We start from the raw sequence: 55,644 nt of genomic DNA, 5'->3' as shown, positions 1-55,644 counted from the left end.
GATCCCGTTCTTCCGCGCGCTCGCGGCCAAGGGCGAGTCGCTGCCCATCACGCACAAGGAGATGACCCGTTTCTGGATCACCCTCCCGCAGGCCGTGCAGTTCGTGGTCGACTCGTTCGACCAGATGAACGGCGGCGAGCTGTACGTGCCGCGTATCCCGAGCATGCGGCTGGTCGAACTCGCGCAGGCCATCGCGCCCGGGTCACCGATGCACGAGGTCGGCATCCGGCCCGGTGAGAAGCTGCACGAAGAGATGATCGCCCCCGACGACGCCCGCCGCACGCTGCGGCTGACCGACCGCTACGTCGTCCAGCCGCATATCGCGGGCTGGGGTTACGAGCCGCCGTCGAGCGGCACCGCCGTGGCGGAGAACTTCGCGTACCGCTCGGACACCAACGACCTGTGGCTCGACGCCGATGAGCTGCGCGACCTGGTCGAGCAGTATGGCTGAGTCCGATGCCGCCTCCGCGGGAAAGAGCACGTCGGCTGACTTCCTCCCCTACGGCCGTCAGTCCATCTCGGACGAGGACATCGCCGCGGTCACCGAGGTACTGCGCGGCGACTGGCTGACCACCGGCCCGGCTGTCACGCGGTTCGAGGAAGACCTCGCCGAGCACACCGGCGGCACCCCCGCCGTCGCCGTCACCTCGGGCACCGCGGCACTGCACGTCGCGTACGCGGCGGCCGGGATCGGACCCGGCGACGAGATCGTCACGTCACCGATGACGTTCGTCGCCACCGCCGCGACGGCCGCGCTGCTCGGCGGCAAGGTCGTCTTCGCCGACGTCGAGGCGGACACCGGGAACCTCGACCCGGCCGCCGCTTCGGCTGCGGTCACCTCGCGGACCAAGGTCGTCGCGGCCGTCGACTACGCCGGACACCCCGCTGAGCTGGACGAACTCGGCCGCATCGCGCACGACAACGGCGCGCTGCTCCTGGAGGACGCCGCGCATTCCGTCGGCGGCAACTGGCAGGGCAGGCCGGTCGGCTCGCTCGCCGACCTCACCACGTTCTCCTTCTTCCCCACCAAGAACCTCACCACGGCCGAAGGCGGCGCGGTGATCGCCGGTTCGGACGAGCTGCTGGCGCGCGCCCGCGGCTTCCGCAACCACGGGCTGGTGCGGGACAAGGCCGCGCAGCGTTATCCGGACGAGGGCGCGTGGCACCAGGAGGTGCATGAGTTCGGCCTCAACTACCGGTTGCCGGATGTGTTGTGCGCCTTGGGAAGCAGCCAGCTGCGACGGCTCGCGGAGTTCAAGAAGCGCCGCGCCGGGATCCATGCGCGCTACACCGCCGCACTGTCCTCTTTGGACAGCGTACTGACGCCCGCGGTACGCGACGGCGCGGACCCGGTGTGGCACCTGTACCCGCTGCGAGTCCTCGAAGGACGACGGCGCGCGTTGTTCGACCGCTTGCGCGCCAAGGGAATCGGCGTGCAGGTCAACTACATCCCCGCGTACTGGCATCCGGTGTTCGAAGAACTCGGATACCGGCGGGGCCTGTGCCCGAACGCGGAGCTGTACTACAGCCAAGAGCTTTCGCTGCCGCTGTTCCCGGCGTTGACCGACGCCGACGTGGACCGCGTCATCGACGAGGTCCACGCCTTCTTCGGCTAGATCAAGCCCCAGCTGAGCGCGGTGCCCTTCGGGACATCAGAGGCGAACTCGCGGCCGAGCACGTTCACGATCTCCGACGGCGCCAGCCCACCGGCGGGCCGGATCGAGCGCACGTTCTCCCGCGTCACGGTGTCCCCGGCACGCACGTCCTCGACGACGTAGAGGGACCGCCGCAGCCGCAGTCCTTCCTTCTCGCTCTCGCGCGGCCCGATGACCGCCGCGCCCAGCGCCTCCCAGGCGCGATGCGACTCGGTGACCAGCGCGGCCAGCTCGGCGGGCTCCAGGGAGAACTCCGAGTCGACGCCGCCGTCGCTCCTGGCCAGGGTCACGTGCTTCTCGATCGCGACGGCGCCGAGGGCGACGGCCGCCAGCGGGGCGCCGATACCGGGCGTGTGGTCGGACAGGCCGACGAGCGTCCCGGTCACACCCGCCAGGACGGGCAGGCCGCGCAAGTTGCTCTCCGCGGGCGAGGCGGGGTAGCTGGCGGTGCAGCCGAGTACGATGAGCTGGTCGTTACCCGCCCCACGCGCGGTTCGCACCGCCGCGTCGATCTCGGCGACGCTGGCCATCCCGGTCGAGATGATCAGCGGTTTGCCGGTCTTCGCGCACAGTTCGATCAGCGGCAGGTCGACGATCTCCGACGACGCGATCTTGTACGCGGGCGCGTCCAGCGATTCCAGCAGGTCGACCGCGGAGGGGTCGAACGGGCTGGAGAAGATTTCGAGACCGTGGGCGCGGGCCCGTTCGAACAGCGGCTCGTGCCACTCCCACGGGGTGTGGGCGCGCTCGTAGAGCTGGTAGAGGTTCTCGCCGCCCCACAGCGAATGCGAGTCGCTGACCCGGAAAGCGGGGGTGTCGACGTCGATGGTGATCGTGTCGGGCCGGTAGGTCTGCAATTTGACCGCTTGCGCGCCGGTTTCGGCGATCGCGTCGACGATCTCCAGCGCCCGGTCCAGCTCACCGTTGTGGTTCCCGGACATTTCGGCGATGACGAACGGCGGATGCCCGGCTCCGATGCGGTGCGCGCCGATCCGGACTTCCTTTGCTGACATGGACGAAACGCCTCCCTGACGACGGTCTGCTCAAGCCACAGTCTTACGCAGCTTCCGGAAACCGTCGACGGCGGGCGCGGTCTCGGTGTACCCCGCCCGGTCGAAGAGCGCGGCCGACGCGGCGTTGTCCTGGTGCACGGCCGCCACCACGACCCGCGCCCGGTGACCGGCGGTGAAGGCTCGCTCACCCGCGGCCAGTACCGAGCCCGACAGGCCACGGCCCCGGCTTTCCGGCGCGAGGGTGATGCTGACCTCCCAGACACCCTCCTCCTCCTCGCGATCGAACCGGACGGTGCCGACCGGGACCCCGTCGAACTCGACGACGTACAGCGCTCTCTCGGTCGACGCGAGTACCCCACGCAGCCAGGCCGAATGCTCGTCCAGCGCGATGACGCCGGTCGAACGCGAGGCCTGCCGGGTGCGGGGGTCGTTCCGCCAGTCCAGCAGCAGCCCGGCGTCGGCCTCCGTGGCCGCTCGGGCCAGTACGGTCACCGAGCCTGGTCGGCGGTCTCGCGCTGCTGGTCTTCGAGGCGGCGCAGCCGGTCCTCGTAGCGGGCGATGCCGGCCAGCCGGACGCGGATCTGGGCGTGCTGACGCTGGATCTCCTGGATCAAGCTGCGTGCCTCGGCCAGTTCGGGCTTGTCTGCGTGCGCCGGCAGCGAGATCGACACGCGCAGATCCTCCAGCTGGGCCTCCTGGGCCGCGACGCTCGGGATCAGCCGGTCCAGCTCGGCGCGGGTCCAGCGCAGGTCACCGCGTGCGTGCTCGAGGCCGCTCTCGGCGCCGTCGAGCCGTCGGCGGTGGTCCGCGGTGGCGTGTTCGAGTTCGTTGACCCGCCCGTTGAGGTCGCGGAGCCGCTCGTCGATCCGGAAGTCGATGAGCCGGGCGATCCGGCCGATCACGCCGTTGCGGAGTTTCTGCACTGCCATGGGGTGGTTCCTTCTCAGGGTGGGCTGACTGCGGTGTCAGCGCAGGAGTTCGGTTTCGCCGGTCTTCGTCCAGGAGTCCAGCAGCCTGCCCTCGGCGGCGATCTGGTGTTCGGGGCCGACGATGCAGGAGTCGCCCGCGGCGTGCTCCCAGTGGGTCTGGTCCGGGTCGTCGATGAACGAGAAACCGGACAGGATCAGGTTGGCGTGCGGGAACGACGTCCGCGCGATCCAGGCGGCCAGCGTCCCGGTGGTCGACCACAGGCCCTGTTCGCGGCTCGGCAGGCCGAGCGCGTCCGAGAGCGGCAGGACGACTTCACGGTTCGGCACCGGCACGTAACCGAGGTCACCGGGCCACCAGCCCGGGATGTCTTCGGGTTCCCAGTGCATCCGGCCCGGCTCGACCAGCAGGTAGAGCCGCTGACGGTAGTCACGGAAGACGTGCTTGGTGGCGCGGACGGCGCGGTTGAACACGACGACGTGCACCCGGCTGCCGACGGTTTCGGGGCCGCCCGGCTCGTCCACGACGAAGCCGTTGACCCGGATCACGAGGTCACAGGCGTCGATGGCCTTCGCCCGCCGGGGGTCCGGCGGCAGCGGCTGATTCCCGACCACGGCCACCGAACGGGGCTCCGGCCGGTCGGCGTATGCGGCGAGCAGATTGACCATCAAGCTCGCGTCGCCGAGTGCAGCAGTCATGAGGGCAGAAAGTACCAGGCACGCACCGCGTCCGGGCGCCAAGCCGACGGTAGCTTTCCGTGTCCGGACGGGGCGGCCCAGGCACCGGCCGCCCCATCGGTACCCTCGTTCCCGTGCATGCCACCAGCACGGTTCACGCCGCCGACAGTGCTGCGCCGACCTCGGTCCCGCCGATTTCGGACAGCAAGACCTTCGCGCGCGCGTTCGCCGACATCAAGACCGGTTTCGCCGCCAAAGAGCTGTGGGGACACCTCGGCTGGCAGGACATCAAGCAGCGCTATCGCCGCTCGGTGATCGGCCCGTTCTGGATCACCATCAGCCAGGGCGTCATCGCACTCGGCCTCGGACTGCTGTACTCCCAGCTGTTCAACATGCCGACGGCGACGTTCCTGCCCTACATCAGCACCGGCTTCATCATCTGGGGCTTCATCAGCGGCTGCCTGTCCGAGGGCATGGAGACCTTCATCTCCAACGAGGGGCTGATCAAACAGCTCCCGGCGCCGCTGTCGGTCTACGTGCTGCGGACGGTCTGGCGCCAGACCCTGATGCTGGTGCACAACCTGATCGTTTACGTGATCGTCGTTTCGATCTTCTTCACCGCGCTGAACCACAAGTACACGCTGAACACCGGCAACTGCGACGGGAACTTCTCCGGTATCTGCCACCCCGGTATCGGCTGGTACTCGCTCACCGCGATCCCCGGTTTCTTCCTGCTCGCCCTGAACGCCGGCTGGGTCACCTTGCTGCTGGGCATCATCTCGACCCGCTACCGCGACATCCCGCAGGTGATCAGCTCGGTCATTCAGCTGCTCTTCTACCTGACGCCGATCGTCTGGCCGATCGACCAGCTGATGGACGGTGGCGCGCGGGTCGGCACCTCGTGGGCGCTGCCCTACGTTTACGGCAACCCCTTGTTCCATTTCATCCAGATCGTGCGCGCGCCGATGATCGGGCAGGCCGTCAGCCCCTACAGCTGGGTGGTCGTGGGTGGCATCACCGTCATCGGCTGGATCCTCGCGCTGGTCGCGATGCGTAATTACCGTTCCCGCGTCTCTTATTGGGTGTGACAAGTGGTCAGCATTGATGTGCACAACGCCTTCGTCGACTTCCCGATCTTCGACGCGAAGACCCGCTCGCTGAAGAAGCGGGTGCTGGGCAAGGTCGGCGGCAAGATCGGCACCGAGAGCAAGGTGCCGATCATCGAAGCCCTCCACGACGTGACGCTTTCGCTGAAACAGGGCGACCGCGTCGGCCTGGTCGGCCACAACGGCGCCGGGAAGTCGACGCTGCTGCGACTGCTGTCCGGAATCTACGAGCCCACGCGCGGCTCGGCGAAGATCTCCGGCAAGATCGCGCCGGTCTTCGACCTCGGCATCGGCATGGACCCGGAGATCTCCGGGCTGGAGAACATCATCGTCCGCGGCCTGTTCCTCGGGATGACCGCGAAGCAGATGGAAGCCCGCGTCGACGACATCGCGGAGTTCACCGAACTCGGCGACTACCTGCAGATGCCGTTGCGGACCTACTCGACCGGTATGCGCGTGCGGCTGGCGCTCGGCGTGGTCACCTCGATCGACCCGGAGATCCTGATCCTCGACGAGGGCATCGGCGCGGTCGACGCGGCGTTCCTCAACAAGGCGAAGGACCGGCTTAAGGACCTCGTGAAGCGGTCCGGGATCCTGGTGTTCGCCAGCCACTCGGACGAGTTCCTCTTCGAGCTCTGCGACTCCGCCATCTGGATGGACGAGGGGCATGTCAAGCAGCGCGGTTCGCTGCGCGACGTGCTCACCGGCTACAAGGGGCGCGACCCGTTCGAGAGCATGAGCAAGGAGACACTGCAGCGGTTCGGCATCGAGCCGGAGCCGGTGTCGCTGACGAACGGCGGCCAAGGATGACCAGCGAGACCCGGCAGTTACCCGAAGGCGCCGTCGTCGGTGTCGTCGTCACGCGCCATCGGCGGGAACTGCTTTCGGACTCGCTGAAGGTGATCGCCGCGCAGACGCGGCCGATCGATCACCTCGTCGTGGTCGACAACGGACCGGACCAGTCGGCTCGGGGCGTCGTCGAGGACTATCCGCTTCCCTTCACGTACCTGCCTTCACACCGCAATCTCGGCGGTGCGGGCGGGTTCGCGCTCGGCATGCTGCACGCGCTTTCGCTGGGCGCGGACTGGATCTGGCTGGCCGACGACGACGGCCGCCCCGCCGACGAGAACGTGCTCGCGATCCTGCTGGCCGAGGCCGAAAAGCGGGGCCTTGCCGAGATTTCCCCGGTGGTGTCCAACATCGACGCGCCGGACAAGCTCGCGTTCCCGTTGCGGCGCGGGCTGACCTGGAAGCGTTCGTCGTCGGAACTGGGCGTGGACTTCCTGCCAGGTATCGCCTCGCTGATGAACGGCGCGCTGTTCCGCGCGTCCACTTTGGACGTCGTCGGCGTGCCGGACCTGCGGTTGTTCTTCCGCGGCGACGAGGTCGAACTGCACCGGCGCCTGGTGCGCTCGGGACTGCCGTTCGGCACCTCGCTCAAGACCGCGTACCTGCACCCGGACGGCTCGGACGAGTTCAAGCCGATGCTGGGCGGCCGGTTCCACGCGCAGGATCCGGAGAACGAGGTCAAGCGCTACTACACCTACCGCAACCGCGGGTACCTGCTGTCGCAGCCGGGCATGCGCAAGATCGGCGCGCTCGAAGTGGTGCGGTTCGGGCTGTACTTCGTCGGTGTGAAGCGGGACCCGAAGGCGTTCCTGCAGTGGCTCAAGCTGGTGCGCCAGGGCCGCAAGGAGAAGTTCTTCCGCTACTGAGACGGCTTCCAAGTACTTGAAGGCCGCCGCCTTCCGTGCGCTAGGCGCCAGGGCCCCGGCAAAGTCGAGGTCTGCAGGTCAGGCGAATATTCGTCGCTATGTGACCTCGCGAAGCTTGATCAACAGAGGTTCAGGGACATGCTCCCTCCGGTAGACGCCCGAGTGGGGAGGATTTAGGACGTTGAACGTCCGAAATCCTCCCCGCTCGACCCTTACGGGCACTGGCGATGCCGAACCCGGATTACCACCAGCAGTGCAGACCAGCAGCTCTGCGACCCTGCCACTAGGCGCGGGGGCCTCCATGGACTTCAAGCGGGCAAAAGCGCCGGTACCGAGCCGGACGTCCTCTATTCGCCGATCACCGGCGGCGCGGTGCGCATGTCGGTCCCGAAGACCTCGTCCGGGTCGCCCTCGACGAGGTACGTCGGACGCTGGTGCTCGGTGTCCTCGTCCCCGTCCGCCTGCTGACCGCGGCCACCCATACCGCCACCCATACCGCCACCCATACCCGGCCCGCCACGACCGGCCGCGCCACCGCCGAGACCACCCATACCGCGGCCCGCCGCCGCTTCGGCGGCGCCGACACCGCCGGGACGGGCCGCGCCGGACGCGGACCCCGAACCGGGCGTGGAACCGGCGCCGCTGCCGGGGCCGAATCCGGTTCCGCCACCGCCGCGGCTGTTTCGTCCGTTGTACTCGGAATCACCCATCCCGCCGCCGCCCATCATGGGCGCCATCGGCATGGGGCTCATCGGCATCGCGTTCGAGTTCGAGGGACCGGGCGTGCTGATCGGCGCCGGTCCGCCCTGGAGACCGGACGGTGTCGTCCCCGAGGGGAGGCTGCCGGATCCCGTGCTCGAACCGGGGCCGGGGAGGTGGCCGGTGCCACCCGGCGGGATGGCGGTGCCGCCACCGCCGCCGCCCCCACCGCTGCCAACTCCACCGCCACCGCCCCCACCGCCGCCGCTACCGGGCGGGATGTAGGTGTTGCCGGGCGGGTTCGAACCAGGCGGGTTCGAACCGGGAGGCAGCTCGTACGGCTGCGGCCTGATCGGGGTTTCGTCGATGCCTCCACCGCCGCCCACGCCGAACTTCGGCGGCTCGGCGAACGCCGGCTGCTTCGACGCGGCCTCGTACAAGGACTTGTCGTAGGCCTGCATGGCGGAAGCCGCCTGGGTGTGGGCCTCCTGGCTGTCCTTCTGCTTCTGGATGGACTTGTCGATGTTGTCGCCGAGGTTGAACGGGTTCGACGTCATCCAGCCGCCGACCTCGTCCTTCCAGTTGAAGGGGATCGGCGCGGGCATCACGTTCTTCACGTGGGAAGCCGCGGTGCCCTGGTCGTAGATCGTCTCGGACGCGAGCTTCGCGTTCTGGGAGTTCGTGTCCGACCACTTGCTGAGGCTCTTGAAGTAGCCCTGCGCGTTGCCCGCCGCGTCACCTTCCCAGGTGCCCTGCGACGCCGTGACGGCCTTGTCCATCGTCGTCGAGAAGGTGTTGAACGCCTTGTGCAGGTCGTGGTACGCCGTGGAGACCTCGGTGACCTGCTCGACGTTCAAGTCGCTCTTGATGAACTGCTCGAGCTTCTCGTGGTCGTAACCCTGGTAGTCCGCGTTCGACGGCTCCAGCCCCTCGACGTACTGGACGTCGCCGTTCTTGGTCAGCTGATCGACGTTCTTGTCGCCGACCTCCTGGGACTGCTGGTGCGCCTTCCCGGAGGCCATGAACTGCTTGACCGCGCCGAACAGCCAACCGTCACTGGGGTCGACGCCCTCCTGGGCCTTCTGCTGGAAGTACGCGTCCCGTCCCGCGGGCGAAAGGTCGGAGACCTGCTTCTCGCTCAGGTTCGGTGTCTTCGTGGTCATCCTGATTCCCCCTTAGCTCTTCGGAAGCTTCGGTTCGACGATGTCGGCAACCTTCTCGGCGATCCCACAGGCCTTCTCGGTGTCGTCGGCCGCGACCAGGACGTCGACACGCGCCGACGCGCCGAGTTCGAGGGCCATCAAGCACCCCGCCGGGGGCCTGGGTGCCAGAACCGCCTTGCGCCCGTTGACATTGCCGGTGGTCTTGCCGTTACCGGCGTCGCTCACCGTGTCGAGACCCTGTGTGTCACGGACACCGACACCGATCGAAAGGCTTTCCGAGGCTGTCGCCGCCTCCTTGTTGAGCGTGCAGAGACGGGCTCCGCCCGCGTTTTCGGTCGTCGGTGGCTTGAATGTCCCATAGGACGCCAGGTCCGTCGCGCCGACGAGTGAACACGGGTCGATCGACGCGGTGTCCGCGCCGGACGTGGGCGCGGCGCCGGACGCGCTCGACGACGCGGGAGGGGCTGACGGCGCGGGACTGGCGTTTCCCGGCTTTTCGCTGGAGCACGCGGCCAGCAGCAGGGCGGCCGCGGCGAGCGGCACCACGTAGAGCTTCTTCATCGTCCTCAGGCCTGAACCTTCTTGGTGGCGTCGAGCGCCCGGTCTTCGGCACCCTTGTACAGTCCGGCGGCCCTGGCCAGCGCCTCGTCGGCGTCCTTGACCACCTGCTCGAACTGCCCGATGACCGCGCTCGCGGAGTTGGCCGACTGGGCCGCGCCCTTGTGGTCGTGGGCCGCGACCGCCTTGCCGTAAGGGTGGCCACCCAGCTGCGGTGCGTCGTTCAGCGCCATGGTCTTGATCTTCAGCGCGCTGAGTTCCTCCGACATGTTCGCCAGCGCCTCACGAAGCGGCTTGACACCCTCTTCGCTGATCTTGAAGCCGCCGCTCTTGGCGGCCGAGACCAGCTTCTGGGTCTCGGCGCTGACCTTGGCGATCGCCTCCTGGTTCAGCCCGCCCTTGGCCACATAGCCGGCTGCCGCGCCCATGGCGGCGCCGATCGAGTAGTCCGGTGCCGCCTGTCCGCCGTCCGCTTCGAAAGCCATCGTCCGCCCCACTGCATCGTCTGCTCGCCCGTGCGTACCGCCCGGCAGTCTACTAGCCGGGCAATCGGCGCAACGGTGATTCTCCGATCACCGAAGATCTCTCCAAAACTGTGACGAAACAGGCGTCAACCCGGTTCCCGACGGTTCAGAACTGGCCTTCGAGCTGGGCGTACAGCTGTTGCGCGATCCTCGCGTTGTCGGCCGGAGCGTAGGTCAGCCAGCTTTGCCCGTCGGCCGCCTGGCGCGAGGTCATCATGAACCGGCCAGCTTCGGTGTCGAACCAGGCCAGCGGCGGGAAGACCTGGCCGCCGCGGATGAACACACTGAACTGGCCCACGCGCGTCTTCGGCTTCTCGAAGATCCGCTCCACCTGCCGCTGCTGCGGGTTCGACCCGTGAGAACGGGGACCGCTGACACCGGCGAAGGGGTCGTAGGCGTCGTCGTTGCGAGGGCGCTTCGGCGCGCTGACGGGCTTCGCGATGGTGACGGACTGGCCGGGGCCCGCAGGGGTGAGCGGCAGCAGGTCGACGATCGACGCGACGATCGCGGTCGGCCTGGTCTCCTCGAAGACGAGCAGGTTCTCCTCCTGGCGCGCGACGACCGCGAACTGGCCGTTCGTCGCCGCCCTCGCGAAGAGCTGCTTGTCCTTGTCCATCTGCGCGACCGCCCAGACGGCGAGCTGCGGGTTGACGAACGTGGCGAGCGCGAGTTCGACGTCGGCGTCGAGCCTGCCGCCGCGCATCAGGCCGCGGCCTTCGAGATCACGGAAGACTGCCTCACGCACCATCGCGCGCTGATCGGTCGTGGTGCCGATGTGCGGGACGTCGAACGGGACCGGCGCCGGCCCGAACCGGCCGTGTTCGAGCAGGATGTCCACCGCCGCCAGCGACAGCGAGAACGAATGCGGCATCGCCTTTTCCCCCCGCGGGTGTCTTGTTCGTCGGGATGAACGTAGTCCACGTACCCGATACGCCCGCAGCGAACCCGCTTGCCCGGCTGTGATCAAGACTGGTGCCATGGGTCCATGGCAGATCAGAAACCCGCGCTCGTCCTCCATCTCGCCGCCGGCGGGGAGCCGCTGCTCTTCGCGCTCACGGCGGAAGAAACCGAACGGCTGACCAAGGACCTTTCGCATTTCGTCCGCACCGGTTCGGTCCAGACGGTCCAGACCAAGGACGACTCCGAGGTGGCGATCAACTTCTCCCATGTCGCCGCCGCCTACATCGACGACCTGAACCGCAAGAACCGGGTGTTCGGGTTGCACTAGTCGCGGGAAGAGCTTCAAGCCCGTCTTGATCTCCGGGCGGCTGGCGGCGACCAGCAGGAAGGTGGCTTTCCGGACGAACCGCTGGGGGTGTCGTCCGGCGACTACCGACGTGCTGCCGTTGGCCGCGACCAGCGCGCCCGCCGCCCGGGCCGCGGGCAGTGACGGCGAATCGGCGAGGCCCGCGTCGAGCCGCTCGCGGACGGCCACGTCGGTCGAGACGGTGCTCCACGCGGCACGACACACCGCGGGACTGATGCCCCCAATGCCACATTGGGGGCAGCGACCCTCAGCCCACTCACGACCCTGGGCCCAGATGCAAGGAACGGTCCGTTCCTCGCGAAATTTGCGAGGAACGGACCGTTCATGGCATTGCCTACAGCTCGTAGAGCCGCTTCCAGTTGTCCCGCGACGTCAGTTCGGGCATGGAGCGCTTGTACTGCTCCTGCACCGCGGCGCCTTCCTTGCGAAGCCGCTGGATGACCTTCGCGCCCTTCCGTGCCAGGTCGAACATCTTCGCGCGGTCGTACGAGCGGACCCGCACGCCTTCCTGCGATGCGTCGGTGACGACGGCGGTGTCGAAGGTCGCGACGTGCCACCAGTGGGCCTCGTCGATCGGGATCGCGCCGAGCGAGTGACGGCTGCGGCCCAGCACCCGGTCGAAGATCCGCTTGATCAGCACCAGGCGCTGCATGCTGGGCCGCGGCGCGCTGTTGATGATGCCGATGTCGTTCGACGCGATGCCCGGGACGTCGGTGGCCTTGTGCCGCTTCGTCTCGGGGAACTCGTCGCGGATCCGGCGGATCTCCTTCATCGCGGCGACGCCGCCGTCACGCAGGACCTCCGGCCCCTCGAGGAAGTCCTCGACGGCCTTGATCAGCGTGGCGGACAGGCCGTACTGCATGCCGAGCAGATACCGGACCAGCTGCGCGACGAGTACGCGCGAGAGCAGGTTCAGATTGAACGGCGAGTGCAGCGCGGCGGTGATGATCGAGTTCCGCAGGTTGAAGTAGCGGTGCCACTCGTCCCAGTCCTTCCAGTGGAAGTCGGCGTGCCAGACGCCGGCGCCCGGAAGGGTGACCGTGGGGAAGCCGTGCGCACGGGCGCGGTAGCTGTACTCCGCGTCATCCCACTGGAAGAAGAACGGCAGCGGGTAGCCCGTGGCCTTGACGACCTCGTAGGGGATCAGGCACGACCACCAGCCGTTGTACCCGGCGTCGAGGCGGCGCTCCTGGCGGTTCGGCTTGAGGGTCTCCTCGTCGACGCCGAGCAGGTCGGCGGTCGAGAGCGAGTGCGTGACCGGCTGGCCGGGCTCCAGCGTGTTCAGCCGGGCGTACTCCGCGCCGACGTGCAGCTGGTTCGGGTGCAGCAGGTTCAGCATCTGCCCGCCGACGATGACCGGGTTGACCGTGCGGTTGGAGAACGCGGTCATCCGGATCACTAGATCCGGCTCCAGCAGCACGTCGTCGTCCATGAACAGGACGTTCGCGTGCTCGGTCTCGGTGTGCCCGGCGACCTCGTAGAGGCCGCGGGTGAAGCCGCCTGCACCGCCGAGGTTCGGCTGCTTGATGTAGTGCAGCTTGTCGCCGAGGTCCTTCGCGACCTGCTCGAAGCCGTCACGCGACTCGACGAGGTCGGTGCCCTGGTCGGCGACGTAGATCGCGTCGAGCGTCTCCAGCGAGGAGACGTCGGCGGCGAGCGCCTGCAGGTTCGACAGGCAGTCGTCGGCGCGGTTCATCGTGCAGATGGTCACCGCGGTCGGGCGGATCTTCTCCGGCGCCTCGACCGTCCAGCGGACGTTCTCGACGCGGAGCGACTGGCCGCCCTCGGTCTCGAGGTCGAGCCAGAGCGCGCCGCCGTCGTAGAACTTGTCGAGCTTCGCGGACAGCGTCACCTTCTGCCGCTTCGCGCCCGCGACGATCTCGGCGGCGACCACACGCGAGTCGCCCTCGATGTCGGAAGCGCCGACGGACAGCTGCCCGTCACCGGTGACGACGGCCTCGACGGCGACCTCGGTCACGTCGGTCCAGCGCTGCCAGTAGCTCGCGGGGAAGCGCCCGAAGTAGGTGTTGCCGGACACCTTCGACGCCGGCTCGATGGCGATGCCCGCGCGCTCGCGCACGGCACTGCCCCATTCGAGCTCGGCGTAGAGGTCCTTGCTGACGATAGGGGCCGGGCCGGCGTAGAGCCCGCGCTGCGCGGTGAGACGGCCCTGCGGGGTGCGTTCCGCGAAGCGGGTGTCGTCGACAGTGCTCACCATGGCGCTCGGGGCCTCTCCGGTGACGGCGGCTTTACCGGGCATGAATCCTCAGTTCTCCTCTGTGCTTATGGCGGTGGCGCGGGGCTCACGGAAGACGACCCACTTGAGCATGACGAAATTGATCACGGTCGCGGTTGCCTGCGAAACGACCCAACCGAAAGTGGCCTTCCAGGCCGACTCCGGCAGGACGTGCAACATCGTGCGGTTGACGCCCACGGCGACGAGGAACGTTACGGCGTACAGGAGTACGAAGCTACCGATCTGACGTGCGCCCTCCTGGCGTCCACCGGCGAAGGTGAACTTGCGGTTCAGGAAGAAGGCGGTCGTGGTGCCCACGATGAAACTGAGCGCGCGGGCGATGTCCACCCACGGCGACACGTCCATTCCGAGGGCACGAAGCCCCTGGTAAACACCGAAATCAACCAAGGCGCAGAAGCCGCCGACGAGCGCGAAGCGGATGAGCTGCCCGAGCAGCCCGGGAGGGGACGGCGCTGCCGTCGAACCGGCTTGCGGGTCGGTCGCCACCACTGCTCTACCTCATAAACTGCTGGGGCTGGTGCCCAAAGTGTAGAAGCGAGCACTTCAGGGTCACGTTCCGGGCAGTGTTCGGCGTGGTTACCCTGGTCGGCGTGACCCAAGCACCCAAGACACAGCGGCAGACGCTCATGGGCTGGGCGAGGACGTCGCCGAGTATCGCGGACGTCCTGAGCACCCCCGACGTGGAGTCCATCGCCCGCGCGGTGACGCAGGCCGGGGAACGCGGGGTCATCGCGCGCGGTCTCGGCCGGTCCTACGGCGACCCGGCCCAGAACGCCGGCGGCCTGGTCATCGACATGACCGCGCTGGACCGCATCCACTCGATCGACCCGGATTCGGGCATCGTCGACCTCGACGCGGGCGTCAGCCTCGACAAGCTGATGCGAGAGGGCCTCCCCTACGGCCTTTGGGTCCCGGTGCTGCCGGGTACCCGGCAGGTGACCATCGGCGGAGCGATCGCGAACGACATCCACGGCAAGAACCACCACTCGGCTGGCAGCTTCGGCAACCACGTCGTGTCGCTGGACCTCGTCACCGCCGACGGCCAGGTGCGCACGCTGACCCCGGAGGGCCCGGACTCGGAGCTGTTCTGGGCGACAGTCGCGGGCATCGGCCTGACCGGCGTCGTCGTCCGGGCCAAGATCCGGATGACGAAGACCGAGACGGCTTACTTCAAGGCCGACATCCAGCGCACGGCGAATCTCGACGAGACCCTGGCGCTGGTCACCGACGGCTCCGAAGACAACTACACGTACTCCTCCGGCTGGTTCGACTCGATCTCCACCGGTTCGAAGCTGGGCCGCGCCGCCTTTCAGCGCGGCTCGCTCGCCAAGCTGGACGAGCTGCCGCCCAAGCTGCGCGTGGATCCGCTCAAGTTCAATCCGGGCACCCTCGCGACGCTGCCTGACGTGTTCCCGAACGGGCTGGCCAACAAGCTGTCGTTCTCGGCGATCGGCGAGCTGTACTACCGAAAGACCGCGAAGAACGCGCGCGACCAGATCCAGAGCCTGACCGCGTTCTACCATCCGCTGGACCTGTTCGGCGAGTGGAACCGCGCCTACGGCTCCAGGGGTTTCCTGCAGTACCAGTTCAGCACGCCGCTGAACGCGCACGAGCCGCTGCGCCGCATCATCCAGAAGGTCGCCGACTCCGGGCACGTGTCGTTCCTCAACGTGTTCAAGCAGATGGGCGAGGGCAACGCGGCGCCGCTGTCGTTCCCGCACCCCGGCTGGATGGTCTGCCTCGACTTCCCGATCAAGGACGGCCTGAGCCGCTTCTGCCAGGAACTCGACGAGGACGTGCTCGCGCTCGGTGGCCGCTTGTACACGGCGAAGGACTCGCGGACCTCCGCGGAGAACTTCGCGAAGATGTACCCGCGGCTCGAGGAATGGCGCAAGGTCCGCGCTTCCGTTGACCCCGAAGGCGTTTTCGCCTCTGACATGTCCCGAAGGTTGGAACTGTGATCGACGCTGTTGGCAACCCCCAGTCCCTGCTGCTGCTCGGCGGCACGTCCGACATCGCGCTCGCGATCGCGGAGAAGTACCTGGCCGAGCGCCCCCTCCGGGTCGTGCTGGCCGGGCGCCAGTCCCCGCGGCTCGACGCCGCGGCCCAGCGCTTGAAGGACAAGGGCGCCGAAGTGTCCACTGTGGACTTCGACGCCAAGGACACGGACTCGCACCCGGCCGTGCTGGACAAGGCCTTCGATGGCGGCGACATCGACGTCACCGTCGTGGCTTTCGGCCTGCTCGGCGACCAGGAGGAGCTGTGGCAGGACCACGCGAAGGCCGTCGAGGCGGCGACCGTGAACTACACGGCCGCGGTTTCGGTGGGTGTCGCGCTGTCGAACAAGCTCAAGACGCAGGGCCACGGCAAGGTCATCGCGCTGTCGTCGGTCGCCGGTGAGCGCGTCCGCCGGTCGAACTTCGTCTACGGCTCCTCCAAAGCCGGTTTCGACGGCTTCTACCTGGGTCTTGGCGAGGCCCTGGCCGAGTTCGGCGTGCAGATCACCGTCGTCCGCTCCGGCCAGGTCCGGACCAAGATGACCGAAGGTCTCAAGGACGCCCCGCTGACGGTGGACGCCGCGCAGGTCGCCGAAACCTCGGTCAACGCCTCGCGCGCCGGTAAGGAACTGGTGTGGTCGCCCGCGCCGTTCCGCCTGGTCATGTCCGCCCTGCGGCACATCCCCCGGCCGATCTTCCGGAAACTGCCGATCTAGGGAACGACAACCCCCGCATTTAGTCCTCTAGTTGCGGTAGTTGCGCGTGCAAGGACCGCAACTAGAGGACTAATTGCGGCGGGTGGGGGGCTACCGGGTCGCGGGCAGCAGGTACAGCTTTTGGGTGCCCATCCACGGTGAGCTGATCGTCCAGGTGGCCAGTGCGTTCGGTGGCGGTGCCCTCCGGGTGGTGGCCAGCACCAGGTCCGGGGTCGCGGGCGGGACGCTGTGGTCGAAGAACCGGAAGTTCGCTGCCAGCAGGGCTTTGCCGAGATCACCGCTGCGGTTCTTCGTCTCGACGATCGCCGGATCGACCGAGCCGCGATCGGAGAACTGGTCGACGATGTCGCAGTCGCAGGCGTAGGCGAGCGCGCCGACCTCACCGGCGCTTTCCACCTTGCGCCCCTTGGTCAGTTCGCCCAGTTGCGAGCCGATCTCGCGGTATTCGTCGGACGCGGCGTGGTTGCTGGTGATCGGCGCGAACCGGCGCGGCAATTCGGGAGTCGCGTAGGCGACGGCGCTCACGAGCAGGAACGCGCCGGCGAGGGTTCCCGCGCCGAGCCGGGCGCGGCCGGGTACCGCGCAGGCAGCGGCGGCGAGGAAGATCGTCGCGCCGGTGATGCTCGGCGCGTAATACCAGTGATAGGGCGGGACATTCAGCCAGCAGTACGCCAGATAGTGCGCCGCACCGGCGATCGCGAGCGTCGCGAACGGCGCCAGCCGCTTCGCCTGTTCCGAGCCACGCCGGTAGTGAAATGTCCACAGTAGACCGACGAGACCGCCGATCACGAGCGGCAGGAAGGAAAGCGTCGCCGCCACCGGGAAGTTGCGCCAGTACAGCAGCGGCCCGTTGGTGAAGCTGAACGCTCCCCACGACCGCTGCATGATCTTGATGACCAGGGTGTCCGGCACCGCCGAACCCAGCACCAGCCAGCTGAACACGAACCACGGCAGCATCACCGCGAGCGCGGCGAACGTCATCCGCCAGATACCCGCCCAGAACTCGCGGCGCGCGAGGAACAGGACGAACGCGATCAGCAGCAGGTCGATCCGGATCAGCGCGATCAGGCCGATCATCGCGCCCGCGGCGGCTGGACGGCGTTCGTGCAGGAACACCATCAGCCAGACGACGGCCGCCGAGCCGAGGGCGACTTCGAGCCCGACCGAGGAGATCAGCAGCGGGTTCACCAGCAGCAGGCCCAGCGCCAGCGGGGCGAACCCGCCGGGAAGGGCGGTCGCGGCGGCGATGCGGCGCAGGCCGAGCACGAGGGCCACCTGGCTCGCGACGAAGACGATCCCGGCGGCGAAGACGGCGTCACGGACGATGAACGTGACGAGCGCCAGTGCGAGGACGTTCAGCGGTGACGTCGCGGTGTTGGCGGTGCCGTCCTCGATCAGGCCCCAATGGCCGTGGAAGGCGAGGTTCTTCGCATACGACAGTGTGATGTACGTGTCGTCGATCAAATGCCCGCTGACCAGCACGAACACCAGGGCTGAAGCGACCGCCGCCCCGGCGGGCAGCGCCCAGGGGCGGGTAAGGACGGCGGCTCCCGGCAGCGCACCGGAGGCCTGGGTCAATTCAGCGGAGGCGCTTCGCATCACGAACACCGTACACGGTGTCGTGATGTTTCCGTTATCTACCTCCGTGGGCTGGTCACGCCGCGGCGGTCCCACGGACAGGTGATGCTCAGTTTCCGTCGTTACGCCGACCGCGGTCACCAGGACCCTCACGGAAGTCGCGGTGCGCGCCGGGACCGTCCGGACCACGGTGTTCACGGGAGATCCCCGGCCGGTCACCGTGCCTGCCGACGGCGAGACCGACGGCGGTGCCGAGGACACCGCCACCGAGGATGAAGCCGAGCAGGCCGACCGCGACCAGTTGAGTCACCCGGGCGGCGGCGAAGCGGCGGAAACCGCTCTTCTTCGGGCCCGCGACCGGCTGAGCTACGGGCGCTGGGGTTTCGGCGGGCTGCTCGACCGTCTTGTCGTCGTCGGACGGCCGCTGCGGGTCGCTCATCTTTCGCTCCTGGGTCGATGGGAGCGGGCGCGGTGCCCGCTTCCCTCACCGAGGATGCGTGCGCAACCTGTGGATGCGCTGTGCCGGAGCTGTCGAATCAGAGGTAGAACGACAGGAACAGCGTGATGACCCAGCTCGCGCCGAGCACCTGGAGCACGCGGTCCTTGAGTGCGATCTCCTCCGGCTCGCCCGCGTTGCCGCCGTCGACGTCGACGGCGTAGCGCAGCACGGCCACCACGAACGGGACCATCGAGACGATCGCCCAGACCGAGTCGCGCTCCGCCTGGCGGATCTCGAACGCCCACAGGCAGTACGACATGATCAGGATCGCCGCGGACGTCGCCCAGACGAACCGCAGGTAGCTCGCCGAGTACTTCTTGAGCGAAGACCGGATCTTCGCCCCTGTGCGCTCGAAGAGCATGATCTCGGCGTAGCGCTTGCCCGCCACCATGAACAGCGAGCCGAACGCGGTGACCAGCAGGAACCACTGCGAAAGCGCGATACCCGCGGCCACACCACCGGCGATCGACCGCATCAGGAAGCCCGAGCCGACGATGGCCAGGTCGACCACCGGCTGGTGCTTGAGGCCGAAGCAGTAGCCGAGCTGGACGGCCTCGTAGACCGCGAGCACGACCGCGAGCTGCCAGCTGGCGAGGAACGAGATGCCGAGGCCGGCGGCGAAGAACACGCCTGCCGCGACGAAGGCCACCGGCACCGGCACGATCCCGGCCGCGATCGGCCGGTTCCGCTTGGTCGGGTGGGCCTTGTCCGCCTCGACGTCGATCGCGTCGTTGATGAGATAGACCGAGGAGGCCACCAGCGAGAACGCCGCGAAGGCGATCACCGCGGCGATCAGCAGGCCGGTCCGGTCCGTCGACTTCGAAAAGGCGAAGAACGGTGCGGCGAACACCAGCACGTTCTTCACCCACTGGCGCGGGCGTGCCGTCTTGATGATGCCGCCGACGAGACCGCCGGCGACCTTCTTCGGTTCGGCGGCCTCGGTCGCGGCCACGGGTTCTACGTCGTCAGGCTTCGAATCGGCCTTCTCGGTCGTTTCACTCATCGTCGCTTCAGCTTCCTACGTATCAAGCCGCCGACTACGCCCCCAAGGGCAGCTCCGGCCAGTACGTCGGTCGGGTAATGGACGCCGAGGACGAGCCGGGAGGCCAGCATCGGCGGTACCAGGGCCGGGACCAGGTTACGCCCGGTCAATCCGGAGTAGAGCACCGCCGCCGCCGTAGTGGAGGTCGCGTGCGAGGACGGGAAGCTCAGTTTGCTCGGCGTGGAGACCAGGACCTCGACGCTCGGGTGGTCCGGTCGCGGCCGCCTGACCACGCGTTTCACCGCGATGGAGGCGGCGTGCGCGCCGACGACGCCGACCGCCGCGACCAGCCAGTCCTTGCGGCGCTTCTTGTCCACCGCGGCCCCGACGAGGCCCAGCGCGAACCATCCCGCGCTGTGCTCGCCGAAGTGCGAAAGACCCCGCGCCGCCTTGACGGTGACGCCACTCTTCAGGACGCCCTGCGCCTTCGCCAGAACCGCCACCTCGCCGGTGGGAGCGCCCTTCTCAAGCATCGAGGGACCCGTCGAGAGGCGCGCCATCGGTCAGGTGCGGCGCGATCTTGTTGTCGAACGCGGACAGTGCCGAGCCGATGGCCATGTGCATGTCGAGGTACTTGTAGGTACCGAGACGGCCGCCGAACAGCACGTTCTTGTCCTTGGCCTCGGCCTTCGCCAGCTCGCGGTAGGCCTCGAGCTTCTCGCGGTTGTCCGGGGTGTTGATCGGGTAGTACGGCTCGTCGGCCTCACCGGCGAACCGGGAGTACTCGCGGAACACGACGGTCTTGTCGTTCGGGTAGTGCTTGCGCTCCGGGTGGAAGTGCCGGAACTCGATGATCCGGGTGTAGGGCACTTCTTCGTCGTTGTAGTTGACCACCGAGGTGCCCTGGAAGTCACCGGTCTCGACGACCTCGGACTCGAAGTCCACCGTGCGCCAGGTGAACCGGCCGGCGGAGTAGTCGAAGTAGCGGTCCAGCGGACCCGTGTAGACGGTCGGCGTGCCGGCGGGGATGTGCTCACGGACGTCGAAGTAGTCGACGTTCAGCCGCACCTCGATGTTCTCGTGCTCGGCCATCTTCTCGAGCCACGCGGTGTAGCCGTTGACCGGCAGACCCTCGTAGGTGTCGTTGAAGTACCGGTTGTCGAAGGTGTAGCGGACCGGGAGCCGGGTGATGATGTCGGCGCCGAGGTTCTTCGGGTCGTTCTCCCACTGCTTGGCCGTGTAGGCCCGGATGAACGCCTCGTACAGCGGGCGGCCGATCAGCGAGATCGCCTTCTCTTCGAGGTTCTGCGCGTTCGCGGTCTCGAACTCCGACGACTGCTTGGCGATCAGCTCACGGGCCTCGTCCGGCGTGTGCGACTTGCCGAAGAACTGGTTGATGAGCCCGAGGTTCATCGGCAGCGGGTAGACCTGCCCCTGATACTTGCCGAAGACCCGGTGCTGGTAGCTCGTGAACTCGGTGAAGCGGTTGACGTACTCCCACACCCGCTTGTTCGACGTGTGGAACAGGTGCGCACCGTAGCGGTGCACCTCGATCCCGGTCTCCGGCTCGGCCTCGGAGTAGGCGTTCCCACCGAGGTGGTGGCGCCGCTCCAGCACGAGGACCTTCTTGCCGAGCTCGGCCGCGGCCCGTTCGGCCACGGTCAGCCCGAAGAAACCGGACCCGACCACGATGAGGTCGTAGCCGGTGAAATCGGCTTCAGTAATCTTGTCGGGGTTCGTGTGCGCGCTCACGGGCGTCGAGGGTACGCAAGTCGGCTCCGTGCCCTGCAGCGAGCACCGGTTTTCACCTTCGACAGACAGATTTTAGGAAGCAGTGCCTACTCCGGACACCTTCTGGTCGTACTTCGGTGCGACCATCACGTACCTGGCCGTTCTGGCGATCCCCGGCGGGCTTGTCGGCCGGGCCGCCGGCCTGCGCGGCTGGGCCCTGGCCGGGCTGGCCCCGCTGTTGTCCTACACGGTAACCGGGCTGGCCGGTCCGTGGCTGGCACTCGCCGGTGTGTCGTACAACCCCCTGACAGTGGCGGGCGTCACTGCCGTGCTCGCCGGGATCGGCTTCGGGCTCAGAAAGCTGGGCCGGAGTCGCGGCTGGATCAAACCGGGCGCCGAGGAGCCGCCGACGAAGTGGCACCCGCGCGCGCACTACGCCGTCGCGGCCTGTGTCGCGCTCGCTGTCGGGATCTCGATTCTCGTGGTGCTCTCGGCCCGCGGCGGAACGACGGCGGTGTTCCAGCGCTGGGACACCGTGTTCCACGCGAACGGCATCCGCTACATCGCCGAGACCGGCGATGGCTCGCTGACCGGCATGGGCACCGTCAACTGGTACCCGGACGGCTCGTTCTACCCGAACGCGTATCACCTGGTCGGCTCGCTCGTGTACTCGATCTCGGGTACGACCGTCCCGGTCACGCTGAACGCCATCACGATGCCGGTCGCCGGGATCTTCGCGCTGTCGATGGTCGCCCTGATCCGCCAGCTCGGCGGGCGGGCGGTGTTCGCGGGCTGCACGGCTCTGGTGGCCGCCGCGGCGACCACCGGAGCCTACGAGTCGGTGTCCAGCGGGCTGCTGCCGTTCGCGCTGGGGATCGTGCTGACGCCGCTGGCCGTGGTCGCACTGGCCCGGTTCCTCGCCCGGCCCGGCCTCGACACCGGCTACGTGCTCGCGCTGACCGCCGTCGGGCTGCTGGCGGCGCACTCGTCGGCGCTGTTCGGGGCGCTGCTGTTCGCCTTCCCGCTGGTGGTGCAGCGCTGGTACCGCGCGCTGCGGCACAAGCCGCTCGACGGCGTGCCCGAAGGCCGCGACGGACTCCGGATCATCGGCGGTGACGTCGTCAAGATGGTGCCGGTGATGGTGGCGAGCGGACTGCTCGCGGCACCGCACATTCTCGGTGCGCTGAAATTCACCTCGGGTTCGTATCCGTACCACGCCTGGGGCTCGGAACTGCCGGTGGTGAAGTCGCTCGGGCTGCTGGTGACCTTCCGGCAGGTGCTGAACGCGCCGCAGGTGTGGCTGACGGTGCTGCTGGTCATCGGCGTCCTGAGCCTGTTCCGCCTCGGCCGGATGCGCTGGATCGGGCTCGCCGCACTGGGCTTCTCGGTGCTGTTCGTGCTGGTCGCCTCGTTCGGCGCCGAACCGTGGGTGATCTCACTGTCGCGGCCGTGGTGGAACGACCGCTACCGGCTGATGGCGCTCGCCGCGCTCCCGCTCTGCCTGCTGGCCGGGCACGGGATGGCGGAGCTTCAGCGCTGGTTCGCGAAATGGGCGAGCGGCCGGTCCTGGGTGCAGCGCAAGCCCGCCTTGCCCGCCCGGCTCGGGCTGGCGACCGCCGCGTTCGTCGTGGCCGCGTCGGCCGTGCTGACCAAGGGCTTCTACACCGAGTCGAACGCGCGCGCGGTGTCGTTCCTGTACTACAACGGCCCCGAGGGCGAGGTCACCCCGCCGGTCAGCGCCGACGAACTCGCCGCGATGGACCAGCTCACCAAGATGGACATCGGGCCGGACGAGAAGGTGCTCAACGAGCGCTCCGACGGGACGGCCTGGCTGTACGCGATCACCGGCATCCACCCGGTCGCCGGGCACTACGACCCCGGCGTGCCACCGCCGGACGCGAAATACCTGGCGCTGCACTTCCGGGACTACGACACCGACCCCGAGGTGCAGGCCGCGGTGAAGCGGCTGAACATCAAGCACGTACTGATCGGGAGCACGCCGATCAAGATCGGCGCGCCGCCGGCGCCGGGGCTACGGGATCTGGACGGGCTGAACTTCCTGCGCAAGGACTTCGGCAACGCGGGCGCTTCGATCTACACGCTGACGCGCTGACGCCCTCGTGAGTGGCAAGGACGGTTAAGGCCGACCGTGTCTCAGGTCTGTACCTGCCGGTGCGCGGATGGTGGTTTCGCGTGTCCGGACGGACGACACGTGTCATCCCATCAGTCCCGCGAAACTGGCCGTTCGGTCCAGGTGGGCGTCGTGAGTGGAAAAGGCTCGCGTGGTCGCGGACTGCCCCTGCCGTGACCACGCGAGCCTCAGTCCCCCATTCACCCCCGGGGTGACCCATGAGGGGCAGCCACACCGCGGCCGCACCCACTCGCTGTATTCATCCCTCAGACGAGCTGTAGGCGGAACCGGTTTACCCGGCCCGCCAACGTCACCCGTTCGGCCTAAGAGTTCTTTCCTTGGAGTACTGGGAGTACGTCACTCGCGACCGCTTCGAGCGTCGACTCGCGGCCGATGTAGTAGTCGCCGGACCGCGGCCAGTGCGTGACGATGTCGGTGAACCCGAGTTCCCCGGCCCGTCCGGCCGCGTCGGTGAACGCGTCGACGCTGGAGAGCGAGAAGACCGGCGCCGAGTCGAGGCTCAGGAACCGCTGCACGCTCGTCTTGTCCCGGCCGACGACCTCGAGCCGCTCGTCGAAGGTCTTCACGAGCTCCGCGATGCCTTTCCACCACTCGTCCTGGGTGTCGGCCTTGGACCCGGTGGTGACCCAACCCGCGCCGAACCTCGCGGCGAGGGTCATCGTGCGCGGGCCGTTCGCGGCGACCAGGAACGGCAGTCGCGGCCGCTGCACGCAGCCGGGCAGGTTCCGGGCGCCCTTGGCCCGGTAGTACTCACCCTCGTAGTCGAAACCGTCGGTCATCAGCAGCCCGTCGAGCGCTTCGACGAACTCGGTGAAGCGGTCCGTGCGCTCCTTGACCGACAGTTCGGGGCCGTCGAGGACGGCGGCGTCGTAGTTGCTCTGCGGGACGCCGACGCCCACTCCCATGATGAAGCGGCCGTCGGAGATGTCGTCGAGAGTGGTCAGCTCACGCATGAACGGCACGGGGTGCCGCGCGACCGGCGACGCCACGTAGGTGCCCAGTCTGATCCGTGACGTCACCATCGCGGCCGCCGTCAACGTCGGCATCGCACTGAACCACGGGCCGTCGACGAGGTTCCGCCAGCCGAGGTGGTCGTACGTCCAAGCGTGGTCGAAGCCGTATTCCTCGGCGGCCCGCCATTTCGGCTCGGCCGCCCACCAACGATCTTCCGGAAGAATCACGATGCCTACGCGCACACCTGGGAACGTACCGCGAAGCGAAGCTTCTCCTTTGAGGGCGGTGGCGGGGGCATGGATGGAGTAGCGGTGCCCGGCGGCACTTCGCCCGACGGGCGGATGTTCGGGGACAATGTGCCGGTGGAAAAACCCCTTCTGATCGCCTCCGACGTCGACGGCACCTTGCTCGGCCCGATGGAGGTCCTGACCGAACGCACGATCGACGTCGTCCGGCGGGTCGCCGAGGACGGGATCCCCTTCGTGCTGGTCAGCGGCCGTCCGCCGCGCTGGATCGCCCCGATCGCGAACCCGCTGGACCTGACCGGGTACGCGGTCTGCGCGAACGGCGCGGTGCTGTACGAGATCGGGACGGATCGGATCGTGGCGGTCCACGGCCTGCTGGAACCCCAGTTGCTGCACGACGCCGTGAGTGCTCTTGATCACGCTCTTCCCGGCTGCCGGTACGCCGCGGAGCGGGTCGGCGAGTCCGCGCTGGACCCGGACACACGGAATTTCGTGATCGAGCCGGACTACCACAATCCCTGGGGCAATCACGAGGGCGCGGAGGCGCCGAGGGCCGAGGTGCTCGGGCATCCGGCGATCAAGCTGCTGATCAGCAGGCGCGGGATGAGCTCCGACGAGATGGCCCGGGCGGCGCACGAAGTGCTCGACGGCGCTGTCGACATCACCTACTCGACGAACACCGGCCTGATCGAGGTCGCCGCGCGCGGCATCACGAAGGCGACCGGGCTGGCCGAGGTCGCCGAGCGGCTGGGCGTCCCGGCCGAGCGGGTGATCGCGTTCGGCGACATGCCCAACGACGTCGAGATGCTCGGCTGGGCCGGGCACGGGGTGGCGATGGCCAACGGGCACCGCTACGTCCTGGACGTCGCCGACGAGGTGACCGCGCCGAACTCCGAGGACGGCGTCGCCCAGGTACTCGAACGCTGGTTCTAGCGGCGCTCGCGGTCCAGTGTGGCGGCCTCTTCCGGCGTCGGCGCGGTGCCTCCGAGGTGCGCGGGCAGCCACCAGCGCTCGTCGTCCGAGGAGGGCTTGTCCGGGTAGTCGGCCTGGACACGCTCCACGAGCGCGGACATCCGCACGCGAAGGTCCTTCGAAAGGACTTCGGCGTCTTCCTCGACCTTCGGGTGCATCGGCTCGCCGACGAGGATCGAGATCGGGACGTGGCGTTTGGTCAGATCCTTCGGGTGGCCCTTGGTCCACAACCGCTGCGTGCCCCACAGCGCCATCGGCACGACCGGGACACCGGCTTCGGCGGCCATCCGGACGGCGCCGGACTTGATGTCCTTCACGGTGAACGACCGGCTGATCGTGGCTTCGGGGAACACTCCGACGACCTCTCCCGCCTTCAGCCGCTCGACGGCTTCCCGGTACGACGCGAGCCCCGCGCCGCGGTCGACGGAGATGTGGTGCATGCCGCGCATGAGCGGCCCGGCGACGCGGTTGCCGAAGATTTCCTTCTTCGCCATGAACCTGACCAGGCGTTTCGCCGGCTGCGCGCCGAGCCCGCAGAAGATGAAGTCGAGGTAGCTCACGTGGTTGCAGACGATGACCGCACCGCCGGTCGCCGGGATGTGCTCGGTTCCCTCGATTCGGATGCGGTTGTCCAGCACCCGGAACATCAGCTTCGCCGCCATGATGACGGGCGGATAAACGAGATCGGCCATGGGCCCAGGTTACGCGACCGTAGGGTCACCAACCTACGGTCGCGTAGGTCACACGCGTTCGCGACGGAAAGTCACCAGCGCCAGGACGACGCCGAGCAGCGTGCAGTACAACGCGATCACCTGGTGTTTGACGTTCTCCAGGCCGTCGCCCAGCGCCGCCAGCGCGAACTGACCGGCGGCGACAACGAGCAGGAATCCGAGCACGACGCCCACCGCGTCACGCCGGGTCTTCCAGCCACGCCAGGCGAGCAGGGACCAGATCGGCACCAAAGCGAAAAAGCCCAGTGGTGCCAACATTTTGGTCACCGTCGATGCGATCGGGACGCGGTATTCCTGTGCCTCGGGGGCGAAGCCTGCCGACTGGTCGAAGCTGCCGAGGTACGGCGGCCGCGCGGTGAGCAGATCGCCCGCCGCGCGGTCCAGGATTCCGATGGTGCGAAAGGGATGCGTCGCGAAGTACTCGACGACGTTGCGCCTGCTGATCTGCTCGCGGTACTTCGGGTACTCGGGATCCAGCGTGGCCGGCCGCGGATGCCACCAGCCGTTGCCCGCGTACTGGCTGAACGAAGTGGGCAGTCCCAGCGCGGCGAGGTCGGCCCCGGTATCGTGCCGACCGTCCACAATGGTCAGGAAAATCGTGTTGAACATGTTGATCTCACGTGAATCGTCGCCAGGACGCGCGGCGAGCGAGCCGTCGGGCAGCTTCGCCGGTTCGACGGTCTGCTGCGCGCAGGCCGTGCCTCCGGCGAGCGCGCCGATGACGAACACCACGGGAAGCCACCGCTTCAGGCCGCGGACGCCCGCCGGGCGGACGAGCACCGCGGCGAGTGCGAGCAGCGGCAGGATCATCAGCGTCTGGACCTTGGCGTTGACCGCGATCAAGCCGCCGAAGAGCAGCACCGCCAGGCCCACGTAGCGCCACCGCCCGAGCCGCGCGGCCACCAGCAAGCCGCCGACGGCGAGCAGAAGGCCGAGGAACGCCGCACCTTCGCCAAGCACGGAAGCGAAGTAACCGAAGAACGCGGAGTCGGCGACGACCAGCAACAGCCCTACGGCCGCGAAGCACCGGACGCGGCGCGAGTACGGCAGTCCGACGACGATCAGCGCCACCGCCGCGGCGGCGAGCACGCTCATCAGCACGCCGAGCACGACCAGGCTGAGCGTCGCTTCGAGGCCGAGCAACCCACCGATCGACCGCGCGATCCGGGCGAACCAGCTCTGGGTCAGGAGATAGGTGGCGTCACATTCGCCTGCCGGAGCGGTGTAGGCGAGGTGCACGAACTGCTCCGGCTTGCCCTTCCACGGGATGCCCGCGCCGCACAGCACGCGGAAACCGTCGCCGTTGTCGGACATCGCGATCGGCCGCGGCACGAGGAAGCGGACGAGCAACACGGTGAGCGCGGCGGCGAACACGCTGAGGCCGAACAGGCGCGAAGGTGCTTCAAGCGCTGCTGGTCGGCTCAGGGAGACACGGTCGTCGACACTCACGAAGGGCACGGTACGTGGCGGAAGTCGGGCGAGAAGTCGAGGGCCGACGTGACCGATCGCACGACGTCGGCCCGGAGAAACACGGTGAGCCACGACGAGGTTCCTTCACGCGCGAAGGTCGCGACGCGGTACCTCGCCGCGTACGCCGGATCGATCACGCAGGACTGCTTCGCCGAGTAGCCGCTGTCGGTGATGACGGCGATCGTCGGGCGTCGCCGGGAGACGACGGCCTCGCCCGCTTCTTCGGTCTGACCGCGGACGCCGACGATCTGCAACCGCGTCCCGGCGTGGTACGAGAGCACCCCGGGCGCGGACGTGCTCACGACCGAACCGGGCGGCAGGTAGGCGTCGAGCCAGCGGCCGATCTCCTCCATCTGCGCGCCGTGGTCGTGCCAGGCGCGGACGCGGGCCAGCATGTCCGGGCTGAACACCGACACCAGCACCGCGAGCCCGGACAACGTCACCGCGGCGGCGGGCATCAGCCGCTGGATCGACGGCCGCGGTCGCGGACTCGGTTTCGTGACCGCGGTGAGCACGCCGTAGACCGCGACCGCCGCCACCGCGAGCAGTGGCGGGATCGGCGCCAGCAGACGCCACGCCGGGCCCGCGTCGCCGCCGAAGAAGACCACGAAACCGGTGAGCGCGACGGCGGTGACGAGCATCAGCCAGGTCAACGATCTGGCCTCGGCCTCGTGCGGCGTACGGCCGTTGCGACGAAGGAGCAGTGCCACCGCCGCGACCAGGCCGAGCAGCAGGAAGCCCTGGTGCACCACCGAGAAGCCCGACAGATACCGCCAGCCGCGGTCGATCCGCGCGGAAACATCGATGTCGAAGGGGATGAGGACAGACGTCGGCAGGACGTGGTTGTAGTAGGTGACCCGCCACGCCGTCCACGGCGCGGCGAAGACGAGCCCGCCGAGCAGCCAGCCCGCCGGCGACCACCAGGTGTAGCGGCCGCGCAGCGCGGCGACGACCAGCCAGCCCCCGACGAGCACCGCGAGCAGCGTCCCCGACGGGCGCGTCATCATCGCGAAAGCGACGAGCACGCCCGCGACGACCGGACGCCGGGCCGCGAGCGCGGCGAAGACGCCGAACACGAGCAGTACGAACAGCGGCGTCTCGGTGCCGGATCCACCGGACGCGGCGAGCCCTCCGGCGCCCGCGACGAGTACCGCGGCGGCCACCCCGAAGGCCGGTCGCGGCTCGCCCGCCACCCGCGCGACCACCCGGTTCACCGTCACGTTCGCGAGCAGGACGGCGCCGAGGGTGGCGAGGATCCCGAGCACGATCGCCGACGTCTCGATGTCGACCCCGAAAGCGGCCTTCGGCAACGCAATCGCGATCAGCCAGAGGAAATTCGCGTAACCCTCGATCCGCTCACCGGTGTTGAACACCGGTCCATTGCCGTCGGCGATGTTCTGCGCGTAACGGAAAGTGATGTACGCGTCTTCCGCGATGGTCGAGAACACCAGCTGGTGCACCAAGGAGAAACCGAGGGTCAGCGTCAGCGCGGCGGCACGCCAATTCTTGTCGGCGCCGATCTTGGGCCAGGCCACGAGGACGAAGACGGCGACCACGAACCAGGCGACGACGAGCGCGATCACCACCTGATCCTCACCCTCCCGGGCCGAGCCACTGCCCTGACGAAAAGACTACGGTCAAGTATCGATCGCCGCGCCAAGGTGTTTCTTTCAGCGCAGTTACTTGACACGAATGGGCGAGTAAAGTCCGCGTGGTGTAGGTGACGCTCCGACGTTTTCCCACCGGGACAGGACAAGGGAACTTCCGGAAGTACCCGCCGGGCGGCCCGCGTCTCCGGCGCGTTTCGTCCTCTGGTTGCGGTCCTTGCGCGTGCAACTACCGCAACCAGAGGACGAAACGCGGGTGGGTGTCAGCGGGAGGCGAGGCGGGCGGAGAGGGCCGCGGAGGCGGCGGTGATCAGGTCGGCGACGGTGAACATGACCCGCGAAGCGATGGCGAACGCCGTCGCCTGGCCGACGGTGAGGCCCGACGCGGTCAGCACGGCGACCTGGGCGACCTCGCGGACGCCGACCCCGCTGGGCAGGATGAACGCGAACGTCCCGACGGTCATCGCGACGGCCATCGCGCCGACGCACAGCACGAATCCGCTGAACCCCGGCGTGCCGACGGAGTTCGCCAGCAGCCACAGGTGCACACCCTGCAGCGCCCACGCGGCGGTCGACGAGCCGAACACCTTGCCGACGACCGACCAGCTCAGCCGGTGGTCGAGCGGCGGGCGGCGCAGGATCCGCAGCACCAGCGACGTGCCCCAGGTGAGCACGCGCGGATGCAGCATCGCCAGTCCGACCGGGATGAGCACGAACAGCCACATCGCGCGCGGGCTGTTGCTGAACACCGCGGGGGCCGCGAGCAGCGACACGACCAACGCGGACACCACGCCGACGCCGAGCTGGATCAGCGAACCGGTGAAGATCCGGGCCCTGGCGAGCCCGGCCTTGCGCCCCAGTTCCATCTGCAGCAGATACGCCCACACCGACCCCGGCACGTACTTGCCGAGCGAGCCGACGAGACAGATCTGCGCGCCACGGGCGTAGCCGATCGGCTTGCCGAGGTCGTCGACCATGACCTGCCAGCCGTAGGTCGACACCATGATCGCGGCGATCAGCGCGACCAGGCTCAACGTGGAAGATTCCCAGGCGACGTCGGACAACGTCCGCCAGAATTCGTCCCAATTGGCGACCAGGGTCTTCGCGGCGAAACCGACGACCGCGATGATGGCGATCCAGCGGACGACGTCGAGGATCTTCGCCTTGGTGGATTTCGGCTGCTTTACCGCAACCGAAGACTCCCCTTCCGGCATTTCGACAGTCGTCACTGAACCTCCTCGCTGAAGCCTCTTTCGTCGCTGGTCAAGCCTGTACGGTCACCAGACGGCTGAACTCGGTCAGCAGATCGTAGCCGTCCCAAATCGTGGAGAACGTCAGGGCCGATCCGAAGGGAACGACGCGGTCGACACCGCGGCCAGCCAATTCTGTCACGAATTGCGTCAATTCTTCTTTGGTGAAGCCGAATTGACCGACGGTTTGATCCTTGCGCAGGACGATCGGCACGAGGTCGGAAAGCGTGCCGACCCGCGCGTTGGCGAAAGTGCCCGCGCCGAGCCATTCGCGCGGCAGGACAGCGGGGTCGGCCAGCTCCAGTGTCGCGATGCCGTTGCCCTGGAACTCGATGCCGCTGACGAGCCCGTCGACGGCCGCGCCGTACGCCGAAACCCGCTTCTGCACGGCCATCGCGGGCTCGGTGACGTGCTGTTTCGTCGCCAGCACCTCGGCGAGCAGCTTCCGGAATTCCTGCCCGGCTTCCTTGGCCCCGGCTTCGTCGCCGACCCAGAACACCGCACGCGGCGACGAGCAGGCGGCCTGGTCGAACCAGTACGAGTCGTTGTAGAAGCCTTCGGCGGCACCGCGGCGCTCGGCCTCTGAGGCGTTCTGCCAGCCACGCACCGACGCGACCGCGAACGACGACCGGTCGGGGAAGGTCAAGTCACGCGCGTGCGGCGCCAGCGGGTACTTGCGCAGCGCCGCGACCGAAGTGTCGCCGCCCCAGATGACCCGCAGGTCCGCCGCGATCGAGAGCGCGCCGCTGATCGCGTCGCTGCGGTCGTAGGTGACCATGCGCTGCGTCGCGGTGATCGCGGCGGCGGTGTCCGCGTCCACTTCGGACAGCGCGGCGTTCAGTGCCTCCAGCACCGTTTCGGCGGCACCGGCCGAACGGGACGACACGCGGACGACGTTGTGGTTGCCCGCCAGCGCGGAAAGCGCCCATGAGTAAACGAAGATCGTGTCGACGTTGGCCGGCGGGACGTGGAAGACCAGCCCACGCGGGAACCGCAGTGCGTCGCCAGAAGTCTCCAAAGTGGACAATGCTTTGGCGATCTCTCCCTTGCGCAGGAAGAAACCGAGTGACGCCAGCTCCGGGAAGCGGCGAGCCGTCGCGGGCGCGAGGAGCTTGCGCGCGAACTTCGTCAGGAACTCGACGACACGCGGGTCACCCACGCGCAGCCGTCCGCCGACGGGCTCGGCACGCAGTTCGTCGACGAGCTCGTCGACCTCGATCGCGTCCGAAAGCGGGAAACGCTGGTTGAGGGTCATGCCACCGCTCCCTGAAAGGTGTCCGAGCAACCGCGGGCCTCGGCCTTGGGCAGCCTGCCCATGACCGAGAAGTGCTTGCCAGGCCAGTCGCCGTCGTCGATTCCGTGGTAGACACCGAGATCCTCGGTGAGCAGGACGTGACCGGGGTACGAACGCGGCAGCGTGCTGACGACCTCGATCACCCCGGGTTCGCCGACCGGCTGCTCTTCCCAGGTCTCCGGGTTCCGGATCACGACGTCGGCGAAATCGGGGCAGTACAACGAGTTCCCGGACGGTCCTTCGAGGAAGACGGTGCCGATCTGCTCGATCATCCCGTAGTAGTTGTGGATCCGCGCCAGGCCGGTGTCCTCTTTGAACCGGCGGCGGAACTCGGTGTTGTCGACCGCGCGGTCGATCAGCTTCTTCCAGCCCCCGGAGTGGATCAGGATCCCGTTGGACAGATCGAGCTCGTGGTCGCGCGCGACTTCGTAGAGGTACTGCCACACCATGAAGGTGAAGCCGAAGATCAGGAACGGCTTGTCGCCGTAGGTCGCGAGGAACGTCTTGACCGCCTCGACGTCCGGCTGGTCGTTCTCGTCGAGTACGTACGTGTGCTTGCGGCCGAAGTTCGCCATGCCCAGCACACCCGCGCCGCGCGCGGAGAACGAGCGGCGGTTCTTGATGATGCCGATGGTGTCGACCATCAGCATCGGCAGCCGCTCGCCGCCGAGTACCTCCTGCAGTGTCGCGCCGAGCTGCTTGGTCTGCGCGCCGGCGGCGACCTTGTCCAGGTAGATCCGCGACGCGCCCGCGCCGGTGGTGCCCGAGGACGTCAGCGTCTTGAAGACCTCGGACTCCGGAATGGACTTGAGGTCGTGCGTCTTGAACATCCGCACCGGCAGCCAGGGCAGATCCGCGATGGAGGCGAACGACGCGTCCCGCGCGATGCCCAGCGACGAGAGGATCCGGTCGTATCCCTCGGAGTTCTCGCGGTGGTGCGCGGTCAGCTCGGCCAACCGCGGGAGCAGCGACTTCTCGCGCTCCGCCCGCGAAAGCGTGAACACACTCATACCTTGGCCTCCAGCGACCGGTAGTCGATCTTGCCGCTGGCCAGCAGCGGCACGGTGTCGCAGGCGCGGACGTCGAACCCGCTGGTGTGCAGGTGCAGCCGCTCGGACAGCGCCTTCGCGGCGTCCTTACACATATCTTTGTCGGCCCCTTCGGCGAACAGGACGACCTTGTCCCCGGCCGGGACGGCGGCCACGACGTCGATCCCCACCGAAGCGGAACGCACGGCGTGCTCGAGATCATCCAGGCTGACCCGATTGCCGAAGACCTTGCCGATCCGCTTGAGCCGTCCGGTGATGTGGAGGAACCCGTCCTCGTCGAGGTAGCCGAGGTCGCCGGTGGGCAGCACGCCACCCCATTCGTCGCCGGCGGCCAGCCCGGCCTCGTCGTCGGCGTACCCCATCATCACGTTGGGTCCGCGGTAAACGACCTCGCCGACGATCTTCGGGTGTTTGGTCTCGGAACCGTTCTCGCGCCGGACGGCGAACGAGCCGCCTGGCAGCGCGGGCCCGGCCGAACCGAGCTTCTCCGCGAGCCGCTCCGCCGGGACGGTGGTCATCCGCGGCCCGGCCTCGGTCTGCCCGTACATGACGAACATCCGCCCGCCGACCTCGCGGATCTTGTCGTTGAACTGGGCGACGAGGTCGTCGCGGAGCTTGCCGCCCGCCTGGGTCAGCGTGCGCAGCGTCGGGTACTTCGCCGGGTCGAACTTGAGGCGCCGCAGCATCTCGTAGTGGTACGGAACCCCGGCGAGCGACGTCACCTTGTACTCGTTGACCGCGTCCCAGAACCCGCGCCCCAGCACACCCGAGGGCTCGATGACCACGGTCGCGCCGCGGACGAGGTGCGAGTTCAGCACGGACAGGCCGTAGCTGTAGTGCAGCGGGAGGCTGGTCGGCGCGATCTCGTGCCGGTCGATACCGAGCACCTCGGCGATCGCGTCGGCGTTGGACAGCATCGCGCCGCGCGAGAGCCGGACCAGCTTCGGGTTGCCGGTGGAACCGCTGGTCGGCAGCAGGACCGCGAGATCGGGATGCGGCTCGACGCCCTCGGCGGACTCGCGGACCCAATGCCCGTCGGAGACGCCGTAACCCTCGGGCGCGGGCGCGTCCGGCGCGGACAGCACGGCGGCCGGGCGGAAGCGCTCGATGAGCCCCGCCAGGACGTCGGCGTCCAGCGCCGGATCGATCAGCGCGATCGCGCGGCCCGCCTCGAACGCGCCTAGGTAGTTCAGCACGCTGCCGAGGTCCACCGACATCCGCGCGAACAACGCGCCCGGTGGGAGCAGCGACAACGCGGCCCCCACGCGGGTGACCTCGGTGTCGAGTTCCTCACCCGCGAGCGTCTTGCCGCTCGTGACGTCGATCAGTCGCGCACCCACACCCAGAAGGGTCATTACAGAACTAATCCTCCGTCGATGCCCAGCACCTGCCCGGTGATGAACGCTGCGTCGTCACTGACCAGGAACCGGATCGCGTTCGCCACGTCTTCGGGCGTCCCGAGCCGTCCGAGCGGGGTCCTGCCGATGTTCTCGGCCTTGGCGTCCTCGCTCAGACCCGAGGTCAGGTCGGTGTCGATGACGCCGGGCGCCACCGCGTTGACCCGGATCCCGGAGCGGCCGAGTTCCTTCGCGGCCGAACGCGCGATGTTCGCCACCGCCGCCTTCGAGGCCGCGTATACGGTCTGACCAGCGCTTCCGTATTCGCCGACGATCGAGGCGAGAACGACGATCGCGCCAGCGCTTGTGCCTCTATCGCCGGCGGGCGAGGCTTTCTTGCGCATCATCGCCCTGGCCGCGGCCTGGACGGTGTGCAGCGTGCCGGCGACGTTCGTGCTCAGCGTGGTGTCGATCAGCTCGTCGCGGATCATGCCGAGGAGCGCGTCCTCCATGATCCCGGCGTTGGCGACCACGATGTCGAGCTTGCCGTGTTCCTTGGCAACGCCGCGGACCACCGTCGACACGGCCTTGGCGTCGGTGACGTCCAGCGCGAGCCCGCTCGCGGCCCCCGCCGCGGCCGCCGCTTCCTTGGCCCTGGCCTCGTCACGGCCGGTCAGCACGACGGTGGCACCCGCCTCGGCGAGCGCCCGCGCGGTGGCCAGCCCGATCCCCCGCGTACCGCCGGTGACCAGGGCGACCTTGCCCTCGAGCATCACTTGGGCTCTTTTCGAGGTGCTTCTTCCCGGCGAGGAATCATTTGCTCAGCTCGGTGACCATGTCCAAGGCGACCTTGAAGCTCGACATGTCGATCACCTGGTCGGTGTCGAATTCCACGTCGAACTCGTCCTCGATGGCCGCGACCAGCGCCATGTGACCCACCGAGTCCCAGGCTTCGATGTCGCGGTACTTCAGGTTTTCGACGTCGACCTCGCCATCGAGGTCCAGTGCCTCGACGAAGACCTCACGCAGCTTGCCGTCGACTTCCGCCATCTGTGAACTCCTAGTGCTCCTCGCGCGGACGGGCGTCCCACGCCTTCACCAAGGTAGAGAGGTCGCCGGGCAGCCGGTCGGCCAGCCCGTCCTCAGGGAGACCGGCCTTACCCTTCAGCCACGGTCCCAATGCCTCGATGGTGGCCTCGTCCAGCCCTCGGCGGGACAGGCCAACGGTATTGACGCCGGTCACCCGCGCGGGGTTGCCGACGGCGACGGTGAACGCGCCCACCTCCCTGCGGACCGCGGAGCTCATCCCGACCATCGCGCCGGGGCCGACGACGACCCGCTGATGCAGGATCGCGCCCATGCCCAGGTTCGCCCCGGACCAGATGTGGCAGTGGCCACCGGTGATGACGTTCGAGGCCACCGTGACGGCGTCCTCGACCAGGCAGTCGTGGGCGATGTGAGAGCCGCGGAGGAAGTAGCCGCCGTCGCCGATGGTGGTCGTGCGCCAGGTGCCCTGGTGGACGCTGACGTACTCGCGAACGCGGTTGCGGCTGCCGATGACGACGCCGTGGCCGTCGTGATCGGGATCACCGTTCGGCGCGGATTCCCAGGCGGCGGGGTGCTCGCGGCCGCGGTCCTCGCCCGGCGTCCCGATGGTCACGTGCGGGCCGATCCAGTTGCCGTCGCCGAGCCGCGTGGGGCCCACGATGACCGTGAACGGCCCGATGACGTTGTCTTCACCGAGTTCGACACCCTCGCCGATGACTGCTGTCGGGTGGATGCGGTTCACCACGTGAGATCCGTTCGTTGTGGCTGGAGGCAGCCTGGGGTATTGGGCGCTTCGGCGGTCCCGGTAACGTGTGGCCCGCGCCAGAGAGGGCGGCCGGGCGCAGAACCGGCGGCTCACTGTACCGGACGCACCAGAACGCCCAGTCGAGAGAGACTTGCAGATGATCCCCATTACCGTGGTCGACGTCCGTGACGCGGAGGACCTCGTCGTCGAGGTGCTGCGATCCGGCGCCATCGCACAGGGACCGATGGTCAAGCGCTTCGAGGACGCGTTCGCGAGCGTTTCCGGCACGAAGCACGCGATCGCCGTCAACAACGGCACCACCGCGCTGGTCGCCGCCATTCAGGTGCTCGACCTGCGGCCGGGCGACGAGGTCGTCACCTCGCCGTTCACCTTCGTGGCGACGCTGAACGCGATACTGGAAGCCGGCGCGACCGTCCGTTTCGCCGACATCCGGCGCGACGACTTCGCGATCGACCCGAACGCCGTCGCCGCCGCGATCACCGACCGCACCAAGGTCCTCATGCCGGTCCACCTCTACGGGCAGACCGCGGACATGGGCAAGCTCGCGCCGCTGGCCGCCGAACACGGCCTCAAGGTCATCGAGGACTCCGCGCAGGCCGTCGGCGCGTCGTTCCAGGGCAAGCCGTCGGGTTCCTTTGGGATCGGCTGCTTCTCCTTGTACGCCACCAAGAACGTGACCACCGCCGAAGGCGGCGTGATCACCACGGACGACGATGGGCTCGCGGACAGCCTGCGCGTACTGCGTAACCAGGGCATGCGCGCCCGGTACCAGTACGAGGTCGCCGGGCACAACTACCGGATGACCGACCTGCACGCCGCGGTCGGCATCCCGCAGCTGGAGAAGCTGGACCAGCTCACCGCCGCCCGCCAGGCCAACGCGAAGCGCCTCACCGAAGGCCTCGCCGGCACCCCGGGTCTCGACCTCCCGCAGGTCCTGCCGGGCCGCGAGCACGTGTGGCACCAGTACACCGTGCTGGTCGGCCCGCACGCGTTCCTCTCGCGCGACGAACTCGCCGCCGCCCTCACCGAACGCGGCATCGGCAACGGGATCTACTACCCGAAGATCGTCTTCGACTACGACTGCTACCGGAACAACCCGCTGATCCCCGACGCGAAGGTCGAGGATTTCCCGGTGGCCGCTTCCGTTGCCGCGCAGGCGCTTTCGCTGCCGGTGCACCCGCACCTTTCCGAGTCCGACCTGGACACCATCATCGAAACGGTTCGCGAGGTCCTCGGCGCATGACGACGCACAAGATCGCCCTCATCGGCACCGGGAACATGGGTTCGCTGCACGCGCGTGTCCTCGCCGCGAACGAGCACGTGGACCTCGTCCGCGTGATCGACCCGCGTGAAGAGGCGGGCCGCAAGGTCGCCGAGCGCTACGAAACCCAGTGGACGCCCGAAATCGGCTCGCTGTCCGATGTGGACGCCGTCGTGCTCGCTTCGGCCACCGAGGCGCATTACGAGCTGGCGCAGGAGATCCTGGGCCAGGGCAAGCCGTTGCTGGTCGAGAAGCCGGTCTGCAACAGCCTTGAATTCTCCAAGGAGATCGTGGGGCTGTCGGCGAAGAAGGACGTTCCGCTGATGTGCGGGCTCCTGGAGCGCTACAACCCGGCCGTGATGACCGCGCGGGCGCTGGTCAACGAGCCCATCCACCTGATGGCCCGCCGCCACGGCCCTTACGCGCCGCGCATCAAGACCGGTGTCGCGTGGGACCTGCTGGTGCACGACGTCGACCTGGCAATCCAGTTCTTCGGCGGCGCGACCCCGCAGCGGGTCGCCTCCGGTGCCGGCTACTTCCACCCGAATTCGGTCGAGGGCGCCGAAGACACCATCGAGACGGTGCTGTCGTTCGAGTCCGGGCTCGCCACGGTTTCCGCGTCCCGCCTCGGCCAGCGCAAGGTCCGCTCGCTCTGGGTGTCCGAACTGGACCGCATGATCGAGATCGACCTGCTCCGCCGCGACGTCACCATCTACCGGCACGTCTCGCACGACTCGGTCACCGAGGACGGCCTCGGCTACCGGCAGCAGACCGTCATCGAGATCCCGGAACTGGTCACCGCGCGCGAGCCTCTCGCGACCCAGCTGGACCGGTTCCTCGAACTGCTCGAGGGCAAGATCGACGCCGACACCGAGCGGGACCTGATCCTGCCTTCGCACGCCGTCGTCGACCAGGTGCTCACCCAAGCCTCGGCGTGACCTTCTCTCGCAATTAGTCCTCTAGTTGCGGTACTTGCGTGTGCAAGTACCGCAACTAGAGGACTAATTGCGTTATTTGGTGAGGCGCAGGCCCTTCGCGTCGTAGGCGATGAGAGGGGTCAGCACGTTCGACGACTCCACTTCGGAGCCCTCGAACCAGAAGATCACGACAGACGGGTCTTCGCTCCAGACGGCCGTCCTCGCCTCGACCGGCTTACCCCGGACGGTGCTGGTGATCCGCGCCGCCGGACCGGCGAAGTAGCCGAACACGGGGACGAACGTGTCCCCGATCAGCTCGCCGCCGTCCGTGGCGTGGAAGCCGAACGACCGGTCCGAGCCCTTGTATTCGTTGGTAGCCAACAGCGCGTCGTAGGTGCCATCGTCGTTGCGGTAGGCGACATGAAGACCGAACTGGATGCGCGGCTGCGACGGCTCGGCGAACGCGGACGCGTAGAGCACCAGCTCCCGGCCGCCCTCACCCTTGACGCCGAGGGGGACCACGTCGCCCAGCGGCACGGCCTGCGGGTACGGCGCCGTGGTGACCGTCGGGACCGGCGACGCCGGTGAGGACGACGGGGCACTCGCGGCGGGCGGGACGACCTGGGGTTGCTGTGCGGGCTCGCGGAGGGCGACCGCGCCGACGATGACCAGCACCGTCACCACGGTGGCGGCGACACCGCCCGCTCCGGTCGCCAGACGGCGACGGCGGCGGATACGCCTGCCCTTGGTCATGATCGCGCCGAGGTCTGGCGCGGCGAACTCCTCGACGAGCGGCTCCCGCAGCGCCGAGCGCAGTGTCTCGAGATCGGTCATCGGCCCAGCCCCCCGATCAGTTCCGTTCCGTCCTCCGCGGTGATCCGCAGCTTCGTCAAGGCACGGGAGTTGGTGCTCTTCACGGTGCCCACCGAGACACCCAGTTCGCCGGCCACGTCGGACTCCTTCAAGTCGAAGAAGTGCCGAAGCACTACGACCGCCCTCTCCCGGTCTGTGAGCGTACGCAACGCGTCAAGCAGCCATTTCCGCTGGACAACGGCATTGGCGACATCCGCGCCGCTCGGCCGCTCGGGGATCTCCTCGGTGGCGTTCTCGCGGATCGGGCGCCGCCAGCCGTCGATGATGTGGTTGACGAGGACCTGCCGCGCGTAGGCGTAGGCGTCCTTGCGGCGTACCCGCGACCAGGCAGCGTACGTCTTGGCGAGCGCCGTCTGCGCGGCGTCCTCTGCCTGATGACGATCGCTGGTCAGCAGGTAGGCGGCGTGCTGCAGACGGTTCGACGAGTTCCGCACGAACTCGACGAACTCGTCGTCGCCACGAGCCACCCTGGTCCTCATCTCCGTTCGACGGTTGACCACCTGAAAGGTTGCCTCAACCTTTCGGGGCGCTCTCCCGTAGGTGTCTCTGGATGATCTTCGGCCACGGGGGGGGGAACACCAATGAAACCACCCGGGAAGCGGACGCTCCTGGCAGGCGGCGCGGTGCTGGCCGTGGTGCTCATAAGCACCCTGACGGCGAACGCCGCCCCCGCTCCGGCACCCGCCACCGTTCAGGCCGCCGAGGCCCAGCCCGACGACACCCCGTGGGGCGACGTCATCGGCACCGGTGTCCAGGGTGACGGCGGTGAGCTGGTGTTCTACGGCGTGAAGGTCGACGTCGAGCAGCTTCCGGGGACGACCTTCGGGATCATGGCGGGGCGCCGTCCGGCCGGGGGCCAGGTGACCGCGGGCATCACCGCCAACGAGTTCGCGGGCTCCGACAAGGCGCCCGGTTTCCACGCGGTGTCCGGCGGGATCAGCGGCTATCCGTCGTTCGGCTACTACGCCGGTCCCCCCGTGAAGATCACCGCGAAGGTGGACGGCAAGAACGTCACCGCGCACCAGGCGCCGTGGAGCGTGGACCCGAACATCGTCGTGTTCTGGTTCGACTCGGGTGCCGACCCGCTGGAACTGACCGCCTTCGACGCCTCCGGCAAGGACCTGCCCGCGGGGAACACCGGTGTCGGCCACGGCTGACCTCAGGGCTGGTCGCGCTTGCGGCGAGTGAGGCGGTGCGCGACCACGATCCCGGCCGCCACCACGGCGACCGCGAGGACGATCCACACCCAGCCCGGCACCAGGCTTTCGAGAGTGGCCTCCTGGGCCTGCGGCGCCGGGGCGGCGCTGGTCTCGTTGTTCTCCTGGGCCGCCGCGCCGCTGGACGACGGGGGCACGGCCGGGGCGCTGAGGGTGAACTTCACCGTTCCGCTGGACTCATGCGAGTCCGCGAAGGTCACGTTGTAGCGCAACGTGTACTCGCCCGCGGGCCCGACGGCCTGGACCGGCGCGGTGATCACGGCACCGGCGGCCTCCGCCCGGCCGACGGTCCACTTCGCGTTCTCGGGCCCGGTGATCTGGATCGGATCCGCCCCGACGGTGACCGGGCCGGAGAAGGTCAGCTTGATCTGGGTCGGGGGCGTCGCCAGCGAAGCGCCCTTCGCCGGGTCGCTGCTCTTCAGCTCCTCGTGGGCCATCGCCGGATTCGCGGCACCCAGCAACGCCACCCCGACGACCAGCAGCGACGCGCCGAACCGCTTGAACCTCATCTGGACATACCCTCCGGCCGGAAACTCGCACACTGAGCTTAGTAGTCGGGCTCGGCGGGGTGCTGGTTCCCGCCGGCTTCGATCACCGCGGGGCGCCTGGGTTCCGAGAAGCTTGCTCAGGGACGCTGCGCGCGCCGCGTGGTGAGGGCGTCGAGATCGAGAGTGAGCGGGGTGCCGTCGAAGTCGAGGGACACCTTGCCGGTGTGCTCGCCGAAGTTCTCGTATTCGCCGTCGACCAGGCGGTAGGTGATCATGCTCGCCGGAGCGTCGAGGTCGACGATCCAGTAGTGCTCGATCCCGCCCTCCGCGTACTCGGAGAACTTGGTGACCCGGTCGGTACGGCCAGTACCTTCCGACAGGACTTCGATCACGAGCTGTACGTCCTCGGCGGCGTAACGAGGCAGGTTCTTTTCGACGAGTTCCGTCGCCGTGACGAGAACGTCCGGGACACGAACCGTCAAGGGAAGTTCCGCGACGACGAGCTCGGCCTCCGAAAGCGCCATGAGCGGTTCGGGCAAGTGCTCGTTCAGCAGGTACCCGAGGCGAGTGACCGCGAGCTGATGGAATGACATCGGCCGAGGGGCCAAGACCAGGACTCCTTCGACGACCTCTGCCCGGAAGTCGGGTTCTTCCGGCAGCGCGGCCCAGTCGTCGAGGGTCAGGAGGCGGTGAGGCCAGTGCACAACACTCATCGAACTCCTCCTTCGCCCGTGATCACCGGACCATCTTCCCATGGTTTCCCGGTGAACGTATCACCACGGAAAGTGACATCCCATTACGGTGAGGAGTTGCGGGGCCGCAGCGGCTACTCCGTGAAGTCGCCGGCCGGAGCGCCCCACGACCCCGGAGTGTCACCGCGTTCCTCCGCCAGCGCCCGGCGCCGGGCGTTCTCGCCGCGCACACGCTCCACTTCGGACTCGATGTACTCGTCGTCGTACCTCTGGAACACGCGCGCGGGGTTGCCGGCGACCAAAGTACGCGGCGGGACGTCCTTGGCGACCACGGAGTTCGGCTGCACGGTGGCGAAGTCGCCGATCGTCACGCCTGCCATGATCACCACGAGGCCGCCGATGAAGCAACCCTTGCCGATCTTCACCGGTTTGCGTTCGATGAGGTCGCTGCCGGAGTGGTTCTGCAGCGTCATGTTCGCGAGCCAGCTGGAATGCGTGAAGATCAGCGTGTTCAGGCCGATGCTGGTGTGCTCGCCGATCTCCAGCCCGCCGCTAGCGTCGAGCGCGGCGCCTTCGCCGATCCAGCAGTGTTCGCCGATCTTCAGGTTCTCCGGGCTGATGATCTTGACCCGCTCGCGGACCCGCGTCGACTCCGGCAGTCCGTAGAAACGAGCGCGCTCGGCGTCGTTCATGTACTGCGAGACGAGTTCGGTCAGGATCTGCGGGCGCAGGCGGTTGCTGCGCTCGTCATCGAAGAACATCGGCCTCGGTCACCAGTTTCTCGAAGGTGCGCAGGTGTTCCTCGGCGACGACGTCGAGGCCGAAGTTGGCCCGCACCATCGCGCTTTCCCGCCGTGCCACCAAAGCCCGCTTCTCCGGGTCGTCGAGCAGCTCGATGACGGTGTTCGCCACCGCCTCGCTGTCGTCCGGCCGCACCAGCAGGATGTTCTCGCCGTTGCGTAGTTCGATGCCGGGATAGTTGTCCTCGGTGACCGACGCGATGGTCGCGGTGCCCGAGAGCATCGCCTCCAGTGACGCGGTGCCGCAGCCGCCGTTGAGGTCGTGCGTGACGATGTCGGCCGCGGCGAAGTACGCGGGCACGTCCGCCTTCGGCACGGCGCCGGTGACGATGATGGCGTCCGCGACGCCGAGTTCTTCCGCCCGCTTCAGGAAGACGTCGTGGTACACGCGGCCGACGACGACCACCTTCACCTCGGGGTGCTTGGCCAAAATGGACGGAAGCGCCTCGACCAGCGGGAGCCGGTTGCGCAGCGGGATCACGTGCCCGAGCGAGACGATCACCGGACCGTCGCCGAGTTCGTGCTCCGCCCGGACATCCTTCGTGAGCGGCTTCTCGAAGTGCCCGGTGTCGACGGCGATCGGGAAGTAGTCCGAGTTGTCGTCACTGGTGCCGTAGCGCTCGACGCAGTAGTCGACCCCGAGCTTGTCGAGGATGACGTACCGCGGCTTGAGGTAGCGCAGGATCGGGTTCACCAGCACGGTGTCCAGGAACCGGAAGACGCCGCCGTACAGCTTGTTGTCGCTGATCAGCAGCGTGTGGATGGTCAGCAGCGTCGGCAGTTTCCGCCGCCGCGCGTACAACCCGGCCAGCCAGGACAGGTCGAAGAACTGCCCGTGGAGGTGGATCGCGTCCGGCTTGAACTCGTCCAGCAGCTTCCACAGCCGCCGCCAGTTCCCCGGCCGCGGCGAGGCGAAGCTCATGTCGAAGTCGATCGACAGGCCCAGCTGCGGCATCTTCACCGCGGGCAGGCGGACGACGCGGTAGCCGTCCTTCGTCTCGTCGGCCGGGGCGTCGGCGTAGGCCGCGGTGATCGCGAGCACCTCGTGCCCGCGTGCCGCGTACTGCTCGGCCAGGGACGCCGCCATGTGCGCGCTTCCGCCCACCCTCGGCGGGAAGAAGTTGTTGACGACAGCGATGCGAAGGTGGCGGCTCTCCCCCGGCGCCATTACCACGCCGCCTCCGCGGGAAAGAGCACGTCGGCGGGGCTCATTCCGAGGCCTTGACCAGCTCGTGCATGCCCTCTTCCACGGAGATCTTCGGCTCCCAGCCGAGGACCTCACGGGCACGGGAGATGTCCGCGGCACGCCGCGAAACCAGCACGTCACGCTCGTTGAACAGCGGCTCGACGTTGACGCCGACGGCGTCGATGAGGATTTTCGCCAGCGTCGCGATGGAGGTGTCGATGCCGGTGCCGATGTTGATCGGCACGTTTGCCTGCTCCGACTCCAGCGCCGAGACGACGGCGCGGGCCAGGTCCGTGACGTGCACGAAGTCCATCGACTGGTCGCCGCGGCCGTCGATGACCGGCGGCTGACCCGCCCGCAGGCGCTGGATGAAGTGGTTGATCACCGACGTGTAGTAGGCCTCGATCTTCTGGCCGGGGCCGTACACGTTGAAGAACCGGAGCGCGTTCCAGGACAGGCCCTTGGTGCGCTCGTAGAAGCCGAGCATGTCCTCGCCCGCGCGCTTCGAGATGCAGTACGGCGTGAGCGGCTTGAGCTCGTCGTCCTCGTGCATCGGCAGCCGCTTCGGGTCACCGTAGACGGACGCGGTCGACGCGAACACGACCCGCTCGACACCCTCGTCCGCCGCGGCGGCGAAGACGTTGTGGTTGCCGACCATGTTGATGTCGATGGACTCGTGCGGGTCCGCGACCGACTTGTTGATCGACACGGTGGCGAAGTGGATCACATGCGTGCAGCCACGCATGGCCTCGCGCACGGCGCCGCCGTAGCGCACGTCCTTCTCGACCAGTTCGACCTTGCCGGTGGCGACGAACTCGTTGATCCTGGCGCGGTCGCCGCGCGTCATGTTGTCGAAGACGCGGACGGTGTAGCCGCCTTCGATCAGCATCGGGATGACGTGCGCGGCGATGAAACCGCCGCCCCCGGTGAAGAGGACCTTCTTGTCGGGCATTTCTCTCCTAGCTCGGCAGTGCGGCGCAGACGGTCTCGATGACCCGTTCGACCTGGGCATCGGTGAGGTTGGCGTGCATCGGGATGGCGAGGTGACGGGCGAAGAGGTCCGCCGAGACCGGCAAGGTCTGGTTCTTGCCGTAGATGGGTTGAAGGTGCGAGGCGTAGGTGCCGAAGTTGCACTGCACGCCCTGCTCGCGGATCCGCAGCGCGAGCGCGTCACGGTCGATCTCCGGGGCCACCGTGAGGAGGTAGGCCTGCCACGGGTGCTCGCGGTCCGGCAGTTCGACCGGGACGTCGAGAGCGGACAGGTTCTCGAACGCCTCGTGGTAGCGCTTGGCCACCGACCGGCGGGCCGAGAGCAGGTCCGGGAGCCGGTCCAGCTGGACGTTCATGATCGCGGCCTGCACGTCGGAGAGCCGGAAGTTGTAACCCAGTTCGTGGAACTCCGGGATCGGCAGCGCGCCAGAGCCCTCACGCGTGATGGCGGGCTCGATGCCGTAAGTGTGCAGCTTGCGCGCGTGCGCGATGAGGTCTTCGCGGTCCGAGACCAGCGCGCCGCCCTCGCCGGCGGTGATGCCCTTGCGGCCGTGGAAGGAGAACGCGGCCAGGTCGGCGAGGCTGCCGGCCGGGCGGGTCTTGTAGGTCGCGCCCGCGGCGCAGGCGGCGTCCTCGAAGAGCCACAGGCCGTGCTTGTCGGCGATGGCGCGATACTCGTCGAAATCTCCCGGCTGCCCGGCGACGTCGACGGCGAGGATGCCGACGGTGCGGGGGGTGATCAAGCTTTCGATCGAAACGGGGTCGGCGCTCCACACGTCCGGGCGAATGTCGGCGAACACCGGCGTCGCACCCGCCTGGAGCACGGCGTGGCCGGTGGCGGGGAACGTGTAGTCGCCGACGATGACCTCGTCGCCCGGCTTCACACCGAGTACACGCAGCCCGAGGAAGAGTGCGGAGCCACAGTTGCTGGTGGTCAGGGCGTGCGCGGTGCCGACGGTCCGCGCGAAGCGCTCCTCGAAGCGGCGGCACGCGGGGCCGGCGCCTGCCAGCCAGCCGGACCGGAAGACTTCGGCGACAGCCGCGAGTTCTTCGTCGCCCACGGTCGGCTGACCGAGGACCACCTGTTCCTGCTCAGACATTCCTCTTCACCCTCTCCCGCAGCCCTCTCCCATTGCGTGGGGACCGGCCGAAGTGTATAGACGCCATTCAGCCGATCTCGGGCGGGCTGGATCCGCCCAGGTCGACAATGCTCTGATCCATCCATGCCCCCGCCACCGCCCTCAACGGAAAAGCTGCGCTTCCAGGCCTAGTCTCTGACCCATGCGATTCGGCGTTCTGGGGGCGACGGAGGTGCGGCGTGAGGACGGCGCCGCCGTCGCGGTCGGCGGGCCCAGGGTCCGGACGTTGCTCGCGTTGCTCGCGCTGGAGGCGGGCCGGGTCGTCCCGGCGGAGCGGCTCATCGACGGTCTCTACGGCGAGCAGCCACCCGAAGGCGCGGCGAACGCGCTGCAATCGCAGGTCTCGCGGCTGCGCGGCGCGCTGAGGGACCTCGCACCCGTCGAGTTCAGCCCGGCGGGCTACCGGCTGGCCGTGGACTCCGACGACGTCGACGTGCACCGGTTCGAGCGGCTCGCCGCCGAAGGACGGCGCGCTCTTACAGCGGGAAATGCCGCGAAGGCGTCCGAACTGCTTCACGACGCTCTCGGTCTCTGGCGTGGCCCGGCGTTCGCGGATATCACCGACGCGCCGTTCCGCGATCCCCAGGTCACGAGACTGAACGAGCTGAAAACGTCGGCGATCGAGGACCGCGTCGAGGCCGACCTCAGGCTGGGAAGACACGAAGACGTCCTCGCCGAACTTCGCGAGGTCATCGACGACCAACCGCTGCGGGAACGGCTACATGCGCTGCTGATCCGCGCACTGCACGCCGCCGGGCGCCACGCTGACGCGCTGACCGCGTTCGAGAGCGCCCGACGCGTCCTCGCCGAGGAACTCGGCACCGATCCCGGGCCGGACCTCGCCGCCGCGCATCTGGCCGTGTTGCGCGGTGAGAAGCCGCCCGCCAAGGCCAAGACGGCGCCGCTCCCCGCCCAGCTCACCAGCTTCATCGGCCGCGAAGGCGATGTCCGGCACGTGCTCGCCCAGCTGGACCGCTCCCGGCTGGTGACGCTGACGGGGCCCGGTGGGACCGGTAAGACGCGGCTCGCCATCGAGACCGCCGCCGAGATGGACCTCCCGGTGGTCTTCGTCGAACTCGCGCCCTACACCGAGGACACCGATGTCGCCCACGCCGTGTTGACCGCGCTCGGCCTGCGAACGGTCCCGCTCGGCACGGTCACCGCTCCGGTGGAGAACGCGCCGCTCGAGCGGCTGATCGACGCGCTGGCCGACCGGGCGGTGCTGCTGGTGCTCGACAACTGCGAGCACCTGGTCGACGCCGCCGCGAAACTGGCCGCCCGGCTGCTCGGCGCGGCCGCGGCTCTGCGGGTGCTCGCCACCAGCCGCGAACCGCTGGGCATCACCGGCGAGGTCGTCTCCCCCGTGCCGCGGCTCGCCGTGCCACCGCCGGGTACGGCGCCCGGCCGGTCGCTGGAGTTCGCCGCCGTGCGCCTGTTCGCCGACCGCGCTCAGGCCAATGACCCGGGATTCGCCGTCGACGACACCACCGCGGGCGACGTCCAGCGTGTCTGCGCCGCGCTGGACGGGCTGCCGCTGGCCATCGAACTCGCCGCGGCACGTGTCCGGACGCTGCCCGTCGGCGAGATCGCCGCCAGGCTCGATGACCGATTCCGCCTGCTCTCGCGCGGAAGCCGGGTCGCCGAGAACCGGCATCGCACCCTGCGCGGCGTCGTCGAATGGAGCTGGGACCTGCTCGACGAGGACGAACGGCGGCTCGGCAGGCGGTTGACCGTGTTCGCCGGCGCCACGAGCCTCGCCGACGCCGAGGCGGTCTGCGCCGTGCCGGACATCGAGGACCTGCTTCCGTCCCTTGTGGACAGATCACTCGTCGAACGCGCCGGGAATCGCTATCGAATGCTCGAAACCATCCGAGCCTTCTTCGCCGAGAAACTCACCGAAGCAGGCGAGACCGAGCAGATGCGGCGTACGCACGCCGAGTACTTCCTCGCCCTCGCTGAAGAGGCTGACCCGCTTCTGCGCACCGGTGACCAGCTGGTCTGGCTCGACCGTCTCGACGCCGCCTACGACGACCTCCTGGCCGCGTTGCGCTGGGCTTCCGAGGCCGACGCGCGGATCGCGCTGCGACTTTCGGCGTCGCTGGTGATGTACTGGTGGATGCGCGGGCGCCGGTTCGAAGGCTCGACGCTGAGCCTGGAAGTGATCAAACACCTCGGACAGCGGCCGCCGGACGGTCTCGAAGAGGAGTACCAGCTCTCCGTGCTCAACGCCGCCGCCGGACTCCGTGGCCACGAGGCCCTCGTCCGCCACTACCCGGCTATGGACGACCTCGTGCGGAACATGGCCGAGGCGCCGCGGAATCCGGCGCTGCTCCTGCTGATGGGTGTCGTGACCGGTCCGCCGGGTGACGACGACGCGCTGATCAGGCGCAGTCAGGCCCTGCTGGCGCACAGCGACGCCTGGAGCCTCGCCCTCGCGCCGACCGGTTACGGCCTCCGCGCGCTGATGCAGGGCGATCTCGAACCGGCGGAAGGCTTCCTACGCGAGGGTGCGGACGCGTTTCGGGAACTCGGGGAACGCTGGGGCCTGTCGATGGCCCTCGACCACCTGTCACAGATCCTGACTTGGACGAACCGGCAGGCCGAAGCCCTCGAAACGATGAACGAGGCACTCCGGCTGATGCGGGAACTCGGCGCGTCCGACGACAACGCGGACCTGCTGTGCCGTCGCGGCGGAAGCAAACTGCTCCACGGCGACGCGGCGGGGGCGCGGGCGGATTACGAACTCGCCATCGAGATCGCGCGCCGCTCCGGGATGCCGGAAAGCCGGGCGGGGGGCTACATCGGGCTCGCTTTCCTCGCCCGGCACGAAGGCGACCTGGCCGCGGCTCGAACGCTGAGCGAACTCGCGCTCGCGGAGTGCCCCGGCGGCTCGTTCGCGTCCGAGGGGGTCCGCGCCGTCGCGAGGATCTCGCTCGGCTGGGTCCTGGCCGCCGAAGGTGACGCGGACGGGGCGGACGAACTGCACCGGCTGGCGCTCACTTCGGCGGATCAGTGGCACGACAGCACCACCGCGGCCTGCGCGGTCGAGGGGCTCGCCGGTGTCGCGCTGCTCCGGGGCGACCCCGAGCGGGCGGCGGTCCTGATCGGCGCCGCGGTGACCGTGCGGGGCACCCCGTTCGCCGTCGATCTGGACGCCGCCCTGCTCCGGGCGACCGTGCGGGAGCGGCTGGGTGACGACTTCGACCGGGCCTACCGCCGAGGGCTCGGCCTGCGCGGTGCCGCTCAATTGACGGGGTTCTGAGCGCCCGTCAACAAGATCCCCTGCGGCGCGAAGCGGCCGACGGCGACGGCCAGCAAGCTCGGGTCGAGTTCGCTGTCCTGGACGGCGACGTAGAGCGGTTCCGCGTTGACCGGGACCGCGCCGAGCCGGGTCATTCCGGGGCCGACGGGGTCGGTGGTGAGCCGGGTGACGTCACGCCATGGCACGACCGTCCGCTCGACCCGGACGCCGACCGCGTCCAGTTCGAAGAGCACCCACTGCTGGTCGTGCAGCGACTTCACGTAGGCGATGGCGCCGCAGCCGACGGCGATCAGGACGATGCGCAGCGGTCCGGGCGCTTCGATCGAGCCGAGAAGGGCGGCGATCGCGAAGAAGGCCACCAGGAGCCCGGTGAGTTTCGCGGCACCGATCAGGCCCGCGTTCGGTTTGTGCACCCGGAACCGCACGGCACGCATCAGGTGTTTGGTGAGCACGCCGCCACCGACGGCGGCGGCCAGCGCGATCAACGTCACGACCAGCGAGACCGGCGAGAAGTCCATGAGGACCTGGTAACCGGCGACCAGCGCGACGAACGCGCCGGCGACGGTCAGCATCAGCGCGAGCTTGCCCTTGCGGACGTCCCGTTCGCGCTGGTCGAGCGCGGCCTGGTCCGGAGCGGCGAGAAAGCCGCCGTCGATGTTCCTCATCGGGCGTCACGCTGCGATCCGGCGGCCGCCCGGCGCTCACGCTGACGACGGTCGAGGACGAAGAGCACGCCGCCGGCGATGGCGCTCAGCGCGGCGTAACCCAGGTCTTCGAGGCCGTCCTCCGGGTAGCCGGTGGAGAAGTCGACCATCGCCAGTGCGATGAAGAGAACGCAGAACACGCCCCCGGCGATCATGTAGACCTTGTTGCCGATCATGGAATCCCTCGCTTGTCGTTGCGGTGATGGAACGACTTTCGCGCGGGGCACATGACATTCCGATGACAAGCACGGCCACTGACGGTCAGCCGCCGGTGCGTGCGTCGTCAGCGGTCGCGGCCACGCTCGCCGCCATGACCTACATCGCGGGATCACCCGAAGACTTCCTCGCCGTGCGGCATCTGACGCTGCGCGGCACCCAGGCCGAGATCGGCCACGCGCTCGCGGCCGAGATGAAGGCGCGCTCCGGCTGGTCTCCGCCGCCGATCGATCCGATCGTGGCCAGGGCCCGGCGCGTCTGGTTCGCGCGGAACTGGCCGCAGTACGCCGAACGCGCGGCCGGGTTCGCCGAGGCCTACGGGCTCGCGGTGGACGCGGCGGTCTCGTTCGACGACGCCTCGGCGCTGCCCGCCGGGTCCGGCTGCTCGGCGGTGTGGAACGGCGGCACGCTCGGCCGGAACTACGACTTCTTCACCTTGAGCTGGACACAGCTCGGGGCGGTGATGGCGGGCGCGGACCCCGTCGACGACGCAACGGTGCCGATGGCGTCGCGGCCCTATGTGCTGACCACGATCCCCGACGACGGCATCGCCTCGACGTCGCTTTCCATGTCCACCGTGGACGGTGCGATGGAAGGCGTCAACGAGGCCGGGCTCGTCGTCGCGTTGCTGATGGCCGACATCGAAGCGGCCGCGCCACTGGAGCACGACCCCGGCCCGCAGGCGGGTCTCTCGGTGCCGCAGGTCTGCCGGTATCTGCTGGATACCTGTGAGAACGTCGACGAGGCCAAGGAAGCGCTGATGCTCGCCAAGCAGTACGACCACGGGGCGCCCTGCCACTACATCGTCGCCGACGCCTCCGGCCGCGGCTTCGTCTACGAACGCGGCGCGTACGACGTCGAGTACTTCGTCGAGGTCGCCGACGGGCCGCTGTGCGTCACGAACCACCCTCTGCACCGGCACCCGGACATCGACGCGCTGCCGGAGGACACCCCCGGCACCTTCCTCACCTACCGGCGACTGCGCACCCTCACCAAGGAGGCGGACACCGGGCCGCGCGACGCGCTCGACGCGGTATCCGTCGCGATCGAGCCGGGCGCGCCGTGGCGGACGTTGTGGCGCAGCGTCTTCGACCCGGCGGCCCGCACCATGAGCACGCGGTTCTATCTCGGCGACGGCGAAAACGGCGCCGCGCGCCACTCGCCGGAACTCACCTTCGGCGTGTCGAGGTGAACATCGGCAAGGGCCGCAAGATCGGCACACTCGTGGTCTGCGTCCTCGCGCAACTGCTGATCGCGATCGACCTGACCGTCCTGCATCTGGTGCTGCCGTCCCTTTCGGAACAGCTGCGCCCGTCGACAACGGAAATGCTGTGGATCGCCGACGCGTACGGGTTCGCGCTCGCCGGGCTGCTGATCACGATGGGCAACATCGGTGACCGCGTCGGCCGGAAGAAACTGCTGCTGATCGGGGCGTCGTTGTTCGGCGTCGCTTCGGTGATCACGGCGTACGCGCCGACCGCGGAGCTGCTGATCGCCGCCCGCGCGCTGCTCGGGGTCGCCGCCGCGACGCTGATGCCGTCGACGCTGTCGATCATCCGGAACGTGTTCACCGGCAAGGAACGCGCGGCCGCGATCGGGGTCTCCAGCGGGCTGACGATCCTCGGTTTCGGCATGGGGCCGCTCGTCGGCGGTGTCCTGCTCGACCATTTCTGGTGGGGCTCGGTGTTCCTGGTCAACGTGCCGGTGGTGATCGTGCTGGTGATCGCCGGCGCGCTGATCCTGCCCGAGTCGAAGAACCCGGTACCGGGGAGGATCGACGTGGTCAGCGTGCTGCTGTCCATCGTCGGCATGGTCGGGATCGTCTACACGATCAAGGAAGTCGCGTACCAGGGGTGGGGTCACTGGGACATCACGGTCGCCGCGGTACTCGGCCTCGGCGGCGTGGTGGCGTTCGTCCTGCGGCAGCCGCGGCTGGCCGAGCCGTTGATGGACCTGAAACTGTTCGCGCAGCGGGCGTTCTCGGCGACCGTCGGCACCACGATCCTGGCGATGTTCGCGCAGCTCGCGGTCTCCCTGATGTTCGCGCAATATCTGCAGCTGGTGGCAGGCTGGACGCCGCTGAAGGCCGGGCTCGCCGGACTGCCGGGGATGGGCGGCGCGATCCTCGGCGGGGTACTCGCGCCGCTGGCGATCAAGGCGTTCGGCCGGGCGGTCACGATCGCGCTCGGGTGCGGTCTTTCGGCGGTCGGCTTCGCGTTGTACTCGGGTATCGGCGTGACGATCGTGTACACGGATCTGCTCGCGGCGATGATCATCTTCGGGGTCGGGCTGGCGCTGATCCTCGCGACCGCGACGGACACGGTGCTCGGCGTCGTGCCGAAGGCCAGGGCGGGCGCGGCGTCGGCGATCTCCGAAACGGCGACCGAACTCGGCGGCGCGCTGGGGATCGCGGTCCTCGGCAGTGCGCTCGGCGCGTTGTACCGCAGCGAACTCGTCATCCCGGCGGGTGTGCCGCCCGAGGCGGCCGGGGCGATCGCGGACACCCTCGGTGGCGCGGTCCAGGTCGCGACGCAGCTCCCGCCTTCGCAAGGCGCCGTGGTGCTGGACAGCGCCAAACTGGCGTTCGTCGACGGGATGCAGGTGACGATGCTGGCCTCGGCGGGGCTGATGGCGTTGCTGGCGGTCAGTGCGTTGTTCACGCTGCGCGGGGTGCCGAAGGTTCTCGAAGATCCAGAAGAGGAGCCTGCGCCGGCCCCCGTTCCGACGGGCTGAAGGGGACTTTCCCCGCATGCGACGCGGTGAAGGGCGCTTTCCCTACGTCACATGCGGGGAAAGCGTCCTTCAGCTCCTCGGTCCGGCGAGCGGGACGGCGTGTTTGTCGCCCGACCGGACCATGGCCAACAAGGGTTTGGCGGCCACAGCGAGCAACCGCGCCGCGAAGGGGCGGCCGTTGCGGCGCGCGATGTCCGGGCCGAAGGCGTCCATCAGCGCGACGAGCCCGGGCAGCGGCCGCACGAACAACGTCGCTTCGGCGATGAGCCCGTCCTCGTCGAGCTTCAGCACCGCCGTCTCTTCGATCTCCTCACCGCCGATGCGCGCGCTGTAGACGACGACCCGCGTCGAGGCGTCACCGGTGTCGGTGTGGAATCGAACGTCGCGAAGATGCGAGTACGCGACTTCCAGCAGCGGCCCGAGTTCCGTGTGCCCGGTGAACCGGACCCGGCCGGTCAGCGGCGAGTGCACCACCGCGTCCGGCGCGAAGGCGCTCAGTGCGAGGTCGACGTCCCGTGTCTCGAGGGCCCGGCGGTACCGCTCGGTGGTCCGCACGCTCATACGTCCTCCTGGATCAGGTTTCCCAGACCGCGCCACAACAGATCCGTCGTGAGCGCGACGACTTGCTCCCGCGGGATGTCGCGGTTGCTCCACCACCAGGTGGCGATGGCGTTCAGTGCGCTCTTCGCCGCTTCGGCGAGAGCTTCGTTCGCGCGGTCACGCGGCAGATCCGCGGTCAGCGCCAGGCCAGGGACCTGCGCGAACACCTTGGTCAGCTGCCCGGTGGCTCTGACCTGCCCGCGCCGGTGCACCTCGGCGACGGCCGGATCCGACGGCGTCTCGGCGAAGATCATCCGCCAACCGCGTTCGTTCGTCTCCATCCAGGCGAAGATCGCGGCGACCCTGCCGCGCAGCAGCTCCTCGGCGGTGTCCGACTGCGGCAGCGCGTCCCAGCCGGCCAGCAGACTGTCCACTTCGGACTCCAGCAGTCCGGCGTACAGCCGCGCCTTGGACGGGAAATGGTCGTAGAGCACGGGCGTGGTGATCCCGGCCGCCGTCGCGACCTCGCGCATCCCGGACGCGTCGTATCCGGAAGCGGCGAACACGCGCGCCGCCGCGGCCAGGATCCGCTCCCGGCGTTCGTCCCTGCTCAACCGCTTACCTGACATTGGTCAGGTAACCTACCAGCTAACCTGACGACTGTCAGGTATCGGCCCGGGTAACCTGGTCGATCGTGCGCACTGTCGTAGTCATCGGGGGCGGGATCGTCGGTCTCGCCACGGCCTGGGAACTGACCAAACGGGGCCTGGACGTCACGGTGCTCGAAAAGGAGGACCGCTGGGCGGCCCACCAGACCGGGCACAACTCGAACGTGGTGCACGCCGGGCTCTACTACAAGCCAGGGTCCTTCAAGGCGAGCATGTCCACCGCGGGCAACCGGTCCATTGTGGACTTCGCACGGCAGTACGGGGTGCCGGTGGAGGCCTGCGGCAAACTCGTCGTCGCCACCGCCGAAACGGAGCTTCCGGCGCTGAAGGTGCTCGCCGAACGGGCCGAAGCCAACGGCGTCCCGGCCAAGCTGATCACCCCGGGTGAGGCCCGCGAGTACGAACCCGAGGTCTCGTGCGTCGCCGCGTTACGCGTGGAGTCCACCGGCATCATCGACTTCCCGGCCGTCTGCACCGCACTGGTCCGGCTGCTCGACGAGTCCGACGCCGACCTGCGCCTCGGCACGCCCGCGCTGGGCATCCGCGCGGGCCGCACCGGTGGCGTCGAGGTGGCGACCGGCGACGAGGTGATCCACGCGGACGCGCTCGTCAACTGCGCGGGCCTGCACGCGGACCGGGTCGCGCGGCTCGCCGGGCTCACCCCGAGCGCGCGGATCGTGCCGTTCCGCGGCGAGTACTACGAACTCAAGCCCGAACGCCGCCACCTGGTGCGGGGCCTGATCTATCCGGTCCCGGACGCGTCGCTGCCGTTCCTCGGTGTGCACCTGACCCGCATGCTCGACGGCAGCGTGCACGCCGGCCCCAACGCCGTGCTCGCGCTGCGCCGCGAGGGCTACACCTGGCGCGACGTCTCCGCGAAGGACCTCGCCGAAGTCGCCCGCTTCCCCGGCGTCTGGCGGCTCGCGCGCAAGTACGCGTATCCGACCGGGCTCGCCGAGGTCCGCCGATCGTTCTCCCGCCGCCGCTTCGCCGAAAGCCTCGCGCGGCTCGTCCCCGCCGTCACCGAGGACGACATCGTGCGGCACGGCTCCGGCGTGCGGGCGCAGGCGCTGCGCCCGGACGGCGCGCTCGTCGACGACTTCCTGATCGAGACCGCGCGGAACCAGGTGCACGTCCTCAACGCGCCCTCACCGGCGGCGACCAGCGCACTGGAGATCGCGAAGCACATCGCCGACGAGGTGTCGGACTAAGACGAAGCGGGCAAGGTCCCGTTCAGCATCGGGACGGCGGCCTTGATCACCTCACACGCCTTCGCAGGATCATCGAGGTTGCCCGCGATGATCGCCACCGTCGACGTCGCGGTGATCGAGAGGCCCGCCGCGCACAACTTGCTGCCCGACTCGGTGTAGAGCTTCCATTTGCGGTCACCCGAGTCGAAATCCTGCGGTTCACCCTGCGTGATCAGCGTGGGGACCTCGTCCATCGGCTTCGCCGGGTAGAACCAGAGGTCGAACGCCTTCTCTCCCTTGTCGCCGTCGGTGTCGGCCCACTCGCAGCCGACCACATTCGGATCGGAGGTGGACTTCATCGGCTCGCCTGCCGCGCCGAGGCGCAACTGGGCGGTCTGTTCGGGCTTGAGCATGGCGCACGGGTCCGTGGTCACGAGTGGCCCGCCCGGCTCGGCGGGCTTCTGCCCTGGCGGGGCGGTGATCTGCGGATCCTGCTGCCCGCCCGGCAGTTTCGACGCCACGGCCGGGGCCGCCGCCTTGGCGAGGTCGCACGCGTTGCCCTCGGTGCGGTCGGGGCTCTCGCTGGCGATCTCCACGAAGGTGTCCGAGGTGAGTTCCGTGCTCAGCGAGCAGTAGGTCTTGCCGAGGATGGTGGCGTACCGCGTCCAGGTGAAACCGCCGATCCCGAACTTCTCGCCGGGCTGCGCGCCGCTCATGTAGTCGTTCAAGGACAGGTCCTTGCTCAACGAGACCTCGAGGTTCGACGCCTTGCGCACGTCGTCCGACTTCTTGAACCGGCAGACCGCGGGGACCTTCTGCTCAGGCCTGGC

Annotated in this window: 56 protein-coding genes (2 of these 56 running past the window's edge); 17 read left to right on the top strand and 39 right to left on the bottom strand. The window is 68.5% G+C overall.

Going from position 1 to position 55,644, the window contains the following annotated elements; genetic code table 11:
- Window positions 1–451: the end of a UDP-N-acetylglucosamine 4,6-dehydratase (inverting) gene (gene pseB, locus ACM6LR_RS27350; RefSeq protein ID WP_414936296.1), read on the top strand. The gene continues 533 nt to the left of window position 1, outside the view; 451 of the gene's 984 nt are visible here — the last part of the coding sequence; its start codon lies beyond the left edge, outside the window; it ends in the stop codon at window positions 449–451.
- The gene (locus ACM6LR_RS27345) at window positions 444–1,616 is read left to right on the top strand and encodes a DegT/DnrJ/EryC1/StrS family aminotransferase (RefSeq protein WP_414944782.1); all 1,173 of its coding nucleotides are present in this window, start codon (window positions 444–446) and stop codon (window positions 1,614–1,616) included. Before pseB ends, ACM6LR_RS27345 begins: the two co-directional genes overlap by 8 nt.
- On the opposite strand, the gene pseI is transcribed toward ACM6LR_RS27345, so the two are convergent.
- The 4 genes from pseI to ACM6LR_RS27325 are packed head-to-tail and all read right to left on the bottom strand — an operon-like array spanning window position 1,613 to window position 4,263.
- The gene (gene pseI / locus ACM6LR_RS27340; protein ID WP_414936298.1) at window positions 1,613–2,668 is read right to left on the bottom strand and encodes a pseudaminic acid synthase; all 1,056 of its coding nucleotides are present in this window, start codon (window positions 2,666–2,668) and stop codon (window positions 1,613–1,615) included. The two genes, ACM6LR_RS27345 and pseI, sit on opposite strands and share 4 nt — an antisense overlap.
- A 30-nt stretch (window positions 2,669–2,698) precedes the next feature.
- Window positions 2,699–3,160, bottom strand: a complete 462-nt coding sequence (locus tag ACM6LR_RS27335) for a GNAT family N-acetyltransferase (protein WP_414944781.1) — start codon at window positions 3,158–3,160, stop codon at window positions 2,699–2,701.
- Window positions 3,157–3,597, bottom strand: coding sequence for a hypothetical protein (locus ACM6LR_RS27330; RefSeq protein WP_414936300.1), 441 nt, complete (start codon window positions 3,595–3,597; stop codon window positions 3,157–3,159). The genes ACM6LR_RS27335 and ACM6LR_RS27330 overlap by 4 nt, the downstream gene beginning before the upstream one ends.
- A 36-nt stretch (window positions 3,598–3,633) precedes the next feature.
- Complete coding sequence (locus ACM6LR_RS27325) at window positions 3,634–4,263, bottom strand: hypothetical protein (RefSeq protein ID WP_414937087.1); 630 nt, start codon at window positions 4,261–4,263, stop codon at window positions 3,634–3,636.
- A 143-nt stretch (window positions 4,264–4,406) separates the two neighbouring features.
- Here ACM6LR_RS27325 and ACM6LR_RS27320 point away from each other — a divergent pair, with 143 nt between their 5' ends.
- From ACM6LR_RS27320 to ACM6LR_RS27310, 3 genes are read left to right on the top strand one after another with little or no spacing between them, the layout of a single operon-like run.
- A complete protein-coding gene (locus ACM6LR_RS27320; protein ID WP_414936301.1) occupies window positions 4,407–5,360 on the top strand; it encodes an ABC transporter permease in 954 nt (317 codons plus the stop codon).
- A 3-nt stretch (window positions 5,361–5,363) separates the two neighbouring features.
- A complete protein-coding gene (locus ACM6LR_RS27315; RefSeq protein WP_414936302.1) occupies window positions 5,364–6,188 on the top strand; it encodes an ABC transporter ATP-binding protein in 825 nt (274 codons plus the stop codon).
- Window positions 6,185–7,093 (top strand): glycosyltransferase, encoded by a 909-nt coding sequence (locus ACM6LR_RS27310; RefSeq protein WP_414936303.1) that lies wholly within the window; start codon window positions 6,185–6,187, stop codon window positions 7,091–7,093. Before ACM6LR_RS27315 ends, ACM6LR_RS27310 begins: the two co-directional genes overlap by 4 nt.
- A 347-nt stretch (window positions 7,094–7,440) precedes the next feature.
- On the opposite strand, the gene ACM6LR_RS27305 is transcribed toward ACM6LR_RS27310, so the two are convergent.
- The 4 genes from ACM6LR_RS27305 to ACM6LR_RS27290 all read right to left on the bottom strand — a co-directional run bounded on the left by ACM6LR_RS27305 (window position 7,441) and on the right by ACM6LR_RS27290 (window position 10,908).
- On the bottom strand, window positions 7,441–8,955 hold the full coding sequence (locus ACM6LR_RS27305; protein ID WP_414936304.1) for a hypothetical protein: 1,515 nt from the start codon (window positions 8,953–8,955) through the stop codon (window positions 7,441–7,443).
- Window positions 8,956–8,967: 12 nt separating this feature from the next.
- Entirely contained in the window at window positions 8,968–9,516 is a 549-nt protein-coding gene (locus tag ACM6LR_RS27300) for a DUF3558 family protein (RefSeq protein WP_414936305.1), read from the bottom strand.
- Window positions 9,517–9,521: 5 nt separating this feature from the next.
- Window positions 9,522–9,998, bottom strand: a complete 477-nt coding sequence (locus ACM6LR_RS27295) for a hypothetical protein (RefSeq protein WP_414936306.1) — start codon at window positions 9,996–9,998, stop codon at window positions 9,522–9,524.
- 145 nt (window positions 9,999–10,143) lie between these two features.
- On the bottom strand, window positions 10,144–10,908 hold the full coding sequence (locus ACM6LR_RS27290; RefSeq protein ID WP_414936307.1) for an ESX secretion-associated protein EspG: 765 nt from the start codon (window positions 10,906–10,908) through the stop codon (window positions 10,144–10,146).
- 114 nt (window positions 10,909–11,022) lie between these two features.
- Between ACM6LR_RS27290 and ACM6LR_RS27285 the strand changes: the two genes are divergently transcribed.
- A complete protein-coding gene (locus ACM6LR_RS27285) occupies window positions 11,023–11,265 on the top strand; it encodes a hypothetical protein (RefSeq protein WP_414936308.1) in 243 nt (80 codons plus the stop codon).
- A gap of 373 nt (window positions 11,266–11,638) precedes the next feature.
- Here ACM6LR_RS27285 and ACM6LR_RS27280 read toward each other — a convergent pair whose 3' ends face one another.
- Together ACM6LR_RS27280 and ACM6LR_RS27275 are read right to left on the bottom strand one after the other, a co-directional pair.
- Window positions 11,639–13,564: a glycosyltransferase gene (locus tag ACM6LR_RS27280; protein ID WP_414936309.1), complete on the bottom strand. Its 1,926-nt coding sequence runs from the start codon at window positions 13,562–13,564 to the stop codon at window positions 11,639–11,641.
- Between the two features lie 6 nt (window positions 13,565–13,570).
- Window positions 13,571–14,050, bottom strand: a complete 480-nt coding sequence (locus tag ACM6LR_RS27275) for a GtrA family protein (RefSeq protein ID WP_414936310.1) — start codon at window positions 14,048–14,050, stop codon at window positions 13,571–13,573.
- A gap of 101 nt (window positions 14,051–14,151) precedes the next feature.
- Between ACM6LR_RS27275 and ACM6LR_RS27270 the strand changes: the two genes are divergently transcribed.
- The gene (locus ACM6LR_RS27270; RefSeq protein WP_414936311.1) at window positions 14,152–15,522 is read left to right on the top strand and encodes an FAD-binding protein; all 1,371 of its coding nucleotides are present in this window, start codon (window positions 14,152–14,154) and stop codon (window positions 15,520–15,522) included.
- Window positions 15,519–16,274 (top strand): decaprenylphospho-beta-D-erythro-pentofuranosid-2-ulose 2-reductase, encoded by a 756-nt coding sequence (locus ACM6LR_RS27265; protein ID WP_414936312.1) that lies wholly within the window; start codon window positions 15,519–15,521, stop codon window positions 16,272–16,274. Before ACM6LR_RS27270 ends, ACM6LR_RS27265 begins: the two co-directional genes overlap by 4 nt.
- Before the next feature lie 90 nt (window positions 16,275–16,364).
- On the opposite strand, the gene ACM6LR_RS27260 is transcribed toward ACM6LR_RS27265, so the two are convergent.
- The 5 genes from ACM6LR_RS27260 to glf all read right to left on the bottom strand — a co-directional run bounded on the left by ACM6LR_RS27260 (window position 16,365) and on the right by glf (window position 21,085).
- A complete protein-coding gene (locus ACM6LR_RS27260) occupies window positions 16,365–17,873 on the bottom strand; it encodes a hypothetical protein (protein ID WP_414944780.1) in 1,509 nt (502 codons plus the stop codon).
- An 88-nt stretch (window positions 17,874–17,961) separates the two neighbouring features.
- Window positions 17,962–18,291 (bottom strand): hypothetical protein, encoded by a 330-nt coding sequence (locus ACM6LR_RS27255; RefSeq protein WP_414936314.1) that lies wholly within the window; start codon window positions 18,289–18,291, stop codon window positions 17,962–17,964.
- A 97-nt stretch (window positions 18,292–18,388) separates the two neighbouring features.
- A complete protein-coding gene (locus ACM6LR_RS27250) occupies window positions 18,389–19,354 on the bottom strand; it encodes a decaprenyl-phosphate phosphoribosyltransferase (RefSeq protein ID WP_414936315.1) in 966 nt (321 codons plus the stop codon).
- Window positions 19,351–19,866 (bottom strand): phosphatase PAP2 family protein, encoded by a 516-nt coding sequence (locus tag ACM6LR_RS27245; RefSeq protein WP_414936316.1) that lies wholly within the window; start codon window positions 19,864–19,866, stop codon window positions 19,351–19,353. The genes ACM6LR_RS27250 and ACM6LR_RS27245 overlap by 4 nt, the downstream gene beginning before the upstream one ends.
- Window positions 19,859–21,085: a UDP-galactopyranose mutase gene (gene glf / locus ACM6LR_RS27240; protein WP_414936317.1), complete on the bottom strand. Its 1,227-nt coding sequence runs from the start codon at window positions 21,083–21,085 to the stop codon at window positions 19,859–19,861. The genes ACM6LR_RS27245 and glf overlap by 8 nt, the downstream gene beginning before the upstream one ends.
- An 82-nt stretch (window positions 21,086–21,167) precedes the next feature.
- Between glf and ACM6LR_RS27235 the strand changes: the two genes are divergently transcribed.
- A complete protein-coding gene (locus tag ACM6LR_RS27235; RefSeq protein ID WP_414936318.1) occupies window positions 21,168–23,177 on the top strand; it encodes a DUF6541 family protein in 2,010 nt (669 codons plus the stop codon).
- A gap of 341 nt (window positions 23,178–23,518) precedes the next feature.
- Here ACM6LR_RS27235 and ACM6LR_RS27230 read toward each other — a convergent pair whose 3' ends face one another.
- Complete coding sequence (locus tag ACM6LR_RS27230) at window positions 23,519–24,412, bottom strand: LLM class flavin-dependent oxidoreductase (RefSeq protein WP_414936319.1); 894 nt, start codon at window positions 24,410–24,412, stop codon at window positions 23,519–23,521.
- A gap of 99 nt (window positions 24,413–24,511) precedes the next feature.
- On the opposite strand from ACM6LR_RS27230, the gene ACM6LR_RS27225 reads away from it, so the two are divergent.
- On the top strand, window positions 24,512–25,348 hold the full coding sequence (locus ACM6LR_RS27225; protein WP_414937088.1) for an HAD family hydrolase: 837 nt from the start codon (window positions 24,512–24,514) through the stop codon (window positions 25,346–25,348).
- Here ACM6LR_RS27225 and ACM6LR_RS27220 read toward each other — a convergent pair.
- From ACM6LR_RS27220 to ACM6LR_RS27175, 10 genes are all read right to left on the bottom strand, one after another.
- A complete protein-coding gene (locus ACM6LR_RS27220; RefSeq protein WP_414936320.1) occupies window positions 25,345–26,079 on the bottom strand; it encodes a lysophospholipid acyltransferase family protein in 735 nt (244 codons plus the stop codon). The two genes, ACM6LR_RS27225 and ACM6LR_RS27220, sit on opposite strands and share 4 nt — an antisense overlap.
- A gap of 48 nt (window positions 26,080–26,127) precedes the next feature.
- The gene (locus tag ACM6LR_RS27215) at window positions 26,128–27,567 is read right to left on the bottom strand and encodes a hypothetical protein (protein WP_414936321.1); all 1,440 of its coding nucleotides are present in this window, start codon (window positions 27,565–27,567) and stop codon (window positions 26,128–26,130) included.
- Complete coding sequence (locus ACM6LR_RS27210) at window positions 27,564–29,174, bottom strand: hypothetical protein (RefSeq protein ID WP_414944779.1); 1,611 nt, start codon at window positions 29,172–29,174, stop codon at window positions 27,564–27,566. The genes ACM6LR_RS27215 and ACM6LR_RS27210 overlap by 4 nt, the downstream gene beginning before the upstream one ends.
- A gap of 284 nt (window positions 29,175–29,458) precedes the next feature.
- A complete protein-coding gene (locus ACM6LR_RS27205; protein WP_414936323.1) occupies window positions 29,459–30,424 on the bottom strand; it encodes a lysylphosphatidylglycerol synthase transmembrane domain-containing protein in 966 nt (321 codons plus the stop codon).
- 34 nt (window positions 30,425–30,458) lie between these two features.
- Window positions 30,459–31,700, bottom strand: coding sequence for an acyl-CoA reductase (locus ACM6LR_RS27200; protein WP_414944778.1), 1,242 nt, complete (start codon window positions 31,698–31,700; stop codon window positions 30,459–30,461).
- Window positions 31,697–32,749, bottom strand: coding sequence for an acyl-protein synthetase (locus tag ACM6LR_RS27195; protein ID WP_414944777.1), 1,053 nt, complete (start codon window positions 32,747–32,749; stop codon window positions 31,697–31,699). Before ACM6LR_RS27195 ends, ACM6LR_RS27200 begins: the two co-directional genes overlap by 4 nt.
- Window positions 32,746–34,143 (bottom strand): AMP-binding protein, encoded by a 1,398-nt coding sequence (locus ACM6LR_RS27190; RefSeq protein WP_414944776.1) that lies wholly within the window; start codon window positions 34,141–34,143, stop codon window positions 32,746–32,748. Before ACM6LR_RS27190 ends, ACM6LR_RS27195 begins: the two co-directional genes overlap by 4 nt.
- Complete coding sequence (locus ACM6LR_RS27185) at window positions 34,143–34,898, bottom strand: glucose 1-dehydrogenase (RefSeq protein WP_414936327.1); 756 nt, start codon at window positions 34,896–34,898, stop codon at window positions 34,143–34,145. Before ACM6LR_RS27185 ends, ACM6LR_RS27190 begins: the two co-directional genes overlap by 1 nt.
- Window positions 34,899–34,938: 40 nt before the next feature.
- A complete protein-coding gene (locus ACM6LR_RS27180) occupies window positions 34,939–35,175 on the bottom strand; it encodes an acyl carrier protein (RefSeq protein ID WP_414936328.1) in 237 nt (78 codons plus the stop codon).
- 10 nt (window positions 35,176–35,185) lie between these two features.
- Window positions 35,186–35,917 carry a UDP-N-acetylglucosamine acyltransferase gene (locus ACM6LR_RS27175; protein WP_414936329.1) on the bottom strand — a complete coding sequence of 244 codons (732 nt, stop codon included), beginning with the start codon at window positions 35,915–35,917 and terminating at the stop codon, window positions 35,186–35,188.
- Between the two features lie 157 nt (window positions 35,918–36,074).
- Here ACM6LR_RS27175 and ACM6LR_RS27170 point away from each other — a divergent pair, with 157 nt between their 5' ends.
- Both ACM6LR_RS27170 and ACM6LR_RS27165 read left to right on the top strand, forming a co-directional pair.
- Entirely contained in the window at window positions 36,075–37,181 is a 1,107-nt protein-coding gene (locus tag ACM6LR_RS27170; protein WP_414944775.1) for a DegT/DnrJ/EryC1/StrS family aminotransferase, read from the top strand.
- The gene (locus ACM6LR_RS27165) at window positions 37,178–38,137 is read left to right on the top strand and encodes a Gfo/Idh/MocA family protein (protein ID WP_414936331.1); all 960 of its coding nucleotides are present in this window, start codon (window positions 37,178–37,180) and stop codon (window positions 38,135–38,137) included. The genes ACM6LR_RS27170 and ACM6LR_RS27165 overlap by 4 nt, the downstream gene beginning before the upstream one ends.
- A 72-nt stretch (window positions 38,138–38,209) precedes the next feature.
- Here the strand turns inward: ACM6LR_RS27165 and ACM6LR_RS27160 are convergent, their stop codons facing one another.
- Complete coding sequence (locus ACM6LR_RS27160; RefSeq protein WP_414936332.1) at window positions 38,210–38,950, bottom strand: hypothetical protein; 741 nt, start codon at window positions 38,948–38,950, stop codon at window positions 38,210–38,212.
- A complete protein-coding gene (locus ACM6LR_RS27155; protein WP_414937089.1) occupies window positions 38,947–39,456 on the bottom strand; it encodes a SigE family RNA polymerase sigma factor in 510 nt (169 codons plus the stop codon). The genes ACM6LR_RS27160 and ACM6LR_RS27155 overlap by 4 nt, the downstream gene beginning before the upstream one ends.
- A 114-nt stretch (window positions 39,457–39,570) precedes the next feature.
- Here ACM6LR_RS27155 and ACM6LR_RS27150 point away from each other — a divergent pair, with 114 nt between their 5' ends.
- On the top strand, window positions 39,571–40,146 hold the full coding sequence (locus ACM6LR_RS27150) for a hypothetical protein (protein ID WP_414944774.1): 576 nt from the start codon (window positions 39,571–39,573) through the stop codon (window positions 40,144–40,146).
- Between the two features lie 2 nt (window positions 40,147–40,148).
- Here the strand turns inward: ACM6LR_RS27150 and ACM6LR_RS27145 are convergent, their stop codons facing one another.
- The 6 genes from ACM6LR_RS27145 to ACM6LR_RS27120 form a co-directional block, all read right to left on the bottom strand.
- Window positions 40,149–40,715: a copper resistance CopC family protein gene (locus ACM6LR_RS27145; protein WP_414944773.1), complete on the bottom strand. Its 567-nt coding sequence runs from the start codon at window positions 40,713–40,715 to the stop codon at window positions 40,149–40,151.
- A 116-nt stretch (window positions 40,716–40,831) separates the two neighbouring features.
- A complete protein-coding gene (locus tag ACM6LR_RS27140; RefSeq protein ID WP_414936335.1) occupies window positions 40,832–41,407 on the bottom strand; it encodes a Uma2 family endonuclease in 576 nt (191 codons plus the stop codon).
- A gap of 113 nt (window positions 41,408–41,520) precedes the next feature.
- Window positions 41,521–42,147 carry an acyltransferase gene (locus ACM6LR_RS27135; protein ID WP_414936336.1) on the bottom strand — a complete coding sequence of 209 codons (627 nt, stop codon included), beginning with the start codon at window positions 42,145–42,147 and terminating at the stop codon, window positions 41,521–41,523.
- Window positions 42,134–43,354 (bottom strand): glycosyltransferase family 4 protein, encoded by a 1,221-nt coding sequence (locus tag ACM6LR_RS27130; protein WP_414937090.1) that lies wholly within the window; start codon window positions 43,352–43,354, stop codon window positions 42,134–42,136. The genes ACM6LR_RS27135 and ACM6LR_RS27130 overlap by 14 nt, the downstream gene beginning before the upstream one ends.
- 40 nt (window positions 43,355–43,394) lie before the next feature.
- Complete coding sequence (locus tag ACM6LR_RS27125) at window positions 43,395–44,324, bottom strand: NAD-dependent epimerase/dehydratase family protein (protein WP_414936337.1); 930 nt, start codon at window positions 44,322–44,324, stop codon at window positions 43,395–43,397.
- A 7-nt stretch (window positions 44,325–44,331) separates the two neighbouring features.
- Window positions 44,332–45,462 carry a DegT/DnrJ/EryC1/StrS family aminotransferase gene (locus ACM6LR_RS27120; RefSeq protein WP_414944772.1) on the bottom strand — a complete coding sequence of 377 codons (1,131 nt, stop codon included), beginning with the start codon at window positions 45,460–45,462 and terminating at the stop codon, window positions 44,332–44,334.
- 181 nt (window positions 45,463–45,643) lie between these two features.
- Here ACM6LR_RS27120 and ACM6LR_RS27115 point away from each other — a divergent pair, with 181 nt between their 5' ends.
- On the top strand, window positions 45,644–48,763 hold the full coding sequence (locus ACM6LR_RS27115) for a BTAD domain-containing putative transcriptional regulator (RefSeq protein ID WP_414944771.1): 3,120 nt from the start codon (window positions 45,644–45,646) through the stop codon (window positions 48,761–48,763).
- Here ACM6LR_RS27115 and ACM6LR_RS27110 read toward each other — a convergent pair.
- Both ACM6LR_RS27110 and ACM6LR_RS27105 read right to left on the bottom strand, forming a co-directional pair.
- On the bottom strand, window positions 48,745–49,428 hold the full coding sequence (locus ACM6LR_RS27110) for a hypothetical protein (RefSeq protein WP_414944770.1): 684 nt from the start codon (window positions 49,426–49,428) through the stop codon (window positions 48,745–48,747). The genes ACM6LR_RS27115 and ACM6LR_RS27110 overlap by 19 nt on opposite strands.
- A complete protein-coding gene (locus ACM6LR_RS27105) occupies window positions 49,425–49,643 on the bottom strand; it encodes a hypothetical protein (protein WP_414936341.1) in 219 nt (72 codons plus the stop codon). Before ACM6LR_RS27105 ends, ACM6LR_RS27110 begins: the two co-directional genes overlap by 4 nt.
- Before the next feature lie 62 nt (window positions 49,644–49,705).
- Here ACM6LR_RS27105 and ACM6LR_RS27100 point away from each other — a divergent pair, with 62 nt between their 5' ends.
- Both ACM6LR_RS27100 and ACM6LR_RS27095 read left to right on the top strand, forming a co-directional pair.
- Window positions 49,706–50,875, top strand: a complete 1,170-nt coding sequence (locus ACM6LR_RS27100) for a C45 family autoproteolytic acyltransferase/hydolase (protein WP_414944769.1) — start codon at window positions 49,706–49,708, stop codon at window positions 50,873–50,875.
- A complete protein-coding gene (locus tag ACM6LR_RS27095) occupies window positions 50,872–52,416 on the top strand; it encodes an MFS transporter (RefSeq protein ID WP_414944768.1) in 1,545 nt (514 codons plus the stop codon). Before ACM6LR_RS27100 ends, ACM6LR_RS27095 begins: the two co-directional genes overlap by 4 nt.
- Before the next feature lie 69 nt (window positions 52,417–52,485).
- On the opposite strand, the gene ACM6LR_RS27090 is transcribed toward ACM6LR_RS27095, so the two are convergent.
- On the bottom strand, window positions 52,486–52,977 hold the full coding sequence (locus ACM6LR_RS27090) for a nuclear transport factor 2 family protein (RefSeq protein WP_414944767.1): 492 nt from the start codon (window positions 52,975–52,977) through the stop codon (window positions 52,486–52,488).
- Complete coding sequence (locus ACM6LR_RS27085) at window positions 52,974–53,570, bottom strand: TetR/AcrR family transcriptional regulator (RefSeq protein WP_414944766.1); 597 nt, start codon at window positions 53,568–53,570, stop codon at window positions 52,974–52,976. The genes ACM6LR_RS27090 and ACM6LR_RS27085 overlap by 4 nt, the downstream gene beginning before the upstream one ends.
- 80 nt (window positions 53,571–53,650) lie before the next feature.
- Here ACM6LR_RS27085 and lhgO point away from each other — a divergent pair, with 80 nt between their 5' ends.
- Window positions 53,651–54,835, top strand: coding sequence for an L-2-hydroxyglutarate oxidase (gene lhgO / locus ACM6LR_RS27080; RefSeq protein WP_414944765.1), 1,185 nt, complete (start codon window positions 53,651–53,653; stop codon window positions 54,833–54,835).
- Here lhgO and ACM6LR_RS27075 read toward each other — a convergent pair.
- A protein-coding gene (locus ACM6LR_RS27075; protein ID WP_414936347.1) for a DUF3558 family protein crosses the window boundary here: on the bottom strand, window positions 54,832–55,644 show its 3' portion. The gene runs 192 nt beyond the window's last position; the window shows 813 of its 1,005 coding nt (coding positions 193–1,005); the start codon falls outside the window, past its right edge; its stop codon occupies window positions 54,832–54,834. The genes lhgO and ACM6LR_RS27075 overlap by 4 nt on opposite strands.

Origin of the sequence: Amycolatopsis sp. cmx-11-32 (assembly GCF_047608695.1) — a bacterium.
GTDB lineage: Bacteria > Actinomycetota > Actinomycetes > Mycobacteriales > Pseudonocardiaceae > Amycolatopsis.
This window is presented reverse-complemented; position numbering and strand designations above follow the sequence as displayed.

Coding starts and splice junctions, on each gene's coding strand:
- ACM6LR_RS27345 (WP_414944782.1), top strand. CDS start 444: ATGGCTGAGTCCGATGCCGCCTCCGCGGGAAAGAGCACGTCGGCTGAC.
- pseI (WP_414936298.1), bottom strand. CDS start 2,668: ATGTCAGCAAAGGAAGTCCGGATCGGCGCGCACCGCATCGGAGCCGGG.
- ACM6LR_RS27330 (WP_414936300.1), bottom strand. CDS start 3,597: ATGGCAGTGCAGAAACTCCGCAACGGCGTGATCGGCCGGATCGCCCGG.
- ACM6LR_RS27325 (WP_414937087.1), bottom strand. CDS start 4,263: ATGGTCAATCTGCTCGCCGCATACGCCGACCGGCCGGAGCCCCGTTCG.
- ACM6LR_RS27310 (WP_414936303.1), top strand. CDS start 6,185: ATGACCAGCGAGACCCGGCAGTTACCCGAAGGCGCCGTCGTCGGTGTC.
- ACM6LR_RS27305 (WP_414936304.1), bottom strand. CDS start 8,955: ATGACCACGAAGACACCGAACCTGAGCGAGAAGCAGGTCTCCGACCTT.
- ACM6LR_RS27300 (WP_414936305.1), bottom strand. CDS start 9,516: ATGAAGAAGCTCTACGTGGTGCCGCTCGCCGCGGCCGCCCTGCTGCTG.
- ACM6LR_RS27295 (WP_414936306.1), bottom strand. CDS start 9,998: ATGGCTTTCGAAGCGGACGGCGGACAGGCGGCACCGGACTACTCGATC.
- ACM6LR_RS27290 (WP_414936307.1), bottom strand. CDS start 10,908: ATGCCGCATTCGTTCTCGCTGTCGCTGGCGGCGGTGGACATCCTGCTC.
- ACM6LR_RS27285 (WP_414936308.1), top strand. CDS start 11,023: ATGGCAGATCAGAAACCCGCGCTCGTCCTCCATCTCGCCGCCGGCGGG.
- ACM6LR_RS27280 (WP_414936309.1), bottom strand. CDS start 13,564: ATGCCCGGTAAAGCCGCCGTCACCGGAGAGGCCCCGAGCGCCATGGTG.
- ACM6LR_RS27260 (WP_414944780.1), bottom strand. CDS start 17,873: ATGCGAAGCGCCTCCGCTGAATTGACCCAGGCCTCCGGTGCGCTGCCG.
- ACM6LR_RS27255 (WP_414936314.1), bottom strand. CDS start 18,291: ATGAGCGACCCGCAGCGGCCGTCCGACGACGACAAGACGGTCGAGCAG.
- ACM6LR_RS27250 (WP_414936315.1), bottom strand. CDS start 19,354: ATGAGTGAAACGACCGAGAAGGCCGATTCGAAGCCTGACGACGTAGAA.
- ACM6LR_RS27245 (WP_414936316.1), bottom strand. CDS start 19,866: ATGCTTGAGAAGGGCGCTCCCACCGGCGAGGTGGCGGTTCTGGCGAAG.
- ACM6LR_RS27225 (WP_414937088.1), top strand. CDS start 24,512: ATGTTCGGGGACAATGTGCCGGTGGAAAAACCCCTTCTGATCGCCTCC.
- ACM6LR_RS27220 (WP_414936320.1), bottom strand. CDS start 26,079: ATGGCCGATCTCGTTTATCCGCCCGTCATCATGGCGGCGAAGCTGATG.
- ACM6LR_RS27200 (WP_414944778.1), bottom strand. CDS start 31,700: ATGACCCTCAACCAGCGTTTCCCGCTTTCGGACGCGATCGAGGTCGAC.
- ACM6LR_RS27195 (WP_414944777.1), bottom strand. CDS start 32,749: ATGAGTGTGTTCACGCTTTCGCGGGCGGAGCGCGAGAAGTCGCTGCTC.
- ACM6LR_RS27190 (WP_414944776.1), bottom strand. CDS start 34,143: ATGACCCTTCTGGGTGTGGGTGCGCGACTGATCGACGTCACGAGCGGC.
- ACM6LR_RS27185 (WP_414936327.1), bottom strand. CDS start 34,898: ATGCTCGAGGGCAAGGTCGCCCTGGTCACCGGCGGTACGCGGGGGATC.
- ACM6LR_RS27180 (WP_414936328.1), bottom strand. CDS start 35,175: ATGGCGGAAGTCGACGGCAAGCTGCGTGAGGTCTTCGTCGAGGCACTG.
- ACM6LR_RS27170 (WP_414944775.1), top strand. CDS start 36,075: ATGATCCCCATTACCGTGGTCGACGTCCGTGACGCGGAGGACCTCGTC.
- ACM6LR_RS27165 (WP_414936331.1), top strand. CDS start 37,178: ATGACGACGCACAAGATCGCCCTCATCGGCACCGGGAACATGGGTTCG.
- ACM6LR_RS27160 (WP_414936332.1), bottom strand. CDS start 38,950: ATGACCGATCTCGAGACACTGCGCTCGGCGCTGCGGGAGCCGCTCGTC.
- ACM6LR_RS27150 (WP_414944774.1), top strand. CDS start 39,571: ATGAAACCACCCGGGAAGCGGACGCTCCTGGCAGGCGGCGCGGTGCTG.
- ACM6LR_RS27145 (WP_414944773.1), bottom strand. CDS start 40,715: ATGAGGTTCAAGCGGTTCGGCGCGTCGCTGCTGGTCGTCGGGGTGGCG.
- ACM6LR_RS27140 (WP_414936335.1), bottom strand. CDS start 41,407: ATGAGTGTTGTGCACTGGCCTCACCGCCTCCTGACCCTCGACGACTGG.
- ACM6LR_RS27135 (WP_414936336.1), bottom strand. CDS start 42,147: ATGTTCTTCGATGACGAGCGCAGCAACCGCCTGCGCCCGCAGATCCTG.
- ACM6LR_RS27130 (WP_414937090.1), bottom strand. CDS start 43,354: ATGGCGCCGGGGGAGAGCCGCCACCTTCGCATCGCTGTCGTCAACAAC.
- ACM6LR_RS27125 (WP_414936337.1), bottom strand. CDS start 44,324: ATGCCCGACAAGAAGGTCCTCTTCACCGGGGGCGGCGGTTTCATCGCC.
- ACM6LR_RS27120 (WP_414944772.1), bottom strand. CDS start 45,462: ATGTCTGAGCAGGAACAGGTGGTCCTCGGTCAGCCGACCGTGGGCGAC.
- ACM6LR_RS27115 (WP_414944771.1), top strand. CDS start 45,644: ATGCGATTCGGCGTTCTGGGGGCGACGGAGGTGCGGCGTGAGGACGGC.
- ACM6LR_RS27110 (WP_414944770.1), bottom strand. CDS start 49,428: ATGAGGAACATCGACGGCGGCTTTCTCGCCGCTCCGGACCAGGCCGCG.
- ACM6LR_RS27105 (WP_414936341.1), bottom strand. CDS start 49,643: ATGATCGGCAACAAGGTCTACATGATCGCCGGGGGCGTGTTCTGCGTT.
- ACM6LR_RS27100 (WP_414944769.1), top strand. CDS start 49,706: ATGACAAGCACGGCCACTGACGGTCAGCCGCCGGTGCGTGCGTCGTCA.
- ACM6LR_RS27090 (WP_414944767.1), bottom strand. CDS start 52,977: ATGAGCGTGCGGACCACCGAGCGGTACCGCCGGGCCCTCGAGACACGG.